We start from the raw sequence: 42,516 nt of genomic DNA, 5'->3' as shown, positions 1-42,516 counted from the left end.
ACAACTTGAGCCATCTTCCGACCGAAATCCTTCACGGCCTCCCTGTTCGGGAACAACTTGAGGCATCTTCTGACCGAAATCCTTCACGGCCTCCCCGACAAAACCGTGTCTGCGGGGTCTTCACCTCGCTTTCCTGTCTCTTCCTCTAAAAGCATTGCTCTGTAGCTTATCCGTCCATCGGGCAAAACGTCACGTCCTGTGACATGCCCGATATTAGGACATCCTGTCCGTCCATCGGGCAAAACGCCACGTCCTGTGGCACGCCCGATATTAGGACATCCTGTCCGTCGAGCCAACTCGTTGCTGATTCAAGGGGATTTGCTCGTCGCTGGAGTCGCGGCCTTACACTTCTCCAAGCTTTTCTCAAAAAGCATCAAAGTTTACAAAATAAGGCTTTTTAAAGATACAAATGTATAAGATTTGGCAACATCTTTCAATATTATCCTCTGACAAAGCCTTAAACTTCGGATAGGTCAGCAAGTTTCTATTTTAGGTTTTCGGGGTTTAACATTTTAAGATCATCTACCACAAACCGGCCATTTTCACGAATTAGTTCATCGTCAAAATAAATATTTCCTCCGCCATATTCAGGACGCTGAATATTAACGATATCCCAATGAATAGCAGAGTCATTGCCATTATAAGCATTTTCATAGGCTTGACCAGGAGTGAAGTGGAAACTACCGTCAATCTTTTCATCAAATAAAATGTCCTGCATTGGATGGAGAATGTATGGGTTAACGCCAATTGCAAACTCCCCAATGTATCTTGCCCCTTCGTCAGTATTTAAAATGGCATTTATTTTTTCGTTATTATTTGAATTAGCTTGAATTATTTTTCCGTTTTCAAAGGTGAATTGAATATTCTCAAATGTAAAACCTTGATAAGGAGATGAAGTATTATACGTGATTGTTCCGTTTATGGATTCCTTAACAGGTGCCGTATACACTTCCCCATCTGGGATATTTAATCGCCCGGCACATTTGATAGCTGGAATATCTTTAATAGAAAAAGTAAGGTCAGTACCTTCTCCGGTAATCCTGACTTTATCTGTCCGGTTCATTCTATCTACTAAAGCATCCATCGCTTTATCCATTTTGCTGTAATCAAGATTACAAACATTAAAGTAGAAATCTTCAAAACCTGCAGTACTCATTTTAGCTAACTGAGCCATGGAAGAACTTGGATATCGAAGGACAACCCATTTTGTTTTAGGTACTCGAATTTCCCGGTGAACCACTGTACCTACCGTTTTTTGATGTAAAGCCATTTGGTCATCAGGAACATCGGATAACTCATTAATATTATCACCGGCACGCAAACCTATGTATGCATCCATTTGCTTCATGACAAACGCTTCAAACTCAGCTGTTAATTCCTGCTGTTCTTTCGTAGCACCAATTAATAAGGATCGGTTTACTTCATGCTCTTTTAGGGAAACAAATGGATGACCACCTGCATTATATGTCTCTTCCACTAGAGCGTTGACAAGTTCTTTCTGAATACCGAAATTCTCAATAAGGATCTTTTCACCTTTTTGTAGATTAACGGAATAGTTGATTAAATTTTTGGCTAATGTTTGAATACGAGGATCTCTCATTTTAATTTCCTCCTAAAAGAAATGTTTAGACAATCTAATTATTATTTTACACATTTTTTTCACCGGATACTAGTAGACATTTGGTGCAATTAAATAGCAGGAATTCTTAAAAAATTGTAGAATGGTGTTAGGTAGATAAAAGAATACATGAAGTTTAATTGCTATCTCGTCTATATTTGCAGAAAATCATTTTATAACTACAATAGACTTGAGGAGGTGTAAGTTAATGCATAATTTATTGTATATAAGTGTGGCAATAATTGCTGTTGCCTTTGCATTTTTAGTGTATTATTTAATTAAGACATTAATTTCCATGAAAAAGACAATGGATAATCTGGGAACAACAGTAGAGGATTTACAAAAACAAATTGATGGTATATCTCAAGAATCTACCCAATTATTACATAAGACGAACCGATTAGCAGATGATATACAGCAGAAATCAGATGCCCTAAATTCCATCTTCAGTGCTGCTAAAGATTTAGGAGATTCCTTACAAAGGTTAAATAGATCTGTGAAACGAGTTTCTGATACTGTATCGCAAACAGCGGATCAAAAATCAGAACAAGTTGCGCAAGCTGTTCAATGGGGTAATGCTGCGATGGACTTATGGCAAAAGTGGAAAGAGAAGAAAAGGTTAAGAGAAAATAAGAAAGAAGATAAAAAATAATATACGAAAGGTTGGGAATATCATGGGCGAGAATAATAACAACGGCATGAATACGAAGGACTTTTTTATCGGTACTTTAATCGGGGGCTTTGTTGGGGCTGCTGCAGCACTTTTATTTGCACCTAAGTCCGGAAAAGAACTACGTCATGATATTAATGAACAAGCAAAAGTAGCAAAGGAATTTACAGCTGATTGGACAAATACTGCTGTGGAAAAGGGAAATCAAATTGCTACTTCTGCGAAGGAAGGTACGACCAATTTTGCCCGTTCTGTTTCAGACCAATCCAACACCTTACTTGAGAAGGTAAAAGATTTGGCTACTTCAGTTCGCAAAGATATGGCTGAGCTAACGGAATCGGCAGATAGCTTAACGGACGACTTAGAAGGAATTAGTGAAGAGATAGCGGCTTCTGTAAAAAAAGAAGTGGAAGATTTACAACGGTCTGTGGAAGAATTAGTAAGGGAAGTAGAAGAAAAGGAAAAAAATAAGGAATAGCAGATAAGGAGAAAAAAATGAGCTTCAAGAAAATTAGTCAACAAAAGGAACTTGAACAATTATTTAAGGACAATGAAAGATTTTTTCTATTAAAAAATAGCACAACATGTCCCATTAGTCATGAGGCATATAAGGAAACGGAAAATTTTGCTGAAGAAAACACGGATGTTCCTGTGTACTATTTAAATGTTCAAGAGGCAAGGCCATTATCAAATTATATTGCAGAGAAATTCCAAATCAAACATGAATCTCCACAGGCAATTCTTTTTGAAAATGAAAAGGTAACTTGGCATGATTCCCATTGGAGGGTAACAAAAGATAGTTTGAAGAGTTCCTATAAGAAATAATTAAATGGTCTCCCAGCAACATTTTCTGAGGGCACTGAAATTAAAACAACTTTTTCAGTGCCCTCGTATTTGCTATTGGGGGACCTTATTAGAAAGATAAAATGTATAAGGTTTGGCAGCTTCGGGCTTGTCTAGCACAAGCGCCTACTCGCTACGGGGCACTTCGGAAGTGACAACCGAAGTCAAAGAGCGACTTCAAGTTGTCATTCCTCCACTGCCCTACGCTCGTGACCATAGGCGCTTGTGCTTTTCATTGTCTAGCACAAGCGCCTACTCGCTGCGGGGCACTTCGGAAGTGACAACTGAAGTCAAAGAGCGACTTCAAGTTGTCATTCCTCCACTGCCCTACGCTCGTGACCATAGGCGCTTGTGCTTTTCATTGTCTAGCACAAGCGCCTACTCGCTACGGGGCACTTCGGAAGTGACAACCGAAGTCAAAGAGCGACTTCAAGTTGTCATTCCTCCACTGCCCTACGCTCGTGACCATAGGCGCTTGTGCTTTTCTATCTACTTACCCATTTTAATGCTAAGTTATCTCCATGTTCAATCGTTGCCGAGAAAGTTGTTTCCTCTTCGTTTCTCAAAATAAGCGGCCGTTTATTTAAGGTATTAGGACGTTCCACTGTGACAACAGCAAAGACATCTTGGAAAATAAATGGCGTTGCTTCTTTTTTTATAACAGTTAAATTATCACCATTGAAAATTTGGGAACTGAAAGATAGTTTTTCTTCACCTCGAAGAACCTTTACGACATCTTTTACTAACTGTACTTTTTCACCGTTAAAAGCTACTTCAATTTTTGTCTCATAAACTAAATCACTTCCGAGAATGTCTTTAACAAGATAACACTCTTTTTTCCCCTCACTATATTCAATATAATCTCCGTTATGGACAGGGGATTCAGAAGTTGCACTTTGTCCGTTAAGTGTTAATTGTGGAGTGGTAGTCAACACCTTTTCTACCCCGTTTATATAAATACGGAGTAGGTTAATTTCTTCCTGAGTAAGAGTGACATGTAATTGTTTGAAAACATCTTTAATTGTTTTAGGGAATTGGATCTCTACAGTATCCCTGTCCTCCAACAAGGTAGTAGGTGAAGTGAGTTTACCATTTTTATAAAGCACAGGTTCAATTTCGTATTCTGATTCATTAAAAAATATTTTAAGGGAACTTGAATCATCTAACAGGTCCCGAATAGTTGCTTCTCCATTTTCCCCATCATTTCCTGAAACCACTTCTATGACGTCGCCATGACTAATTTGTTCACTTAAGTCCGCTAGCTTTCCATTCCTTTTAATAACAGGTGCTGATCCATGCTGGCCAGGTATAGTCACAACTCTTCCGTTTACTTTCACCATTTTGGCTAAGCCTGGTTTTCCGTACAGAGTTGATATATCTAATCCACTCGTAAGAAGACCGTCCCCAATTGTTAATTCTTTTATATCAAACAGACGGACTGGTTTCTCGTTAACCAAAATACTAATATACTGTACAGGACTTTCTTTTGCAGCAATGGCAATTCCGATAGGGGTAACTAATTCAGGTGTTGATTCGATTTTTTGTGCAAATGTAAGTCCTTGTATAGCATCAATTCCCCTGATGGCAACCCGGTTAGGGGGGAGATTTAAATAAGATGCTAATTTTTCAGGTAGTTTTGGGGTCATACTTCCTCCACCCACAAGCATTACTGCCTTCGGATAATTTCCATTAAGCTGGAGTATCTCTTCGCTTATTTTTTTAGCCAGATCGTCAATCGAAGAGTCTATTTGTTGAACTACTTCCTCACGGGAATACTCCGTCTCAAATCCAAGGATATCTGTTAAAGTAACATTGTTATGTAAGGATAAATCCCGTTTTAACTGCTCAGCATCTGGAAAGTCGAGAAGAAATTGATCACTAATCGCTTCCGTAATTTCATCCCCGGCTACCGGGACCATTCCGTATGCTACAACCGTCCCTGAATTAGTTATGGCAATATCTGATGTCCCTGCACCAATATCCACCAGTGCCACATTTAATCTCCTCATGGAAGGGGGAATAAGGACATGGATTGCAGCAATGGGTTCTAGTGTGAGTGCTTCTAATTCAAGATCCGCCTTTTGTAGTGCTGTAATTAAGGACTCTACCACTATTCTCGGTAAAAATGTGGCAATTACTTCTACGGCAGCTATTTCCCCGTGTTGTTCAACCAAACTACCTATTTTTTCTCCATCAATCTGATATTCTACAACTGAGTATCCTACGCAATAATCAGTTGTTTTGTGTTTATTATCATCATTATTCTGTGAGAGGAGAAACTGAGCTTGTTGAACTGCGCTAAGTTCGAGATGAAAAACTGCTTGTTGGTCAAAAATTGGATTACCTTTAATATTCAATTCTACTCTTGCCCGTTGTGTCTTTAATGAACGACCGGCGGCAGCAACACATACTTTCTGCAAAGGTCCGTGACTTTGCTCCAATTGTCGTTTCACATTTTTTATCACAGAGGAAACGGCGATGACATTGTGTATCTGTCCGTCTAACATGGAACGTTCAAGATGTTCCTCACGTACAATATCAACAACACGGTATTCCTTGTTTTTATGTAAGATTAATCCGACGACGGTCCTTGTTCCAATATCTAAAGCAAAAATTGGCAGGTCATTATTATTTTTCAAGTAATTCACCTCAATTCAAGGGAAGTTATAGTTTATTTTTATTATACAGCATGGGGTTGAGACTTGCTGAAAAATGTCATATATAGCAATAAAGTGTCAATTAATACACCAAAATACTTTAACACTTAAAAGCGTTTAATTATTAAAGGAAAACCCGTGACATTATGTCAATCATCGTATATAATAGTCCGTAACCAATAAGATAATGGTAGAAAGTATGAAGGTAACGGGAGGAATTTTAAATGGGTAATGAACAACTGGAAGAATTGAGAAAGCAGTTGGATGAGGTAAACATGCAACTGATGGACTTAATTAATGAACGTGCCAGACTTGTACAAGAAATTGGCAAAGTAAAGAGTTCACAGGGGATCAATAGATTTGACCCTGTTAGAGAAAGAAAAATGCTCAACTTAATTGCGGAAAACAATAAGGGACCATTCGAAACTGGTACATTGCAACACATTTTTAAACAAATTTTCAAAGCTAGTTTGGAATTACAAGAGGATGATCATCGAAAAGCTCTTTTAGTTTCCAGAAAAAAACATCCGGAAGATACTATTGTTTCCATAAAGGGAGAGACTGTGGGAGATGGAAAACAACGGTTAATTGCGGGGCCATGTTCTGTAGAGAGTTATGAACAAGTGGAAGAAGTGGCGAAAGCATTAAAATACCAAGGAATCAAATTTATCCGTGGCGGTGCCTTCAAACCACGTACTTCTCCATATGACTTTCAAGGATTGGGAGAAGAAGGTCTGAAAATATTAAAAGATGTTGCCAAAAAGTATGACCTTGCAGTTATTAGTGAGATTGTCAGTCCTCAGGATATAGAGATGGCAGTGGATTATGTGGATGTCATTCAAATTGGAGCAAGAAACATGCAGAATTTTGAGTTACTCAAAGCTGCAGGTAGTGTCAATAAACCAGTCCTTCTAAAACGAGGGTTGGCAGCTACCATTGAAGAATTTATTAATGCAGCAGAATACATTCACTCAAAAGGAAACGGGAATATTATGCTTTGTGAACGTGGAATTAGAACGTATGAAAAAGCAACAAGGAACACTTTAGATATATCTGCTGTACCAATTCTAAAACAAGAAACTCATTTACCAGTTTGGGTTGATGTTACTCATTCTACTGGCCGCAGAGATTTATTATTACCAACGGCAAAGGCAGCATTGGCAATCGGAGCAGACGGGGTAATGGCTGAAGTGCATCCTGATCCTGCCGTAGCCCTATCTGATTCTGCTCAGCAGATGGATATCCCACAATTCCATGAATTTATTTCTAAGTTGGTGGATTCAGGACTCTACAAAAGGGAAAATGAAAAAATAAGTTCTAAATAAAATAAAATTAGCATGCTAATTTCGAAGCCCCCAATCTTTGTTGGGGGCTTTTTAGTATACTTAATCCTTTTTGAGATATTCTAAAAAAGAAAATAGTCCTATTTTATTAGAAAAAATTAATCATTAACTTAAGAATGTGGGGTAATATGTCGATATAAAAAGAAAGAATTTGCACCCCTCCTTAAAGTGTCGTATTATAACATTACATTATGAAAGTATGAAAACCATTAATTGTAAAAATAAAAGGAGGTTCATAAATGAATATTACAATTTATGATGTGGCACGGGAAGCGGGAGTTTCTATGGCAACTGTCTCCCGAGTGGTAAACGGAAACCCAAATGTGAAACCAACAACAAGGAAAAGAGTACTAGAGGCTATTGATCGGTTAGGGTACCGTCCAAATGCTGTTGCCAGAGGATTAGCGAGTAAGCGTACAACGACAGTTGGGGTAATTATTCCCGATATATCAAGCATCTTTTTCTCAGAACTGGCACGCGGGATTGAAGATATTGCAACGATGTATAAATATAATATCATCTTATGTAACTCTGATCAGAATAAAGAAAAAGAAATCCATTTAATTAATACACTTTTGGAAAAACAAGTGGATGGAATTGTCTTCATGGGTGGGGAAATCACAGAGGAACACAAAGAAACGTTCCAAAAGTCTCCTGTACCAATTGTTTTATCCGCAACAGTTGATAACAATAAGGAATTGCCTTCTGTAAATATTGATTATGCACAGGCATCCTACGATGCTACGATAGCTTTAATTGATCGTGGACATAAAAAAATTGCAATGCTTACAGGTACATTAGAAGATCCAATTAATGGTTACCAAAAGTTTGCCGGATACAAAAGGGCTTTAGAGGAAGCGGGGATAGAATTAAAAGACGATTTTGTTGTCATTGGGGATTATACTTATGATTCTGGTTTAGAGGCAATGGAGACATTAGCGGCTTTGGAGGACAAGCCTACAGCAATTTTTGCAGCAACGGATGAGATGGCTTTAGGTGTAATTCATGGGGCTCAGGATGCTGGTTTTAATGTGCCAGAGGATTTTGAAGTAATCGGATTTGATAATACTCGATTAGCTACAATGGTTCGTCCTACTTTAACTACTGTCGTTCAACCAATGTATGATATTGGGGCAGTTTCTATGAGACTTTTGACGAAGTATATGAATAAAGAGGAAGTAACAGATAATGTCGTATTGTTACCACACCGTATTGAGTTTAGGCAATCAACAAAAGAATAATTTTACATTCCTCCATTAATGGAAATGTAATTCTAAAAAAGAGATAAAATCATGCTGCCTTAGGGAGAGGACTATGAAGAAATTAGACCTGTTGACACCAATTGGGATATTTGTGGGATTAACAATGGTGATTCTTGCCATCTATATGAACGCAACTGGGGGAGGAATACAATTCTTCTTTCAATGGACGTCCGTCTTAATTGTACTTGGTGGCTTATTTGCTGCACTTTCTATTAATTTTTCCCTTCAGGATTTACGGCAATTACCTAAAGTATTTAAAGAAGCTTTCCGCACCAAAGAACACAATCTGGAGGACTTAATTCATACATTTGTGGACTTATCTACTAAAGCTAGAAGGGAAGGCTTATTAGCTTTGGAAGTGGGAATTGAGGAAGTGGATGACCCTTTTATAGTAAAAGGTGTACTCCTTGCAGTGGATGGAATTGAACCTGATATTATTAAGGATATTATGATGGCAGAAGTTGTTGCCATGGAGGAAAGACATCGCAAAGGTCGTCTTATTATTGAAAAAGCTGGTGAATATGCTCCAGCATGGGGAATGATTGGTACATTAGTTGGATTAGTACTAATGTTGCAAAACTTAAATGACCCTTCAACACTTGGTCCCAACATGGCAGTAGCACTCCTGACAACACTTTACGGGACATTATTAGCAAATCTTGTATTTATTCCAATGGGCAGTAAACTTGCTTTAAGTACAGAGGATGAAGTATTTGTAAAACAAATTATTGTTGAAGGTGTAATAGGTGTACAATCAGGACAAAATCCGAAAATCCTTGAAGAAAAACTAAGTGCTTTTATGCCAGGACAACGTAAAGAAAAGGAGAACGAGGAAATCGAGGAGAATGTAAATGATTAGAAGAAGAAGGCAGGAAAAAGTGGAAAAGGGTAGCCCAAAGTGGATGGTAACTTTTTCAGATATGATGACACTAATCTTAGTGTTTTTTATACTTCTTTTTTCCATGTCTATTGTTGATGGAGCGAAGTTTCGTGCTATTGCAGAGTCTTTCCAGGAACGTTCCAGTTTTGAATTCTACCCCTCTATTATTCCTTTTGAAAATCCTGCAGAAGACCGTGATCATCGACAAGATCCCTTTGATCAAGAAGCTGATCCATTTGAAAGTCACTTAGAAGGAAATGGAGAGCCTGATGAAATGGATCAGCAGTTAGATGAGTTGTTAGTGGAAGTAATCGAGTTTTTGCAGACCCACGAACTTCTAAACGAAATATCTGCCTCCCGTGATGATCGTGGCATTGTACTAGTTTTACAGGAACAAGTTCTGTTTGAGACAGGGAATGCAGAAATTATTCCAGAAGCCACCCCATTCTTAAACAAAGTAGGTACATTACTAGCAACAATTCCAAATATGGTTAAAGTAGAAGGGCATACAGATAGCCGGCCGATAAATACATTCCAATACCCATCTAACTGGGAATTGTCAGGGGCAAGGGCAAGCAGTGTCATTCGATATATCATCCAGGAAAATGATCTTGAGCCATCCAGATTTATTTCAGTTGGATATGGAGAAACTAGACCAGTGGCTCCTAATACAACAGAAGAAAATCTGCAAAAAAATCGACGTGTGGTTATTGTGATTTCAGATCCATCTTATGAAGGTGGAGAAGTATATTAATATCTTTTCTAGTATTTCCGGAGAAGAAAATCTCCGGAGTTTTATTTATGTTTTATAAACAGATAAACTTTTATCAAAAAAGGATGGGTGATATTTTTATGAAAGTGGGAATTATTGGTGCAATGAATGAAGAAATTGCATTTTTTAAAAAGGCTATGGCTGATTTAGAAGTAGTACAGAAAGGTTTACTCACTTTTTATTCCGGTACTTCGTATGGACATGATGTCGTCATAACAAAAAGTGGGGTTGGTAAAGTTAATGGAGCAATAGCTGCACAAATGCTTATTGATTTGTTCGATATAGAGGCGTTAATATTTACAGGTGTTGCGGGAGGAGTTAAAGAAGAATTGGATGTGGAAGATATAGTAATCTCCACTAGTTGTCAGCAACATGATATTGATGCAAGTCCACTTGGTTTTGAGAGGGGAACAATACCAATGTTTGAAGGCACATCTGATTTTCCAGCAGATGAACATTTAGTTAACATAGCTTACCAAGCTGCAATACATACAATGAATAAGGAATCAAAAGTTTTAAAAGGAAAGATTATCAGTGGAGATCAGTTTATTGCAGATAAGAACGTTGTAAAGGAGTTAGGAGATACCTTTGGTGGTATATGTGTGGAAATGGAGGGAGCAGCAGTTGCACAAGTTGCTCATTTTAATGCCATTCCATATGTAATAATTAGGTCAATATCAGATAAAGCCAATGGGGAAGCTCCCGTTAGTTTCGAGACTTTTGTGGAAAGAGCAGCTCAAACTTCTTCCAAAATAGTGGAGAGACTTTTAAATGAGCTATAAATTTGTAGTATCGAACGCTTGTAGTTGGAAGAGCAAGGGAGCTCGTATCACCTCGATCCGTTCATGGAGGGATAGAACTCCTGCTGAGCTTTCTATTGAGGGGTTCAACAACTCTCAATTGACGAACCTCAGGTAAGTGTTTCATAAATAGGCTTAAGTGCTTTTATTACAGTTCTTTCATTTTTAATGTTTATTTCCCCTTTCCTGGGAATCTTCTGATATATATCTTTATTATCAAACCAGGTTTTTGGGAGGGGAACTGGTGATTCTTTTTCCCATTTTTTGAGCCATTCTTTTGGAATTGGATTTTCAAGAAGGTCTGTTTGTCCTGTCATTTCAAGCCAAATTAGAGACCAAGCTCTAGGAACAACCCTCCAGATGTCATAGCCTCCACCTCCAACAGCAATCCACCTTCCCTCACAGTATTTATGAGCTAATTCGTGGGCTAATTTAGGGATTTGTTGATAAATGGACATCGTACCACATAAATGCGTAAGTGGGTCGTAACAATGGGCATCTACACCATTTTGCGTTAAAATGATATCCGGCTGAAAATATTCAACAATTTCCCGAAATGTTGTCTCATAGGATTCAAGGAAAGATTCGTCTTCGGTAAAAGCTTCTAAAGGTACATTGAAGGAATAGCCATTTCCTTCTCCATGTCCCCGTTCATTTACATTACCGGTACCAGGAAATAAAAATCTTCCACTTTCATGAAGAGAAAGGGTACAGACATTAGGGTCATTATAAAATGCCCATTGTACCCCATCACCATGATGTGCGTCCGTATCTACATACAATACTCTCGCCTTGTATTTCCTTCTCATGTATTCTATTGCAATGGAGCTGTCATTATAGATACAAAACCCAGAGGCTTTCCCTCGAAATCCGTGATGCAGTCCACCACCTAAATTTAACGTATGCTTATAGCCATGTTCAAAAATTAAGTCCACTGCAGATAACGTTCCCCCTACTAACCAAGCTGCTGCATCGTGCATCTTTGGAAAAATAGGGGTGTCTTCTGTACCAATTCCAAATGTAGTAGTATAGGAAGAGGGCTGGTATCCATCACTTGCTTTTTTAACAGCATCTATAAAGTCTTTATCGTGAATGAGAAGTAGTTCTTCATCCGTTGCCTTCCTGGCGGGAAAAATCATTTGTTTATTCAAGGCATTTATTTCCATTAACAAATCATTTGTCAGGAGAAGCCGTTTTTGATTAAAGGGATGTTCGTCACTAAATTTATAATATAGTTGCTCAGGTGAATAAATAAAAGCGGCTTCATTTTTCATATATTCATCTCCAAATTCGATGGCCAAAGAACCCTGTATCCGCTAGATATTATCGCCTGTGTTAATGGTCTGATATCCATTGCCTGGACACGAAAAACTAATATTTTTTTTGAAATGTTAGTTGCCGGATAAACAAGTGCACTGTGAATATTAATATTATGCTCTTTAATTATTTGTGCCACATTCGATAACATTCCACTTTTATTTTCCACTTCCACTTCTAAGCGGGAAGAGGGAAGGTCAGCCCCCGTTAACTTCACTAATGTATATAATAAATCAGTTTCCGTAATGATTCCGATAATCTTACCATTATCTTCAATAGGAAGGCAGCTAATTTGATTTTCTGTCATAGTATTTGCAGCATCTTCTACAAAATCACCTGCAAACGCTGTCAAAACATCAGTAATCATAATTTTTTCTATTGGAAGGTCAAGGTGACCCTCAGATTTTTTATCAAAAATAGACGGGCTTGCATCTCTTAAATCCCGATCTGAAATAATTCCTACAATTTCTTTATTGTCATTTACCACGGGAAGATGCCGTATACGATTTCGTTCCATTTTTTGAAGAGCATCGCTAATAGTAGAACTGGGACTTGTTACGATTACATCCCGAACCATAATGTCTTTAATAATCAAAAGTATCTCCTCCTTACCAGTTTATAACATATACTTATGCTTAAAGCGTACTCTATTAAATTCATGAACAGCATCAGGTGATACCCTGTTACCTATTCTGGCCATTAAACAGTTGGCTGGATGGGAACAAATTTCTGGATCATCTGTGGCATACCATTCTAATCCGCCTGATTTCATTACTTTAGCCATCACATCTCGGTACTCCCAAATGGATAAACCTGTTCCTCTTAAATCCCAATGCCAATAATATTCTGTTGTAATGATAATATAATCCTCCATTGCATCGTCCATCATGGCGACTTTAAGGAGGTTTTTTGCCAGTTTATATCCTCGAAAATTAGCAGAGATTTCAATAGCCCCTAACTCTAATAAGTTCTCGAGATTGACTTCCGACCATCTTTCTAATTGATCGGGATAAAGGAAAATAGCGTAGCCCACTATGGTGTTCTCTTCTCTGGCGATAATTATACGACTCTCTTCCAGTTCGGCTACTTTTATTAATGCTTTGTGCTGCTGAACTGGTGGACGGAAAGCAACGAGACCAGTATCAAATTGATAGCTTTCAAAAGCTTCTTTAGTAATTGGACCCTCTACAATAAATGTTTTCCCGTTTGCCAGTTCCATGGAATGATAGGTTTTTAAATGCTTCATGGGCACCCACCTTTTATAGCAAGAACTTGTTTCTTTCACTATATCATATCAATAGAAAGATGTTGCATTTTCACAGAAAAAAGGAGACATAAACTGCCTAAAATCACAGTTTTTGTCTCCCGTTAGCCTCCCATAAATATGTGAAAACCAAATGGTATTATCAAAGATGAATTAACATTCAATATCTAAATATTTAATCATCTTCATTATCCCCGTTATCGTTCCCATTTCCGCTCCCGTTTCCATTCCCGTTGCCACCATTCCCATTGCCATTGTTGCCATTTCCGTTTCCATTGTCATCATCATCATCATCATCTTCTCTTGTAGCTTCTTCCTCTTCCCTTTGTCTTCTTTCTTCCTCTTCTCTTTGTCTTCTTTCTTCCTCTTCTCTTTCTGCTTCTTCAACAGGATCGATGTACTCTCCTAAAATGACAGGTTCACTTGGGGATGACTCCCGCCCGGCAACATCAACAGCAGTGACATGATAGGCTCCTTCAGGCCCCGAATAAGAAAACTCCTCATCCCATTTGACACTTGCTACGAGAGTAAAGTCTGCCCCCGCTTCAAAGGAATAGTATACACGGTAACCAATGACGTCCCCTTCATGGTGCTCATCCCACGAAATTGAATTATTAGATGCATTAAGGGAAGCTAACTCATCTGGTGTTTTTCCATTGTCAGGTGCTTCTTCATCTGGAATGAGTGTATCCCAATCTTCTGGAATAAACTCGGATATATCAACATCGTCACCAAAGTCAAAGTATTCCTCCTTAATAGAAACACCTTCGTTCGTAAACTCAAGTGGAGTTGTTTCAAGAGCTTTATAGTGCTCATCATCCACCCTAACATAGTTGACCCGTTCAAGACTGTCGTCTACTTCCGTAGGAACATATTTTGAATTGAAAAGATCCGTTGTTACAAAACCTGCTTCATAGCATAATTCTGAAGGGAGTTTACCTGAAATTCCACATATGGATTGCCTTACAATTCCGCCAGGTGACTCAAATTGACTGCTAGGTGCAATTAAATCAGGATTTATGTCATAAGTGGCATTTGCAATATTCGCCCATAACCTTTTTAAACGTCGGGAATAATCTCTGTCTAATGGTTCGTTATGACCATAACCAATCCACAAACTTAAAGTAACATTAGGGTTTGTTCCCACAAACCAATAATCACGATGCCCCTGTGAAGTCCCTGTTTTACCAGCCCAGTCTGTAGAGAATTTCAAATATCCAGGAATATCTGTTGCAGTACCGCCTGTCCCACGAAGAACATCTCTCATAATATCAATAACTAAATAACTTGTTTGTGGAGAAAATACTTCCACAGGTTCAGATTCGTGTTCGAATATAACCTCACCATTGGAATTTTCTATTCTTTCAATAAAATAACTTTCGATAAACTCTCCACCATTAGCAAAGGTAGTATAGGCTGCTGTATTTGCTTCCACACTCATTGCTAACGTCCCTAGAGGGGTGGAAGGATAAGGGTGTGGATCTTCATCAAGGAATCTTTGTAGATTATAGTTAACTAGTGCTTCCCTTTGATAATCTGTCGGTATTTTTTCAGCTTCTCTGACAGCAGGTGTGTTCCTAGAACGTACTAAGGCCTCCCTGATTGTCATTAATCCCATATATCCCCCTTCAAAGTTGGTAACAGCATCTCCGTTTGGGTAACTATAGGGAATATCTGGAGTGATGAACCCAGGTTGCAAGACGCCCATTTCAAAACCTAGTGCATAAGTAAGGAGAGGTTTCATTGTTGAGCCTGTTGGGCGGTCTGCTTGTGTTGCATGATTTAAATTTTCCAATCCATAGTCTCTTCCACCTACAAAACTGAGAATTCGTCCTGTTTTATTTTCAAGTAAAACAGATCCCGGTTGTTCAAGACGAAGCCGTTCCTCCTCTTCTCCAAATTCATTTGTGACTGTATCCTGTCGGGTTGAACCGAAACTGTCCTCATAGTCTTCAATAACCTGTTGATGTGCATCATAAATTTCCCTGTCAATGGTCGTATGGATTTTGTAACCATCACGATGTAATGATCGAATAGCTTCTTCCCTATATCGGAGTTGCAAAAGCTTTTTCTGTTCCTCATCTTCTATCTCATCGATGTTAATACCATCTTCCTCCATTAAGACAGTTGCCATAATATCCCTAGCCCGTCTCCGAACTTCATCTGTAATATAAGGGTAATCATCTAAACTATTTCTCGTTGGTGGAATTAGGTTTGCCCGAACATCATAAGCTAAAGCTTCCCGATGCTCCTGTTCTGTAATTAATTCAGCAGTGAGCATCCGATTTAAAACAGTTCTCATACGGTTCAGACCAGGATCCAAATTTTCTTTCACTTCTCCAGAGGAAGTAAAAGGAGTATAACCGAAAGGACTTTGTGGTAATCCGGCAATATAGGCTGCTTGAGGGAGAGACAAGTCTTTGGCATCGACTCCGAAGATCCCTTGTGCAGCTGCTTGAATACCAGCAATTTGCCGTCCAGAAGAATTCCTTCCAAAAAATACTACATTTAAGTAAGCTTCTAAGATTTCATCTTTTTCAAAGAAATTTTCAAGACGTAATGCCAGTAAAATTTCAGCTGCTTTTCGGTCATGAGTAACTTCACTTGTTAATATCTGATTTTTAATAAGCTGTTGAGTAAGTGTACTTCCGCCTGTTTGCATGGCAGCGTTTGAAAAATCTTGGTAAACTGCCCTAAATAAAGCTTTAGGTACAATCCCCTGGTGTTCGAAAAAATACTCATCTTCTGTGGCAATAACGGCATCAATAACATATTGGGAGATCTCATCAAGTGATATTTCACGCCGTTCTAAAGGACTTGGTAAATCTCCTAAATAATCATCATTGGCAAAGTAAATTTCTGTAGCTTCTTCATAATCATATATATCTCGTCTCATATCATCATAGCTACGAATTGGCTCGTCTTTGACAAGGGAGACAAAATATCCAGCCCCGGCACCGCCAACAAAAAATAGTAGCATAAATCCTAAAATAGTAAAAATTAAAAATAAGTTCCAAACGACGGATGAGGTAATTCTTACCCCTTTAAAAATAGTCTGTGGTTCTTTCCTGTTTAATAGTCTATTCAGAGAAAAGCGCTGTTTGCTCATAAGTTCATAACCTCCCAAAAAGTCATGAATATTATAGCATATTTCTTAAGATTTAATATAGTACAACCTATCATTTTGAAGGTTAAGGTTGACATTTTATCATAAGGAGAAGTATTATAATGAATAATAAAAATGTAGTGATATTTCGATTTGATTGTTTATCTACTGCTCGAATATTATAACGAAGAAAAGGAAAAAGTAGTTTTCGTCTCCCTGTTACAGAGAACCGGTGGTGCTGCGAACCGGTACAAAGACGCAAATGAATTACTTCCTCGGAGTGTTTCTTTGAAAAGAAGAACGTACATGAGGCGTTAACTCATTGGAGTGGAAAACTTGTATTATGGAGTTTTCAACCAGGGTGGTACCGCGATCAACTCGTCCCTAGTTTTAGGGGGGAGTTTTTTTGTTTTCTATATTTTCAAGTCTGGAAAGGATGAATGGGATGACATTGTTAGAGGATTTAAAATTTCGAGGGTTAGTAAACCAAATGACAGATGAAGAGGGATTGACTGAGTTATTAGAAAATGAATCTGTTACACTTTATTGTGGATTTGACCCCACGGGTGACAGTCTTCATATTGGACATCTATTGACTATTTTAATGTTGCGTCGATTTCAGCAGGCAGGACATAAGCCACTTGCCCTTGTTGGAGGGGCAACAGGACTAATTGGTGATCCAAGTGGCAAAAAGGCAGAAAGAACGTTAAATGAACAAAATGTGGTGGAAGAGTTCAGTAATAAAATTAAAGGACAGCTCTCCAGATTCTTAGATTTCGGAGGAACTGATGGGGCGAAACTAGTTAATAATTACGACTGGATCGGAACCATGTCTGTCATTGATTTTTTAAGGGATGTTGGAAAACATTTTGGTTTGAACTATATGTTGGCAAAGGATTCCGTTGAATCCAGAATCTCAAGTGGTATTTCATTTACCGAATTCAGTTACATGATCCTACAATCGTATGATTTTTACGAACTGTATAAAAAAGAAGGCTGTAAACTACAGATTGGGGGAAGTGACCAATGGGGTAATATTACTGCTGGTTTGGAACTCATTCGTAAAATGTCTGGGGTTGAGGAGGATGAACGACCAAAAGCATTTGGTTTTACGATTCCTTTAGTAACAAAAGCTGACGGGACAAAATTTGGTAAGACGGAAGGTGGGGCAGTTTGGCTTGATGCTGAAAAGACATCCCCTTATGAATTTTATCAATTTTTAATTAATACAGAAGATCAAGATGTTATTAAATTCACTAAATACTTTACGTTCCTGTCAAAAGATGAAATTGAATCCCTTGAAGTGGAGGTGGCAGAGCGTCCCCATGAAAGATTGGCACAAAAGCGCCTAGCACAAGAGTTAACAAAAATTGTTCATGGAGAAGCTGCTCTTAATCAAGCGGAAAACATTTCGGCTGCACTATTTGGTGGAGGAGACTTAAAAGGACTTACAGCTGATGAAGTGTTACAAGGCTTTAAAGATGTGCCTTCTTATTCAGCCAATGATGGGGATATTGGCTTAATTGAACTGTTAGTTAATGCAGGTATTTCACCATCAAAACGACAAGCTCGTGAGGATATCAAAAATGGTGCGGTATACGTTAATGGAGACCGCATTCAAGATCTGGAAAAGACTATTACAGAAGAAGATAAAATTGATGGGAAATTTACTATTATTCGACGCGGAAAGAAGAAGTTTTTCTTGATTAGATATTAATATAAGTTTTAACAAAGAGGCTGACCAAAATGTCAGCCTCTATTTAGCATTTATCTTATGTATTTATTATTTTTAAATATATGAGGGGAAAAAATAATATATTTGCTATAATAAGGTGAATTAGGAAATCAATTTCCAAAATTACTATATACCTTCCCAGAAAAGAGGTGAACTCCCAATGTATAAAGGATTAGCTAAAGCCGCCGTATCTATTACACTTTTACTAATTCTTATCCACATCCCTCTTGCAAATAAAGTGAGTGGAGATAGAATTGACCCATTAATCTTAGATTCCTCTACTGAAGTGACTGATTTATATCCAGCACTTTACATGATAAGAGACAATGATCGAAAGTATGAGATACAAGATGTAGCAAATAAAGTAGATGAATTTATCCATTCTGACCAAATGACTCAAAAATCAGGCTTTTTTGAGTCGCACACATGGTTGCGTTTTGAAATACATAATGAATCGGATCAGGAAGAATGGTTATTGGAATTTGCGTTCCCTCTGATTTATGAATTGAACATATATTCAGAAGATGAGTCGGGGATCACGGAACTTCAAAAGGCAGGAGCTGCCATTTATCCTTTCTCACAAAGGGATATTGAACACCGGAATTTCATTTTTAATATTGAGATAGATTTAAATGAGACGAAGGTTTTTTATGTCTTAGCATCCGGTGGTGGGGAGTTGCATCCTCCGATTAATATTTGGAATAAAGATTCGTTCATTCAAAAAACACAAACTGAATTTACAATGCTGGGATTATTTTATGGTGTTATACTCGTCATGATTTTATATAATTTATTCCTATATTTCAGCTTGAAGCTAAGGAGTTATCTATATTATGTTATCGTTATGATCTGTACTTTAATGGGTAAATTGTCAATTAATGGACTGGGATTTCAATATTTGTGGTCAAATTATCCAGAATGGAATATTATCTCCACACCCCTTTGGGTTAGTCTAGCATGCATTTTTATTCTGGTGTTTACGAGATCCTTTTTGGATGTAGATCAATATATTCCAAAGTTTAAGAATATTTCTTATGTTTTAATGGGGATAAATGGGCTTGTGATTATCAGTCTGTTATTTTCTCAATATATAGCACTTTATTTGATGCTAGTTGGAACATTATGTACGTTTGTTACGGTTATAAGTACAGCTTTTCTCTGTTTAGAACGTGGTGCCCGTCAGGCACGTTTTTTTATCGTAGGTTGGCTCATCTTTTTGGTTGGTGTTTTTATCACTATCCTTCAAAGAGCTGTATTTCTTCCATTTTCAATGATTACCGAATATGCAGGTCAAGGGGCTTTAACAATTGAGGTAGTATTACTTTCTCTCGCCTTGGCTGATAAGATCAATATTATGCGAGACGAAAAAGAAAAAGCCGAACAAAGGGCAAGGGAAAGTCAAGAACTTGCAATGAAGAACTTAAAGAAGACGGATGAACTGAAAGATGAGTTTCTGGCGATTACATCTCATGAGTTACGAACACCTCTGTATGGAATGATCGGAATAGCAGAGTCTTTAAGGGATGGAGCTGCAGGTAATATTCCTGAGGATATGAAAAGACAGTTAAACATGATCATAACAAGTGGAAATCGATTAACCCATTTAGTAAATGACATATTGGATTTTTCTAAACTAAAACACGAATCACTGAACCTCCATATTAAGCCAGTTTATATAAAGGGAATCGTAGATGTGGTTATATCCATTTGTAAATCCCTAGTTAACAATAGACAGATACAATTGGTTAATATGGTGGACAAATCATTACCTCCTCTATATGCAGACCAAAACCGGCTTCAGCAAATATTATATAATCTAATTGGAAATGCCATAAAGTATACGGAAGAAGGAGAGATAGTAGTTTCTGCTTCTGTCGAAAATGGTTATATGAAAATCAGTGTAAGTGATACTGGAAAGGGGATTACGGAGGAAAACAAAAATCTCATTTTTGAACCATTCCAGCAAGTGGATAAGTCTGTTTCCAGAATTGCAGGAGGAGCAGGCATTGGCTTAAGTATTACGAAACGGTTAGTTGATTTACATGGTGGTAAAATGGAAGTGGAATCAGAGTTAGGAGAAGGTTCCACCTTCCATGTTTTACTCCCATTGAACAATGAACAAACTGATACGGAAGAAGAGGTTGCATTAACAGTTGAAGCATATACAGAGAATGAACCAGTACTTTCAAAAATTCTTCCATCTGCAAGTGAAAGTGCAACAATAGTTATTGCAGATGATGAACCTGTAAATCTACAAATATTAATCAATCAATTAACTTTAGAAGGCTATGAAATAATCACAGCATCTCATGGAGAAGAAGTCTTCCGTATCATTCAAGAGTATCAAGTAGATCTATTAATTCTCGATATCATGATGCCAAATATGTCTGGTTATGAAGTGTGCCAACGTTTAAGGGAAGACTATTCACTAATGGAGTTGCCTATCTTAATGTTAACCGCCAAAAATCAGCTTCACGACAAAATTGCTTCCTTTGAAGCAGGGGCAAACGACTATTTAGTCAAACCTTGTGATAAGCAGGAATTAATATCCCGAGTCAAGACTTTAGTTCGTATAAGAACATTAAACCAGGAACTCATTAAAATGAACCTTCATTTAGAGGAAAAAATACAAGAACGGACAGATGCATTAAAGTTTGCCAATGATGACTTAAAACAGATGAATGAGGACTTGCTAACAATGGCAGAATCGAGACGGCGTCTTCTGTCAAATATTGCACATGAGTTGGGAACACCAGTTACGTTAATTCATGGATATTTACAGGCATTGCAGGAAGGATTAGTTACAGTTGATGATAACCATTATCGTAAACTTGTTTTCAATAAAATAAAGATTTTAAACCGCTTGATTGATGATCTGTCAGATTTATCCCGTTTGGAAGCGGGAAAGGCCAGCTTAAATTTGAAAGATACTCGTATTGATCTTTGGCTCGAGCAAGTGTATCAAAAATTTAGTTTTGAAGTTTCCCAAGGAAAGAGAGAGTTTCACCAAGTTGGTGATCCAAAGAACTTTAAACGATTCAAAGGTTCAATCGATGTGGAACGAATGGATCAGGTTATATCAAACCTTATTTCAAATGCCATTAAAAACACCTCTGAAGTGGGGGGCAAAATCTCTATCACGTCTTATATAGGTAAAGATAATAATCGGTTAACTATTCTAATTAAAGATAATGGTGTTGGAATTAGCGAAGAAGATTTACCAAAAATATTCGATCGATTTTATAAAGGAAAAACATCAAATACCTACAATAATCATAATGGGACTGGTTTGGGACTAGCTATAGTAAAAGAGATTGTCTTGGGACACAAAGGGGAGATTTGGGCGGAGAGTGAAGTAAATGAAGGCAGTAAATTTTTTATCTCCATTCCCATTTGTGCGGGGAAGTAAATGGAAGTTATGAAAAATGGTTTCAATTTTTTTACCTATATTTAACCGAGGCTATTTAAAATATATGAGTAATCTAATTTTATATTGTTCAACCCGTAAATAATAGACACTCTTCATGCCATGAACAAGAACTCTGAACAGAATTATAGGTAAAGGAAATGGAGGATATTTTCAAACCTATATGCGGGATGTAATTTTCAAAAGAGGAGTGCTGTACATGGCAAAGAAGAAAATTTTAATCTCTGAACATGACACTGGAATTCAAGGGTTACTTAAGCTTTATCTTGAAAGTAAGGGTTATCATATTTTACTTGCAGATTCAAGTGAACAGACTATAGCACTTGTTCATTCGGATAAACCAGAGCTAATTATATTTGATATAGAAATGCCAACGAAAAATGGTTGGGACAAGGAAGAATTTAAAAGCGTATGGGGGGACATACCTGTTCTGTATATTGGTTACAGGGAAGTTGTTTTTGAACAATTTATTTCTACAGAAGAAGATAAGGGTAGTAACTATTTAATAAAGCCATTTGAGTTTAATACTCTTTTAATCCGTATTAAAGAGATTTTATGATATCTTAGGAGGCCATCCAAGACAAAAGAAACCCCTCAAAACCACTATTAAAAGGTTTTGAGGGGTTTGATGATTCGTATTAACGTGAGTAGAACTCAACGATAAGTTGCTCAGAAATTTCAGCAGGTAACTCAGAACGCTCAGGTAAACGAGTATATGTTCCTTCTAGTTTATCAGCATCAAAATCTAAATAAGCAGGGACAAAGTCGTTAACTTCAATAGAGTCTTTAACGATGTCAAAGTTACGTGATTTTTCGCGGATACCAATAGTTTGACCAGGAACAACGCGGAATGACGGAATGTCAACACGGCTTCCATTCACAGTAACGTGTCCGTGGTTAACAAGCTGACGAGCTTGACGGCGAGTACGAGCAAGACCTAAACGGTAAACAAGGTTATCTAGACGAGATTCAAGAAGAATCATGAAGTTTTCACCGTGGATACCTTGAAGTTTACCTGCTTGATCAAAAAGACGGCGGAATTGACGCTCGTTCATGCCGTACATGTGACGTAATTTTTGCTTCTCTTGAAGTTGAAGTCCGTACTCAGAAAGTTTTTTACGTTGGTTAGGACCATGTTCACCAGGTCCATAAGGGCGTTTTTGAAGCTCTTTTCCAGTTCCGCTTAGGGAAATTCCTAATCGACGGGAAAGCTTCCAGCTTGGTCCAGTATATCGAGCCATAATTAGCTCCTCCTTTATAAGTAAATGTTCGTGAAATAAATAACAGTGGTAATCCCATTCATTTGGTCATTTTATTTTCATGTACCCTCGCCTCGACAGCTAGAGGTTACTCGATACACCTCGTTTTATAGCTGTGTTTACACAGCGACACAGTCGTGCCAGGACTTTTGACAGTCTCTATCAAACGGGAATAAAATGAATCAGACGATGTTTACCGTGGCTGTCTTATTCGCACAAAGTATAGTGTATAATTTCTAAAATGAGAAGTCAAGAAAAACTGTTATTTCAAGTGATTCATTAACGTTTTTACAAATAGTTCTAATCCTTCTTGATCTTCTATAGTAAAACGTCCCTTTTTCGGACTATCAATATCGAGTACCCCAAGTAGTTCATTGTTTTTTAATTTAATTAAAGGAATGACAATCTCAGAATTAGAAGCAGCATCACAAGCAATATGACCTGGAAATTGGTGAACGTCTTCCACACGTAATGTTTTTCTTGTTTTTACAGTTGTACCACATACGCCTTTTCCATAAGGGATTCTCACGCATGCTGGAAGTCCTTGGAATGGTCCGAGGATCAGTTCGTTTCCTTTCCATAAATAAAAACCAACCCAATTCACATCAGAAAGAAACTGATTTAATAGGGCGGTTGCATTACTTAAATTTGCTATAAGATCTTCTTCACCAGTTAAGAGGGCATCTAATTGTTTGGATAGTAATTCATATTGCCTTGTCAAGGACCCATCATATTTTTGTGATTGAAACATACTACTTACCTCCATGTTTTATTTGCAAAAGTATATCACAAATTATAAAAGTAGTATTGTTTTAGAGGTTTATATCGACTAATCACTATAGGATTAATATAATTGAAGAAGAATGATAAAGTAATCAATTCCGATATATCATGAGTAAAGGTGGTGGATTTATGGGGAAAAAGGCGTCAAAGGAAAAAGTGATAAATGCTGCTATCGAACTCTTTAATGTTCAGGGGTTTTCAGGTACATCTGTAAGGGACATTGCTAAAAAGGCGGAGTGTAATGTTGCACTCATTTCCTATTATTTCGGGAGTAAACAGGGACTTCTTGAACAATTAATTACAGAATTTTTAGAGGAGTATGTTCTTAAAATTGAAAATCAAGTGATCCGTGCAGAAAAGCAGGAAGATACTGCTTATGACTGTTTACTCCGCGCCATATGGGATGTGATGGTTTATCAGCAAACTAAGCATGCTTTAGCAAGGTTTGTCCATCGTGAAATTACTCTTGATACTACTTTAGTGAGAGAATTGATGACTACTTATTTAGCAAAAGAAAAACACCTTTTCGTATCTTTAATGCATATAGCATATGAAAATAAAGAAATTGCTTCGTTACCTAATGAATATTTTGTTCTCCAACTAAGGGGAATGTTAACAATGCCATTTTTACACCCCCAGTATATCAGGGAGGTTTACCATCTGATGCCACATGAAAATCATTTTATGGACCAATATTTTTCAGAACTAGCTGAATGGATCGCATCCCACTTTTTAGAGGAAGTAACCAAAAACATGAATCGTAACATCCCTACTGACTAGATTTTGTGGAACCCAATATGGAATCCACCTGCTCCAACCCAGTACCAAGTAAGTTTGCACGGTGGGCATCAGAACCATAAACAAATGGAATTCCCATTTCTTTTGCTTTCAAGATCCATGGGATGGGGGGATAGAATTCATTGCAATATGGCTTCACAAGTCCAGCGCCATTTACATCTAGGACAAGTCCTTCTCTTTGAAGAACCGTTAATACTTCCATAACATAAGAACTATCATCGAATGTCCTGGGAAATAATTCTTGGAACTTACGAACTAAGGTAATGTGACCAATCCGTTTCGGTTTATGGGGGCCTAAATCACTTTGTATGGATAGGATAAGTGTTTCAAAATATTTTTTATAAACTTTTTCCAACGAACCGTACTCTTTAATGATGGTTTCAAACTCTTTCCAGCTATAATCAAGACAACGGTAGTTATCCCGATTCTTGAGAAAATGGACAGAGAGTATGGCGTCATCTAAATGGTTTCCCCATTCGTTTAATAGTCTGCGGGTATCACTTTCATACCCTTCAATATAATCCACTTCTAAACCAATGTTAATTGTGATGTCTTCTTTGTAGACCTTTTTTAGTCGTAATAAATGCTCTAAATAACGCTGTAACTGATCTGTGGTCATTGCGCTATCCTTTGTTGGAACAGGGTCACAAAATGATTCAGGAAGTGGGGCATGTTCTGTAAAAGAAATTTGCTCAAATCCAAGTTCTAATGCCTTTTCAATATATTGTTCAAAAGAATCGGATGTTCCGTGTGGACAATATGGTGAATGAATATGACCATCGAACCGTATCATGTTAATCATCCTTTCTGTTGATTAAGGGAGAAATAAATCAGAAAAAGTTATATTTTGTAATAAATTATATCTTTTTGTATGCTAATATAAGAATAAGGAAATTTCTACTTTTAGATAAGGGGTGGTCTCATATGTTTATTTATTATGTATATGGAATACTTGTATTACTATTATTTATCATTGTATATGGGGCCTGGTCAAGGAAACTTATTTATAAACAAGTAGATCGGTTAGAAAGTAAAAAGATACAGTTAATGAATACCCCGGTGACAGAGGAACTTTCAAAAATAAAAAGCTTAAAAATGTCAGGAGAAACTCAAGAACGTTTTGAAGAGTGGAGAAATGAATGGGATGAGATTATAACCCTTCAATTGCCTGACATGGAGGAGAAACTATTTGACATTGAAGATATGGCAAATAAATATCGTTTTGGGAAAGCAAAAAAAATTATTTCATTCGTTGATGAAGAGTTTAATAAAATTAAGGAACATATGGATGAAATGATAGAAGAAGTGGACCAGTTAGTACATAGTGAAGAACAAAATCGGGAAGAGATCGGTCAAGTAAAGGATCTATTCAACGATGTAAAGAAAAAACTCTGGTCTCATAAAGGTCAATTAAGTGGTTCGACTGTAAGGTTTGAGAGATATTTAAAAGAAACCCAATCATTATTTACTACTTTTGAATCGGAAACTGATTCCGGAAATTACTTACAGGCGAGAGACGTGTTACAGACTATTCGTGATCAGATAAATTTCATTGATGATGCTATTGAAAAAGTGCCAAAATATTTGGTTCAAATAGAAAAGGATATTCCCAAACAAATAGAAGCTTTGGAAAAAGGATTAGTGCAGATGGAGGAAGAAGGATATCCTATAAAGCATTTCTCCTTTAAATGGCAAGTGAAAGAATTAAAAAAGAGTCTTTTAGCATTACTCCCACTTGTTGAAAATTTAAAAATTCATGAAGTTACTGATCCTATTGATTCGATTCAAAATCATATTGATGATATTTACGAAAAGCTTGAACAGGAAGTTTTGGCAAGAAAACATGTTGAAGATATTTTACCAAGTATAAAGTTTCGTGTGGAGAAGCTTCCTGGTGAAATCCAACGATTACGGGCAGATACGGAAAAAGTGAAGTTAAGTTACCGCATATCAGATGAAGAGGATAAAAAGCAATTAAAGTTAGAAAAGAATTGGAAGGATATTCAAAATCAACTTTCTGTAATGGAAGATGGAATCACTGAAAAGAAACAAACATTTACATCATTAATGAAAATGCTTCAAGATTTTGAATTGACAATTGGAGAGATAGAAAGCCAGATAGAAGAATCGAGAGAAAGTTTAAATCATCTCCGTCGTAATGAGCGAACCGCAGATGAAGCAATAAGAGAATTAAAGGAAAGACTTCTGTATGCTCAAAGGAAGTTGAAGAGGAGTAATTTACCTGGTATCCCGCACCATCTATTAGATCAGTCTGATCGGGCGCAGCAATCCTTAAGGAAAGCTTCCGAAAAATTAAATGAGCTACCTATCTCAATGGAAGATGTTATTCAAAGAGTGGACGAGGCGACGGGTTATGTGAATGAATGTGTTGAAAATTTATTTGCAACCATGGAAGAGGCAAAACTGGCTGAAAGTGTCATACAATATGGAAATAGGTACCGAAGAGATTACGATGATTTAAATATAAAATTATTGCAGGCTGAAGATTGTTTTAGGCATTATCAATATGAGGAAGCATTAGAATTGGCATTAGAGGGATTAAAGCCTATAGTACCAGATGTTTTAGAAAAAGTTACACAGTTCACTTCACTTCAAAAATCATAGTTTTGAAAGGGTAAAGACATGAAAAAACAATTATTTGTACTATTTCCGGTAACACTGATGTGCATGGGAATATGGATAATGGTTTTTCTATCTTTTTCTTCAGAAAACACGAGTCCTTCCCAAAAATCAGAAGGCAATATTTACGATTTGAAAGATGATGAAGTCTCGATAATTGTTGATGATAATTATAGAAATGGTAAATCAGAGTTTGATAGTAAAGAATCAAGTGATTTGCAAGACAAATATTATGAAGAAGGAAAGAATTTAGTACCGAATGCTATATATCCAGGTGATTTTGACGAAATTGCTCCGAATAAGATTATTTCTATAGATAAACTTTTAGAACTAGTATTGGATGAATAAATGTAAATGAACGATGGCTTCGTATTTATGAGCCATCGTTTTTTAGAGTTTTTTTGGAAGACAAGAAACCAATAAAGGCCCCTACAATAGAGGGAATAAGCCACGCTAATCCTAGCTCCCATAAGGGAAGTAAACTTAATATTGGCTCTAATGTATTTGCAAATAGGGTAGTGTGGCTCAACCCATCAGAAATACTAATGATAGCAGTTCCGATGACGGCTCCTTTAAAGATTGCCCGTTTCTCTAGGAAGAGATCTTTCATAATTGTTAAAATTATTAATACGATTGCAACGGGATAAATCATCATTAACATAGGCAATGAAAATTGTATAAGTTGCGTTAGGCCCAGATTGGCCATGATAAAACTAAAAAGTCCGATTAAACCAGTTGTTAGTTTATATGGAATGTTAGGGATCGTAATTTGGACATACTCCCCAAAAGCAGAGATTAAGCCTACGGATGTAGTAAGGCAGGCTAATGTAATAATTAGGGACAATAAAATTACCCCTATACTCCCGAGAAGTTCTTGAGAAATTCCAGTTAATATAGAACCCCCATTATCGTGATACCCAATAGTCATCACACTTGTTGCTCCTAAATAAGCTAATGATAAATAAACAAAGGAGAGGCCGAGACCTGCAATAATGCCTACTTCCATTGTTTTCTTCATTATAGACTTGGAGGAGACGACCCCATTTTCTTTGAGCCGTTGAATGACAATGATTCCGAAAACAAGGGCGGCAATAGCATCCATTGTATAATATCCTTCGTGAAACCCTTTAAAGAATGCTAATTTATGATAATCAGGAGTTGGAGAGTTCAAAGACCCCATTGGATTCATTGTTCCTGTAATGGTTAATACGGCTAATATTACTACAATGATTGGGGTCAGTATTTTTCCAATGCGTCCCACAAGTTTCGATGGGTTGAGACTTAACCAATAACTAGTGGTAAAAAATAAGAATGTAAACACTAATAAACTCCACGGGGAATGGGAACTATCCCCTTGCAGATGTGGAGTTAATCCAATTTCATAGGCAACAGATCCTGTCCTAGGTATTCCAAATAAAGGACCAATCGCTAAATAAACGGCTAGAGGAAATAGGACTGCAAATAGAGGGCCAACCCTTTCGGAAACTTTTTGTAAATCACCTCCTGACTTTGCAATGGCGAGAATTGCAAGTACCGGTAAACCTACTCCGGTGACTAAAAAGCCAAGTATTGCTGGTATTACATTAGTACCCGCACCTTGTCCAAGGGCAGGAGGGAATATTAAATTACCTGCACCTAGAAATAGTGCAAACATCATAAGACCTAAGATGAATGTATCCTTCTTTTTGAAAATCAGTTGTTTCATTACGTCCCCCCTTTCTCATCAGTAGTTTTGGTTTTATTTTAGGGATTATGTAAAGAATGTTCATACAAAAGAAAATGATATATTTGAATAATTATATTATAACATCTGATGATGATGAAGAGGATCTTCTCAAGGGAAGACTATGTGATGAAGTGAGACAGATCGAAATAGTTGTGATAAGATAAATTGTTGCAGAACGATGTTAAAAAGGGGTTTTTTTATGATTTATTTTGATAACAGCGCAACAACAAAACCATATAAAGAAGTAATTGATACTTATATAAAATCAGCAACAGACTTTTTTGGTAATCCATCTTCTCTCCATCCTTTGGGAAAAGCATCGGAAAGACTTTTATTACAGGCTAGAGAAAGAGCTGCACAACTATTGCAGGTGAAGGCAAAGGAAATAGTTTTCACCTCTGGAGGTACAGAAGGAAATAACCTGGCAATTAAGGGAATTGCAAGACAAAATAGAAATCGCGGGACCCACCTGATTACAAGTAATATGGAACATGCCTCTTCGTTGGAAGCCTTTCAGCAATTAGAGGCAGAAGGATTTAAGGTTACTTTTCTAAAAGCTGATCATAATGGAATAGTGTCACCTGAACAAGTGAGAGATGCTATTTCTCATGATACAATCCTTGTTTCTCTCATTCATGTTAATAATGAAATTGGATCCATCCAGCCCATTGAACAAATTGGCAAGTTAATAGGGAATTATCCAAAAGCTTTATTTCATGTGGATCATGTTCAAGGAATTGGGAAAGTCCCCCTACCACTACACCGTGTTGATTTGGCCACAATGTCAGCTCATAAATTTCACGGGTTAAAGGGAACTGGATTGTTGTATGTACGGGATAGTGTCTTATTAAATCCTTTATTATCTGGTGGTAGTCAAGAAAGGAAGGTTCGTGCAGGCACCGAAAATGTTCCTGGTGCAGTAGCTATGGTGAAGGCGTTACGTATGGTGCTCGAAAAATCCGAGCAATTAACCGAATCACTTTTCGAGATAAACCGTTGGTTAGAAGCAGAATGTGTAAAGATTCCCGGAGTTTTTATTAATTCTCCAGGTGATAGAGCACCGCATATTTTAAATCTATCTGTTCCTGGTATAAAACCGGAAGTGATTGTCCAAGCCCTGGCGGAAAAGGATATTTATGTTTCCACAAAATCAGCTTGTTCATCAAAACAAAGTGAACCGAGCAGGATCTTACAAGGAATTGGGTTATCGGAGGACCGTGCTTCCAGTGGTATAAGACTTTCATTGACTTATGAGAATACAATGGATGAAGCAAAAGAATTTATTAACTCATTCACCGAAGTTGTTATATCTTTGAAAAAGGTGGTTGAAAAGGAATGAAGTATAATCATATATTAATTCGGTATGCTGAATTATCTTTAAAAGGAAAGAACCGAAAAGAGTTTGAACGGAAATTATTAGACACTGTCAGAAAAAAACTCAATGAATTTAAAGAGGTCAGAGTTAATCGGACGTTCGGTAGAATGTTTGTGGAACTTAATGGAGAAAACGAGAGGGAAGTCTCCGAAAAACTAAAAGAGATTTTTGGTATACATTCCTTTAGTCCAGCACTTAAAGTGGACCTTGAGCAAGAGTTAATTGATGATGCTGCTCTATGGGCAGTTAAAGATGCTATTCCCGATGAAGATGGAACATTTAAAGTAACGGTTAAACGACCGAACAAAGATTATCCAGGTCGTTCCCAACAATTAAATTATCATATTGGTTCCCATATTTTAAGAAACACACAGAAAATGACAGTGGATGTTCATCATCCGGATGTGGAAGTAAGGGTAGAGATTCGTCAGGAAGCAGCTTATATATTATGTAAAACAATAAAAGGTGCCGGGGGACTCCCTGTTGGTACTGCAGGGAAAGTGTTGTTAATGTTATCTGGTGGAATCGATAGTCCTGTGGCAGGATATTTAGCTTTAAAGCGTGGAGTCAAATTAGAAGCAATCCACTTTCACAGTCCACCTTTTACAAATGATCGAGCAAGACAGAAGGTGGAGGATCTCGCGAGAGTTTTAACGAAATACGGAGGGGAGTTAAAACTTCATATTGTTCCTTTTACAGAAGCCCAAAAAGAAATTCATCAACAAGTTCCGGATAATTATGAAATGACAATAATGAGGCGTTTTATGTTACGAATATCAGAAGCGGTAGCTAAGAAAAATAATGCGCTTGCTATCGTAAATGGTGAAAGTCTTGGTCAAGTGGCAAGCCAGACGTTAGACAGTATGCACACTATCAATGAAGTCACTAACCTCCCTGTTATTCGTCCTTTAGTCACGATGGATAAATTAGAGGTTATCGAAATTGCTCACCGAATTGGGACATATGATTTATCAATTCTTCCTTATGAGGATTGTTGTACTATCTTTTTACCAGCCCAGTCAAAGACAAAACCAAATAAAGAAAAGGCAAATCATTATGAAACAAAAATAGACATTGACCGTTATGTGCAGGAAGCCGTTGAAGGGATAGAAACGGTTATCATTTCTGGAAAGAGTTCATTAGATGAAGAATTTCATGAACTATTCTAAATGGAACTGGATTGTACCACAAATTGGAATCAAAAACCATGTTTTATTATGAATGAACTCTCCCTTAAGTACACAATCTATGTGTACAAGGGAGGTGAAAAACATGGCGAACAACAATAGTTCTAACCAATTATTAGTCCCTGGTGTCCAACAAGCGTTGGATCAAATGAAATATGAAATCGCACAAGAGTTTGGTGTTCAGCTAGGTGCTGATGCTACATCACGTGCTAACGGTTCAGTGGGTGGAGAAATCACGAAGCGTTTAGTACAAATGGCCGAGCAACAATTTGGTGGTCAATCTCAATAATAAAATAAGAATGGCATAAGGAGTATCTCAATGGAGATACTCCTTTTTAAATAGGTAAGAAAGAATAAGTTTTTACACCTTGGGGCTCGGATCACTTCAGGCAGGCTACTACTGTGATTGCATCCTTGCTGCCTTGCGACGAGTAATCGCAGCACAGGGACCCAAGCGTTTTTAAACTGAATTGTATTTATGGTATTCTTGTTATAAATTGGTTTTTACCAACGTTAGGAGGAGGGATACCAGTGGGGACACTTTGGTTTGGAGGAAAGATTCGAACACTTTATCAGGAAGATGAAATATGCGAAGCTGTATTCGTGGAAAATGGGGTCATTATAGATGTGGGTAAGGAGAACCAACTCCGGACTAAATATGCCGGGAAAATTACTGATTTTGAGGATGTTATGGGAGCGGTAATGTATCCTGGGTTTGTGGATAGTCATTTACACATGATTGGACATGGTGAAAAACTTCTGCGGTTAGATTTATCAGAAGTCAATAGTATCGAGAAATTGAAACATATATTACTGAATACGATGGAGAAATTGTCTCCTGATGATTGGTTGATCGGCGAAGGGTTTAATGAGAATCTTTTTCCATCTAAGAAGATTCCCGACAGATTTGTCTTAGATGAGATTTCCCAAGAACAGCCCATTGTCTTATCGAGGGTTTGTCGACATGCTCTTGTAACCAATACAATGGGGCTGCAGTTGGCTGGGATTACAGAACAAACGAATGAACCTCCCGGAGGTGTAATTGTAAAAGACGAAGCTGGTGTGCCCACCGGTTATTTATTGGATCAGGCGCAGGAATTAGTAAAAGAAGTAATGCCAACAAAAAGTTTAAATTATATTAAAAGAGCAATGGAAGCTTCTTTGAAAGACTTGTATCGACATGGATTTGTAGGGGCACATACAGAAGATCTAAATTACTATGGTGACCCGATTGGAACGTTAAGAACATTTTATGATGTAATTGATGGGAAAAGGAATAAGTTTCGGGCGAATCTCCTCATTCATCATGAGGTGACAGATCAAATCATGGCTTTAGATGAAAGGGACCACTCTTTTATTGAACTTGGTTCTGTTAAAATTTTTGCAGATGGAGCATTAGGGGGGAGGACAGCCCTGTTAAGTGAACCTTATTCAGATGATAAGTCTACTCAAGGGGTAGCCATTCATACACCTGATGAATTATCTGAGATTGTTAAGGGAGCAAGGGAGCTAGAAATGCCTGTGGCAATTCATGTTATCGGTGATCTGGCTTTGGAATATGCATTAAATGCCATAGAAAAATATCCCGTACCAGATGGGAAACGGGACAGACTAATCCACCTGCAAGTTACAAGGGAAGATTTAATACAGCGAATGAAAAAACTGCCTCTTATCCTTGATATCCAGCCCCGTTTTGTTGCAACAGACTTTCCTTGGGTGGAAGAACGATTAGGGCAAGAAAGAATTCCCTATTCTTTTGCTTGGAGAAGATTGTTACAAGAGGGGCTCCTTTGTGCTGGAGGGTCTGATGCGCCAATTGAACCTGTAAACCCAATATTGGGAATCCATGCAGCGGTTACTAGAAGAAAGCCAAATGATGAAAATCATGAAGGTTATATACCAACCGAAAAGTTATCACTATTTGAGGCACTTCGATTGTTCACCGTAGGTAGTGCAGAAGCTATTAACAAAGAAGCAGAGCGGGGGATGATAAGAAAAGGTTATGTCGCTGATTTTACGATTTTAAGTAAGGATTTATTTGATTTAAGCCCTGATGAATGGCTAAATGTGGAAGTGGAAAAAACAATTGTAGATAACTCTGTTATGTACGATCGTAAAATGCTGTAAAAAAGAAAGAACGTCTCGGGATGGAGACGTTCATTAGATGGTAATTCTATAAGAAACTTCGTTTAACTTTATGGATAAAGGAATTATCCTTTAATTTTAATGTTTTAATTTGTTTTTCAGAGATTTTAACCTGGACTTCATGACAGTGACGGATACTTAATGCTTCATTATCGGCTCCGATAATCGGATGATCATTTCCATCTTGAATTATTTTTAATACTAATTCACGGTCTCCACTTAGTAACAAAGGGGAACCTAATGTACGGTATTCATTATTGTTTAGAGATGCTATTTCTGTTAGTTGTATTGCCTTTAGTCTAGGATCAACTATGGCTCCTCTAAGGGATTTATTATACGCTGTACTTCCTGTAGGTGTAGAAACTACCATGCCATCACCACGGAATGTTTCAAAATGTAAACCATCAATGTATACATCTATTGCAAATGTTTTAATAATATTCGAGCGTATGGAGCATTCATTAATGCACTGGAAATGTTGCTTACCATCCACTGTAACATCCAAAGTGGGGTATCTGTGAACCTCTACAATATTGGATTTCATCCCTAGTTCAATTCCTTCAAGATTGCTTAAGTTGAAGTCTGTGTAAAATCCAAGGCGACCAGCGTTAATCCCTACATATAAGCAATCTTCGCGAAATCCTGTCTTTCGAATCGCTTGTAGAAAAGTCCCATCTCCTCCTATACTTGCGATAATGTCTGCTTCAGCAGCATCTTGAACAAGCTGAAATTCATACTTTTTACCGAGATTTCGTAAATCTTGGATTTTAGTTTCCAACTCCTGGGAAGAATTATAGTATAGAAAAACCTTTTTTCTATCAGTCATAAGCGTTTCTTCCTTTCTCTTTTGTATATTATTATTAGATTCGAACTGCTTATTCTTTTTGATTATGTAATTTCTAACTCATGAAGACTTTATTCAAAAAGAATCATTTTTGTATCAACCTTATATAAGTATAATACAACTTGAACAAATAAAAAACGATGGGGAGGAATTAAAGTGAGTTCAAAACGTTGGTTTGCTGTGATACTTGCTGTAGCATTGTTTTTAGTATCCAGTGCTGTTTCTTTAGTCACAACTGTATTTTCAACAAGCTTTGAAGAATTATTCAGTGGAGTTGACTCCACTTTTGAAGAAAAGGTGATAGAAAGTGGAAGTGCCCAAGGAAAAATTGTAGTTGTCCATTTAAATGGTACGATTCAGGATAATTATGATGCTGGTGGATTGTTTCAATCCATTGGGTATAATCACAAAAATTTTTTAAAGCAGTTGGATGCTGCAGCAGAGGACTCTGATGTTCATGGAATTATTATTCGTGTGAACACCCCAGGGGGTGGTGTTGTGGAAAGTCATGAAATTCATGATCGTATTGTGGACATTCAAGAGACATATCAAAAACCAGTATACATATCGATGGGAAGCTTAGCAGCAAGTGGAGGGTATTATATTGCTGCCCCTGCTGAGAAGGTGTTTGCAAACGCCCAAACGCTTACAGGATCTATCGGGGTCATTATGCAATCTCTAAATTTCAGTGAATTGGCCGAAGAATGGGGAATACATTCGGAAGTTATTAAAAGCGGTCCATATAAAGACATTCTGTCTTCCACACGTGAGATGACAGAAGAGGAAAGAGCAATTCTTCAAGAACTTATTGATGAATCCTATGAGCAATTTGTGGATGTCATTGAAGCGGGAAGGGGATTGTCAAGAAATGAAGTATATGAACTTGCAGATGGCCGTATTTATAGTGGAAAACAAGCCTATGAATCCGGTTTGATTGATGGTATCGGTCATCTCCATGAAGTGATTGATCAGTTTAGGGACGATTTAGGTCGAGGAGATTTGAGTGTTGTTGAATATGAGTCATACCTTGGTTTACCATCTCTCTTTTCCTTCGTATCACAGCAATTTGTTCAAAGGGATATGGAGTTTCTTGGATTGAAAAGTTTAATTCAAGAGAATCATGGTCCACAACTTCTGTACCTATATACGAACTGAGGTGAGTAAAATGATGAGTGAACATAAAGGAGAAATAGTAGAAACTGACACAGATGGCCTATGGGAAAGAAAACTAACAGAAACTCCATATTATGCAGGTTTTTGGATGAGATTATGGGCATACCTTATTGACCTTGTGGTAATTTCAAGTATTAGTGGGATAATCCTAACTCCATTTTTCCGTTTAACGGATCTCTCTACTCTTAATATTGGTATTTATTCCATTGGAGGCATTTTAGGTGCATCCATAAGTTTCGGATATTTTATCATTCTTACGAAGAAGTGGGGACAAACATTGGGAAAACGTATTTTGGGGATAAAAGTCCTTCCACAGAAAGAAGAATTTTTGACCTGGAAATCTACTGTAATGAGGGAACTAGTGGGAAGATATATTCACCAGTCACTTTTTTTGACGAACATCATTTATCTTATTGTGGCTTTCCATCCCGAGAAAAAAGGATTACATGATTACTTTGCAGATACACTTGTTGTATTGGAACCTAGAAAGAAAGGAAATTAAGTAAAATTTTTGTAATAGAATGGCCTGACCTGTTGGATAATATACCAGCAGGTTTTTTTATGTCGGAAAGGGGGGTATTGATGAAATATATTTTATTAGCTTTACTATTGCCGTTTTTGATATTTTTCAAGGTGAAAGTTTACATAACATATGTTCATGATGGAAAAGATGATGATCTGTCTGTTAAATTTACGCTTTTATTTGGATTAATAAAATATAAAATAAAGGTCCCGGTATTGGCTATTGATGATGAGAGTCCCTCTGTATTTTATAAAGAAAAAAGGGAAAGTGCTCTAGGAACAAAAGAAATGGAAGAGAAATTTACCCTCCATAGATTCCTTGATGATATGAAGCATTTTGAACGCTTTGTAAAACGGGTAATTGGGTTCCACACAATTGTACGGAAGTTTATGAAAAAGGTGAGTATCAATGAATTTTATTGGAAAACATTGATGGGCACAGGGGATGCTGCCCTAACGGGGTCCACTTCAGGGTTTTTATGGGCCACAAAAGGGAACATTATAGGAATAATGGCAAATTACATGAAATTAAAATCTGAACCAAAAATTGAAGTGGTTCCTGAATTTCAACAAATGACATTGAAAACTTCGTTTAAATGCATGGTTTCGTTTCGAATCGGACATGCTATCCTTGCAGGAATAAAGGTGCTGCGTCACTTGAAAAAAGGCAGGACTTTGTTCAAAGTAAACACAGATGCAAGGAGGGATATGAATGTCTGAACATCCAATTCAAGGCCTTATGAAAACAGCTATGGAAAATTTGAAAGAGATGGTAGATGTAAATACCATTGTAGGAGATCCAGTTGAAACTCCAGATGGTAGTGTGATTTTGCCAATATCCAAAGTTGGTTTTGGATTTGCCGCAGGTGGTAGTGAATTTGTGTTAGACCAAACAAAACATCCGAATAATGATTCTGATAAGAAGCATCCTTTTGGTGGTGGTAGTGGTGGAGGTGTATCCATAACTCCAATCGCATTCCTCGTCGTAAGTGGACAAGGTGTAAAGATGGTTCACTTGGATCAAAATACTCATTTGTACGAAAAGCTGTTAGAGTTTACTCCACAAGTGGTAGATAAGATTCAGCAGATGCTTCAAACAACGCAAAATTCACAAAATAAAACGCAGCAACAGCCAAATCAACCACCCCAAGCTCCTACTAATGTAAATGTAAATGTGGACCCTGAGATATAATATTTAATTGAAAGCTAGTCCGGACGTAATTGGTCCGGGCTATTTTTTTCTGAAAAACAAGCATATCACTGTGTAAATAGGTGTTAGATGTGGTATTTTATGTATGTATCCAATAAAACTAGGAGGAGATTGGCACATGGCAGAAGTAACATTTAAAGGGAACCCAGTAACATTGTTAGGTACTCAAGTAAATGTAGGGGACAAGGCTCCTGATTTCACTGTACTTGCAAATGATCTTTCAGAAGTGACACTAGCTGATTCAAAAGGGAAAGTACGTATTATTAGCGTTGTTCCTTCGGTAGACACAGGTGTTTGTGATCAACAAACTCGCCGTTTCAATGAAGAAGCTTCCAAGTTAAATGGTGTGGAAATCTTAACGATTAGTGTAGATCTTCCATTTGCGCAGAAGAGATGGTGTGCAGCAGCAGGTGTTGAAAATATTAGTGTCCTTTCTGACCACCGTGATTTATCATTCGGGAAAAATTATGGGGTAGCCATTGAAGAATTAAGACTTTTAAGCCGTTCAGTATTTGTAGTAGATAGTAATGATACTGTAACATACGCTGAATATGTCTCAGAAGTGACAGAGCATCCAAATTACGAAGGCGTGATTGAGGCTGCCAAGGCTGCCAAATAATAAAAGTTTGTTAGGTGAACGGAAATAAAGGGTGTCCAAAAAGCGAAATTTAGCTTTTGGGCACTCTTTTTAAAATTAATTTGATTTTTTTTAGGAAATATATTTAATTTCGTTTAACTCCTAGTTATCTTTGCTAGAATAGGTAATTAAGTACAAAAAATGGACAAGCGTGTGAATGAGGAGAGGATAAGGATGCAATCAGATACAAATACAGGGACTTTATATCATGTTTTAAATCAAGGTGCTGAAATTCTTCAAACGGAAATGGATATACCATATTTAGATGCCTTGGGAGAAATGGGAGAGTGTGTATTTCAAGGTCATGTGCTCCCTAATGTGGATGCAACAAAGAGGGATGAATTGACGAAATTAATTAGTAAAATTACTAATCAAGAGTGGACGAAGGAAGAATATCGTCGGGGGATGCAATTAGCAATTTTAAAGGGAATGAAGGAGGGGACACAGCCCCATCATGCCATGACTCCAGATGCAGTTAGTTTATTCATGGGTTATTTACTGAACAAAGTCATTTCCCTTGATGAAAATAGACTTCAAACTAGTGTGATATTAGACCCTGCAGTAGGTGCGGGAAATCTTTTATTTGCTGTAATGAACCAGCTTACAAGCAATGCCCATGGAATAGGGGCAGATGCTGATGAGACTTTAGTAAAACTATCTTATGTAAACGCAAATTTACAGGAGCACTCGGTAGATTTGTTTCACCAAGACAGTATTTCCGCACCATTTGTTAGTAATGTGGACGCAGTTGTTTGCGATTTGCCAGTTGGTTATTATCCAAAGGATGATATTGCATCTCAATTTGACATGGCGTCGGAGGGGGAACATTCCTTAGTCCATCATCTAATGATTGAAAAATCCATGAAGCATATTAAACCTGGAGGGTTTTTATTCTTTTTAGTTCCTAATTTTTTATTTGAGACAGAAGAGGCTACTAACTTACATAATTACATAAAGAAAGAAGGCATAATTTATTCTTTAATGCAATTGCCGAAAACCATGTTTAAAAATGAGAAGTGGGGAAAAAGTATTCTTATAATAAGAAAAAAGAAAGAAAGTATCGAAGGACCTAAACAAGCTTTACTTGTGGAATTACCTTCATTTTCAAATCAAGTATCTCTTCAGGACATGATGTTACGTATTTCTCAATGGTTCGAAAACCAGTTAGGACAAAAATAAATTGTTCACAAAAAATTCATTTTCTCCGAATAATGATTTAACCGGTAATTATTAAACTGTATAAAAACAGGGGAATCTAAATACTACTGGGAAAATCAGTACATTTTACTGCCTTGAAGGGAGAGCTGTACTATAACTGTTTTTTATTTTTGAGTGAAACAGAGGTTGCATTTCCAGTAATCCCGTGGTTAAATAATACGTGGCTAAATAATACGTGGCTAAATAATACGTGGTTAAATAAAACATGGCTAAATAATACGTGGCTAAATAATACGTGGCTAAATAATACGTGGCTAAATAAAACGTGGTTAAATAAAACATGGCTAAATAATACGTGGCTAAATAATACATGGATTCAAATTCCATGGATATTATTATTATCTAATTATCTTAGGATAGAAAATCGACTGTTGAGGGAAAGGTTCTTCTCTTTTTGATAGCCGTTTGAAATAGAAATTAGAAGGAGCGGTAAAAGCATGACAAAAATTATGGCAATAAATGCTGGAAGCTCGTCGTTAAAGTTCCAGTTGCTGGAAATGCCTGACGAAACTGTTTTGACAAAGGGAATTGTGGAAAGAATCGGTTTAAACGACTCCATTTTTATCATTGAGGTGGATGGAGAAAAAAAGAAAGAAGTTACTGATATTGAGGATCATTCTAAAGCGGTTAAAATTCTTTTGGAAAAACTAACGTCACATAAGGTAATATCCTCATTAAATGAAATTGATGGTATTGGTCATCGGGTTGTTCATGGTGGAGAAAAGTTTAATGATTCAGTTGTTTTAAATGAAGAAGTCATACAAGGGATTGAAGAAGTTTCAGAATTAGCACCACTTCATAATCCTGCAAATTTAGTTGGAATTCGTGCGTTCCAAGAAGTACTTCCAACTGTTCCATCCGTAGCCGTATTTGACACGGCATTTCATCAGACAATGCCACAGGAATCATACCTTTATAGCTTACCATTCGAATATTATGAAAAATTTGGGATCCGTAAATATGGTTTTCATGGCACTTCTCATAAGTATGTTTCACAACGTGCAGCAGAAATTTTGGGACGTCCTCTTGAACATTTACGCCTCATTTCATGTCACCTTGGAAACGGCGCAAGTATTGCTGCAATTGATGGTGGTAAATCTATAGATACTTCAATGGGGTTCACTCCATTGGCAGGTGTGACAATGGGAACTCGTTCAGGGAACATTGATCCTGCATTAATTCCATATATAATGGAAAAAGCAAATCTAAGTGCTGAGGATGTTATACAAGTACTTAATAAAAAGAGTGGTATGTTAGCTCTATCCGGATTTTCAAGCGATTTAAGGGATATTGAAGTCTCAGCAAGTGAGGGTAATGAACGGGCAAAACTAGCCCTCGAAGTATTTACTTCTCGAATTCATAAATATATCGGTTCCTATGCAGCGAGGATGCATGGACTAGATGCTGTTATTTTCACTGCTGGAATTGGCGAAAATAGCGATGTTATCCGTGCGCAAGTAATGCAGGGACTAGAATTCATGGGAATATATTGGGATCCCACTTTGAATAAAGTCAGAGGGAAAGAAGCATTCCTAAACTATCCACATTCACCGGTTAAAGTTTTAATCATTCCAACGAATGAAGAAGTGATGATAGCAAGAGATACTGTAAGACTTACTTAATAATGATTTGAAGAGTGTCCCGTTAGCAGAGGGACACTCTTTTTTTGAGAAAAAGGTATGGTAATGGTCACGAGAGGAGATGAAGTTGAGACGGGAGAAAACAACTCTTTCTAGGATTTTATACTATGCTTTTCATCAAATATTTTGAGGAAAAGTGCTGAAACGAATTATGGTAAATATCATTATAGTATAGAGACTTTTGGGAGGAGGTCTAAGCATGTCGTTATCTCAAAGGGAAACACAAGTTTGGAATGAAATTGAATTTTGGGAGAGTGTCCAGTTTTCTAATAAGGGTACAGATTTTTCCTTATCGTACCAAAAGGGGATAAATTCAATTTTTAAGAGGGAAGGAGTAAACTGGTCGAAGAAGCTGTTGAATAGGTTGGACAATGTATTATTTCAATTGCAGGCAACTGCACAGCAAGGGAGAATGGATCAACAAACGAGAGACAATATCTTTTCACAGGCAAGAATATTTCAATCGGATATTTATTCGTTAGAAGATATGAAGAAACTTACCATTGATCAACTTCGCTTTATCGCAAAAAAACAACTGGCAAGGCAGAGGATCATTGCTTTTACTCAAGGGGGATTAACAGGTTTTGGGGGATTACCATTGTTTTTAAGTGACTTGCCGTTAATGCTTACTATCAATTTGAGAACGGTTCAACTAGTTGCGATGACATATGGATATGATTTGAGAAAACCATATGAAATGATGATGGTTTTAAAGGTTTTTCACGCCATATCCTTACCTAGAGCACTTCAGGAACAAGCTTGGAAACAACTTATTTCGGAGGTGAAGATAAATGACAATGAATGGATCTTTTACGAAGGCGAAGAGGAAATAACTGAGGAAGCTTGGATGCAGCGGCCATTAAATCACCTGATAAAAATTGTATTCCTTTCTTTTGCAAGAAGAAAACTAATACAGGGAGTTCCACTATTTAGTGTTATTGCCGGTGCGAGCATTAATTATGAATTTGCCCGACATATATCCGAAGCGTCACATTTTTTTTACCAAAAGCGTCATTTAATTGAAAAACATCAGCTAGACTTAGATTTACCATTGGAATAAGGTAAATGATATGATGGTATGCTTATCAATAGTAAAAATAAAACGGGGTTTAAACCTTTGTACAAAACCCCGTTCTTGGATTAAGAATGAATTTTTTTTACTCCCACTTCTTCTCCAGTTCGATACCAAATCCACAAATCGTTAATTGTGGATGCCAACTCCGAAATCATAGAATTTAACTCACAGCTTTTTTCAAAATGTTCTTCATTATTCAATTGATGCTGAAGTTGATTAATGGATTGTTCTAATTCTCTTATTCTGTCAGGAATGTTGCCACGAATACTTTCCCACTGCTCTAAAATGGCAGCTTGTGTATCATAGTGCAAGTTCTCCCATTCCGTCTCTAAAACTGGTACGGAGATTCCAAGACGGTCATCGTATGTGAAGCTCATTTATATCCCTCCAATACTTTAATAGTCCATACATAGGACTTTTGTTATGAAAGCTATATAGTTTATTAAATAAAATTATTACGTTTTGTCACTTTCGGGCATTGCCCTACGCTCGTGACCATAGGCGTTTCCGCTTTTCTTATTGTCTAGCTCCACCGCCTACTCTCTACGGGGCACTTCGGAAGTGACAACCGAAGTCAAAGAGCGGACTTC

The 42,516-nt window shown here is 37.3% G+C and carries 40 protein-coding genes and 1 other annotated feature; of the genes, 26 read left to right on the top strand and 14 right to left on the bottom strand.

All coding sequences use genetic code 11. The annotated features are described in order from the left end of the window. Nucleotides 1-83: 83 nt before the first annotated feature. Nucleotides 84-296 (bottom strand): hypothetical protein, encoded by a 213-nt coding sequence (locus KS419_RS23355; protein ID WP_217069459.1) that lies wholly within the window; start codon nucleotides 294-296, stop codon nucleotides 84-86. A 188-nt stretch (nucleotides 297-484) separates the two neighbouring features. Beyond that, nucleotides 485-1,600 carry an aminopeptidase gene (locus KS419_RS23350; RefSeq protein ID WP_217069458.1) on the bottom strand — a complete coding sequence of 372 codons (1,116 nt, stop codon included), beginning with the start codon at nucleotides 1,598-1,600 and terminating at the stop codon, nucleotides 485-487. A 226-nt stretch (nucleotides 1,601-1,826) separates the two neighbouring features. Between KS419_RS23350 and KS419_RS23345 the strand changes: the two genes are divergently transcribed. From KS419_RS23345 to ytxJ, 3 genes are read left to right on the top strand one after another with little or no spacing between them, the layout of a single operon-like run. Further along, nucleotides 1,827-2,270, top strand: coding sequence for a DUF948 domain-containing protein (locus tag KS419_RS23345; protein ID WP_217069456.1), 444 nt, complete (start codon nucleotides 1,827-1,829; stop codon nucleotides 2,268-2,270). A 22-nt stretch (nucleotides 2,271-2,292) separates the two neighbouring features. Beyond that, entirely contained in the window at nucleotides 2,293-2,766 is a 474-nt protein-coding gene (locus KS419_RS23340) for a YtxH domain-containing protein (RefSeq protein ID WP_217069455.1), read from the top strand. Between the two features lie 17 nt (nucleotides 2,767-2,783). Further along, nucleotides 2,784-3,113 carry a bacillithiol system redox-active protein YtxJ gene (gene ytxJ, locus KS419_RS23335; RefSeq protein ID WP_217069453.1) on the top strand — a complete coding sequence of 110 codons (330 nt, stop codon included), beginning with the start codon at nucleotides 2,784-2,786 and terminating at the stop codon, nucleotides 3,111-3,113. Between the two features lie 503 nt (nucleotides 3,114-3,616). Here the strand turns inward: ytxJ and pilM are convergent. Then, complete coding sequence (gene pilM, locus KS419_RS23330) at nucleotides 3,617-5,779, bottom strand: pilus assembly protein PilM (protein ID WP_343215112.1); 2,163 nt, start codon at nucleotides 5,777-5,779, stop codon at nucleotides 3,617-3,619. Between the two features lie 233 nt (nucleotides 5,780-6,012). Between pilM and KS419_RS23325 the strand changes: the two genes are divergently transcribed. From KS419_RS23325 to KS419_RS23305, 5 genes are all read left to right on the top strand, one after another. Then, nucleotides 6,013-7,113, top strand: coding sequence for a bifunctional 3-deoxy-7-phosphoheptulonate synthase/chorismate mutase (locus KS419_RS23325; RefSeq protein ID WP_217069449.1), 1,101 nt, complete (start codon nucleotides 6,013-6,015; stop codon nucleotides 7,111-7,113). A gap of 257 nt (nucleotides 7,114-7,370) precedes the next feature. After that, on the top strand, nucleotides 7,371-8,372 hold the full coding sequence (gene ccpA, locus KS419_RS23320; protein ID WP_217069447.1) for a catabolite control protein A: 1,002 nt from the start codon (nucleotides 7,371-7,373) through the stop codon (nucleotides 8,370-8,372). A gap of 73 nt (nucleotides 8,373-8,445) precedes the next feature. Continuing rightward, entirely contained in the window at nucleotides 8,446-9,252 is an 807-nt protein-coding gene (gene motP / locus KS419_RS23315) for a flagellar motor protein MotP (RefSeq protein ID WP_217069445.1), read from the top strand. Beyond that, entirely contained in the window at nucleotides 9,245-10,027 is a 783-nt protein-coding gene (gene motS / locus KS419_RS23310) for a flagellar motor protein MotS (RefSeq protein ID WP_217069443.1), read from the top strand. Before motP ends, motS begins: the two co-directional genes overlap by 8 nt. Nucleotides 10,028-10,074: 47 nt before the next feature. Further along, nucleotides 10,075-10,827: a 5'-methylthioadenosine/adenosylhomocysteine nucleosidase gene (locus KS419_RS23305; protein ID WP_246594656.1), complete on the top strand. Its 753-nt coding sequence runs from the start codon at nucleotides 10,075-10,077 to the stop codon at nucleotides 10,825-10,827. Nucleotides 10,828-10,955: 128 nt separating this feature from the next. On the opposite strand, the gene KS419_RS23300 is transcribed toward KS419_RS23305, so the two are convergent. From KS419_RS23300 to KS419_RS23285, 4 genes are all read right to left on the bottom strand, one after another. Then, nucleotides 10,956-12,119 (bottom strand): acetoin utilization protein AcuC, encoded by a 1,164-nt coding sequence (locus tag KS419_RS23300; protein ID WP_217069442.1) that lies wholly within the window; start codon nucleotides 12,117-12,119, stop codon nucleotides 10,956-10,958. Next, on the bottom strand, nucleotides 12,116-12,757 hold the full coding sequence (locus KS419_RS23295) for an acetoin utilization AcuB family protein (protein WP_217069440.1): 642 nt from the start codon (nucleotides 12,755-12,757) through the stop codon (nucleotides 12,116-12,118). The genes KS419_RS23300 and KS419_RS23295 overlap by 4 nt, the downstream gene beginning before the upstream one ends. Nucleotides 12,758-12,778: 21 nt before the next feature. Then, nucleotides 12,779-13,408, bottom strand: coding sequence for a GNAT family N-acetyltransferase (locus tag KS419_RS23290; protein WP_217069438.1), 630 nt, complete (start codon nucleotides 13,406-13,408; stop codon nucleotides 12,779-12,781). A 193-nt stretch (nucleotides 13,409-13,601) separates the two neighbouring features. Further along, entirely contained in the window at nucleotides 13,602-16,535 is a 2,934-nt protein-coding gene (locus KS419_RS23285; protein ID WP_217069437.1) for a transglycosylase domain-containing protein, read from the bottom strand. 175 nt (nucleotides 16,536-16,710) lie between these two features. Further along, nucleotides 16,711-16,921, top strand: a binding site (T-box leader). Nucleotides 16,922-16,977: 56 nt separating this feature from the next. Here KS419_RS23285 and tyrS point away from each other — a divergent pair. The 3 genes from tyrS to KS419_RS23270 all read left to right on the top strand — a co-directional run bounded on the left by tyrS (nucleotide 16,978) and on the right by KS419_RS23270 (nucleotide 22,253). Further along, a complete protein-coding gene (gene tyrS / locus KS419_RS23280; protein WP_217069461.1) occupies nucleotides 16,978-18,249 on the top strand; it encodes a tyrosine--tRNA ligase in 1,272 nt (423 codons plus the stop codon). Between the two features lie 178 nt (nucleotides 18,250-18,427). Beyond that, a complete protein-coding gene (locus KS419_RS23275) occupies nucleotides 18,428-21,676 on the top strand; it encodes an ATP-binding protein (protein WP_217069435.1) in 3,249 nt (1,082 codons plus the stop codon). 217 nt (nucleotides 21,677-21,893) lie between these two features. Continuing rightward, complete coding sequence (locus tag KS419_RS23270; protein ID WP_217069433.1) at nucleotides 21,894-22,253, top strand: response regulator; 360 nt, start codon at nucleotides 21,894-21,896, stop codon at nucleotides 22,251-22,253. Nucleotides 22,254-22,332: 79 nt separating this feature from the next. Here KS419_RS23270 and rpsD read toward each other — a convergent pair whose 3' ends face one another. Together rpsD and KS419_RS23260 are read right to left on the bottom strand one after the other, a co-directional pair. After that, complete coding sequence (gene rpsD / locus KS419_RS23265; RefSeq protein ID WP_217069432.1) at nucleotides 22,333-22,935, bottom strand: 30S ribosomal protein S4; 603 nt, start codon at nucleotides 22,933-22,935, stop codon at nucleotides 22,333-22,335. A gap of 280 nt (nucleotides 22,936-23,215) precedes the next feature. Next, nucleotides 23,216-23,704 carry a GAF domain-containing protein gene (locus KS419_RS23260; protein ID WP_217069430.1) on the bottom strand — a complete coding sequence of 163 codons (489 nt, stop codon included), beginning with the start codon at nucleotides 23,702-23,704 and terminating at the stop codon, nucleotides 23,216-23,218. Between the two features lie 161 nt (nucleotides 23,705-23,865). Between KS419_RS23260 and refZ the strand changes: the two genes are divergently transcribed. Continuing rightward, on the top strand, nucleotides 23,866-24,516 hold the full coding sequence (gene refZ, locus KS419_RS23255; RefSeq protein WP_217069429.1) for a forespore capture DNA-binding protein RefZ: 651 nt from the start codon (nucleotides 23,866-23,868) through the stop codon (nucleotides 24,514-24,516). On the opposite strand, the gene hisJ is transcribed toward refZ, so the two are convergent. Then, complete coding sequence (hisJ, locus tag KS419_RS23250; RefSeq protein WP_217069427.1) at nucleotides 24,506-25,327, bottom strand: histidinol-phosphatase HisJ; 822 nt, start codon at nucleotides 25,325-25,327, stop codon at nucleotides 24,506-24,508. The two genes, refZ and hisJ, sit on opposite strands and share 11 nt — an antisense overlap. A 131-nt stretch (nucleotides 25,328-25,458) precedes the next feature. On the opposite strand from hisJ, the gene ezrA reads away from it, so the two are divergent. Together ezrA and KS419_RS23240 are read left to right on the top strand one after the other, a co-directional pair. After that, nucleotides 25,459-27,159 (top strand): septation ring formation regulator EzrA, encoded by a 1,701-nt coding sequence (gene ezrA / locus KS419_RS23245; protein ID WP_217069425.1) that lies wholly within the window; start codon nucleotides 25,459-25,461, stop codon nucleotides 27,157-27,159. Between the two features lie 18 nt (nucleotides 27,160-27,177). Further along, nucleotides 27,178-27,522, top strand: a complete 345-nt coding sequence (locus KS419_RS23240; RefSeq protein ID WP_217069423.1) for a hypothetical protein — start codon at nucleotides 27,178-27,180, stop codon at nucleotides 27,520-27,522. Nucleotides 27,523-27,547: 25 nt separating this feature from the next. Here the strand turns inward: KS419_RS23240 and brnQ are convergent, their stop codons facing one another. Continuing rightward, complete coding sequence (brnQ, locus tag KS419_RS23235) at nucleotides 27,548-28,879, bottom strand: branched-chain amino acid transport system II carrier protein (RefSeq protein WP_217069421.1); 1,332 nt, start codon at nucleotides 28,877-28,879, stop codon at nucleotides 27,548-27,550. Between the two features lie 220 nt (nucleotides 28,880-29,099). Here brnQ and KS419_RS23230 point away from each other — a divergent pair, with 220 nt between their 5' ends. From KS419_RS23230 to KS419_RS23215, 4 genes are all read left to right on the top strand, one after another. Further along, nucleotides 29,100-30,239, top strand: a complete 1,140-nt coding sequence (locus KS419_RS23230; RefSeq protein ID WP_217069419.1) for a cysteine desulfurase family protein — start codon at nucleotides 29,100-29,102, stop codon at nucleotides 30,237-30,239. Further along, nucleotides 30,236-31,444, top strand: a complete 1,209-nt coding sequence (thiI, locus tag KS419_RS23225; RefSeq protein ID WP_217069417.1) for a tRNA uracil 4-sulfurtransferase ThiI — start codon at nucleotides 30,236-30,238, stop codon at nucleotides 31,442-31,444. The genes KS419_RS23230 and thiI overlap by 4 nt, the downstream gene beginning before the upstream one ends. A 103-nt stretch (nucleotides 31,445-31,547) precedes the next feature. Continuing rightward, entirely contained in the window at nucleotides 31,548-31,751 is a 204-nt protein-coding gene (locus KS419_RS23220) for an alpha/beta-type small acid-soluble spore protein (RefSeq protein ID WP_088076220.1), read from the top strand. Nucleotides 31,752-31,993: 242 nt separating this feature from the next. Then, a complete protein-coding gene (locus KS419_RS23215) occupies nucleotides 31,994-33,589 on the top strand; it encodes an amidohydrolase (protein WP_217069415.1) in 1,596 nt (531 codons plus the stop codon). A gap of 46 nt (nucleotides 33,590-33,635) precedes the next feature. On the opposite strand, the gene KS419_RS23210 is transcribed toward KS419_RS23215, so the two are convergent. Beyond that, entirely contained in the window at nucleotides 33,636-34,433 is a 798-nt protein-coding gene (locus tag KS419_RS23210) for an NAD kinase (protein WP_217069414.1), read from the bottom strand. A 174-nt stretch (nucleotides 34,434-34,607) separates the two neighbouring features. Between KS419_RS23210 and sppA the strand changes: the two genes are divergently transcribed. From sppA to KS419_RS23180, 6 genes are all read left to right on the top strand, one after another. Then, entirely contained in the window at nucleotides 34,608-35,606 is a 999-nt protein-coding gene (gene sppA / locus KS419_RS23205) for a signal peptide peptidase SppA (protein WP_217069412.1), read from the top strand. Between the two features lie 13 nt (nucleotides 35,607-35,619). Then, nucleotides 35,620-36,126 (top strand): RDD family protein, encoded by a 507-nt coding sequence (locus KS419_RS23200; RefSeq protein WP_217069410.1) that lies wholly within the window; start codon nucleotides 35,620-35,622, stop codon nucleotides 36,124-36,126. Nucleotides 36,127-36,206: 80 nt separating this feature from the next. Further along, a complete protein-coding gene (locus tag KS419_RS23195) occupies nucleotides 36,207-36,866 on the top strand; it encodes a DUF2953 domain-containing protein (protein ID WP_217069408.1) in 660 nt (219 codons plus the stop codon). Next, the gene (gene ytfJ / locus KS419_RS23190) at nucleotides 36,859-37,338 is read left to right on the top strand and encodes a GerW family sporulation protein (RefSeq protein WP_217069406.1); all 480 of its coding nucleotides are present in this window, start codon (nucleotides 36,859-36,861) and stop codon (nucleotides 37,336-37,338) included. The genes KS419_RS23195 and ytfJ overlap by 8 nt, the downstream gene beginning before the upstream one ends. A 136-nt stretch (nucleotides 37,339-37,474) precedes the next feature. Next, nucleotides 37,475-37,975 (top strand): thiol peroxidase, encoded by a 501-nt coding sequence (tpx, locus tag KS419_RS23185; protein ID WP_217069403.1) that lies wholly within the window; start codon nucleotides 37,475-37,477, stop codon nucleotides 37,973-37,975. Between the two features lie 192 nt (nucleotides 37,976-38,167). After that, nucleotides 38,168-39,172, top strand: a complete 1,005-nt coding sequence (locus KS419_RS23180; RefSeq protein ID WP_217069401.1) for a class I SAM-dependent methyltransferase — start codon at nucleotides 38,168-38,170, stop codon at nucleotides 39,170-39,172. A gap of 105 nt (nucleotides 39,173-39,277) precedes the next feature. On the opposite strand, the gene KS419_RS23175 is transcribed toward KS419_RS23180, so the two are convergent. Beyond that, nucleotides 39,278-39,523: a hypothetical protein gene (locus KS419_RS23175; RefSeq protein ID WP_217069399.1), complete on the bottom strand. Its 246-nt coding sequence runs from the start codon at nucleotides 39,521-39,523 to the stop codon at nucleotides 39,278-39,280. 125 nt (nucleotides 39,524-39,648) lie between these two features. On the opposite strand from KS419_RS23175, the gene KS419_RS23170 reads away from it, so the two are divergent. Both KS419_RS23170 and KS419_RS23165 read left to right on the top strand, forming a co-directional pair. Continuing rightward, the gene (locus KS419_RS23170) at nucleotides 39,649-40,833 is read left to right on the top strand and encodes an acetate kinase (protein ID WP_217069397.1); all 1,185 of its coding nucleotides are present in this window, start codon (nucleotides 39,649-39,651) and stop codon (nucleotides 40,831-40,833) included. A 217-nt stretch (nucleotides 40,834-41,050) separates the two neighbouring features. After that, the gene (locus KS419_RS23165; protein WP_217069395.1) at nucleotides 41,051-41,911 is read left to right on the top strand and encodes an EcsC family protein; all 861 of its coding nucleotides are present in this window, start codon (nucleotides 41,051-41,053) and stop codon (nucleotides 41,909-41,911) included. Between the two features lie 80 nt (nucleotides 41,912-41,991). On the opposite strand, the gene KS419_RS23160 is transcribed toward KS419_RS23165, so the two are convergent. Then, nucleotides 41,992-42,303 carry a hypothetical protein gene (locus KS419_RS23160; RefSeq protein ID WP_217069392.1) on the bottom strand — a complete coding sequence of 104 codons (312 nt, stop codon included), beginning with the start codon at nucleotides 42,301-42,303 and terminating at the stop codon, nucleotides 41,992-41,994. Nucleotides 42,304-42,516: the final 213 nt, after the last annotated feature.

It is taken from the genome of Evansella tamaricis (genome assembly GCF_019042215.1).
Taxonomy (GTDB): domain Bacteria; phylum Bacillota; class Bacilli; order Bacillales; family Salisediminibacteriaceae; genus Evansella; species Evansella tamaricis.
The sequence above is the reverse complement of the archived record's forward strand: the minus strand, read 5'-3'. Positions and strand labels throughout refer to the sequence as shown.

Bases quoted from the DNA above. Each gene is read 5' to 3' on its own strand.
- KS419_RS23200 (WP_217069410.1), top strand. From the start codon at position 35,620: ATGAGTGAACATAAAGGAGAAATAGTAGAAACTGACACAGATGGCCTA.
- KS419_RS23240 (WP_217069423.1), top strand. From the start codon at position 27,178: ATGAAAAAACAATTATTTGTACTATTTCCGGTAACACTGATGTGCATG.
- tpx (WP_217069403.1), top strand. From the start codon at position 37,475: ATGGCAGAAGTAACATTTAAAGGGAACCCAGTAACATTGTTAGGTACT.
- motS (WP_217069443.1), top strand. From the start codon at position 9,245: ATGATTAGAAGAAGAAGGCAGGAAAAAGTGGAAAAGGGTAGCCCAAAG.
- KS419_RS23290 (WP_217069438.1), bottom strand. From the start codon at position 13,408: ATGAAGCATTTAAAAACCTATCATTCCATGGAACTGGCAAACGGGAAA.
- KS419_RS23220 (WP_088076220.1), top strand. From the start codon at position 31,548: ATGGCGAACAACAATAGTTCTAACCAATTATTAGTCCCTGGTGTCCAA.
- refZ (WP_217069429.1), top strand. From the start codon at position 23,866: ATGGGGAAAAAGGCGTCAAAGGAAAAAGTGATAAATGCTGCTATCGAA.
- KS419_RS23160 (WP_217069392.1), bottom strand. From the start codon at position 42,303: ATGAGCTTCACATACGATGACCGTCTTGGAATCTCCGTACCAGTTTTA.
- KS419_RS23175 (WP_217069399.1), bottom strand. From the start codon at position 39,523: ATGTATTATTTAGCCACGTATTATTTAGCCATGTTTTATTTAACCACG.
- KS419_RS23195 (WP_217069408.1), top strand. From the start codon at position 36,207: ATGAAATATATTTTATTAGCTTTACTATTGCCGTTTTTGATATTTTTC.
- ezrA (WP_217069425.1), top strand. From the start codon at position 25,459: ATGTTTATTTATTATGTATATGGAATACTTGTATTACTATTATTTATC.
- motP (WP_217069445.1), top strand. From the start codon at position 8,446: ATGAAGAAATTAGACCTGTTGACACCAATTGGGATATTTGTGGGATTA.
- KS419_RS23170 (WP_217069397.1), top strand. From the start codon at position 39,649: ATGACAAAAATTATGGCAATAAATGCTGGAAGCTCGTCGTTAAAGTTC.
- KS419_RS23285 (WP_217069437.1), bottom strand. From the start codon at position 16,535: ATGAGCAAACAGCGCTTTTCTCTGAATAGACTATTAAACAGGAAAGAA.
- ytfJ (WP_217069406.1), top strand. From the start codon at position 36,859: ATGTCTGAACATCCAATTCAAGGCCTTATGAAAACAGCTATGGAAAAT.
- ytxJ (WP_217069453.1), top strand. From the start codon at position 2,784: ATGAGCTTCAAGAAAATTAGTCAACAAAAGGAACTTGAACAATTATTT.
- KS419_RS23275 (WP_217069435.1), top strand. From the start codon at position 18,428: ATGTATAAAGGATTAGCTAAAGCCGCCGTATCTATTACACTTTTACTA.
- KS419_RS23180 (WP_217069401.1), top strand. From the start codon at position 38,168: ATGCAATCAGATACAAATACAGGGACTTTATATCATGTTTTAAATCAA.
- hisJ (WP_217069427.1), bottom strand. From the start codon at position 25,327: ATGATACGGTTCGATGGTCATATTCATTCACCATATTGTCCACACGGA.
- KS419_RS23325 (WP_217069449.1), top strand. From the start codon at position 6,013: ATGGGTAATGAACAACTGGAAGAATTGAGAAAGCAGTTGGATGAGGTA.
- KS419_RS23230 (WP_217069419.1), top strand. From the start codon at position 29,100: ATGATTTATTTTGATAACAGCGCAACAACAAAACCATATAAAGAAGTA.
- KS419_RS23305 (WP_246594656.1), top strand. From the start codon at position 10,075: ATGTTTTATAAACAGATAAACTTTTATCAAAAAAGGATGGGTGATATT.
- KS419_RS23260 (WP_217069430.1), bottom strand. From the start codon at position 23,704: ATGTTTCAATCACAAAAATATGATGGGTCCTTGACAAGGCAATATGAA.
- KS419_RS23270 (WP_217069433.1), top strand. From the start codon at position 21,894: ATGGCAAAGAAGAAAATTTTAATCTCTGAACATGACACTGGAATTCAA.
- thiI (WP_217069417.1), top strand. From the start codon at position 30,236: ATGAAGTATAATCATATATTAATTCGGTATGCTGAATTATCTTTAAAA.
- KS419_RS23350 (WP_217069458.1), bottom strand. From the start codon at position 1,600: ATGAGAGATCCTCGTATTCAAACATTAGCCAAAAATTTAATCAACTAT.
- brnQ (WP_217069421.1), bottom strand. From the start codon at position 28,879: ATGAAACAACTGATTTTCAAAAAGAAGGATACATTCATCTTAGGTCTT.
- KS419_RS23165 (WP_217069395.1), top strand. From the start codon at position 41,051: ATGTCGTTATCTCAAAGGGAAACACAAGTTTGGAATGAAATTGAATTT.
- rpsD (WP_217069432.1), bottom strand. From the start codon at position 22,935: ATGGCTCGATATACTGGACCAAGCTGGAAGCTTTCCCGTCGATTAGGA.
- ccpA (WP_217069447.1), top strand. From the start codon at position 7,371: ATGAATATTACAATTTATGATGTGGCACGGGAAGCGGGAGTTTCTATG.
- tyrS (WP_217069461.1), top strand. From the start codon at position 16,978: ATGACATTGTTAGAGGATTTAAAATTTCGAGGGTTAGTAAACCAAATG.
- KS419_RS23340 (WP_217069455.1), top strand. From the start codon at position 2,293: ATGGGCGAGAATAATAACAACGGCATGAATACGAAGGACTTTTTTATC.
- KS419_RS23300 (WP_217069442.1), bottom strand. From the start codon at position 12,119: ATGAAAAATGAAGCCGCTTTTATTTATTCACCTGAGCAACTATATTAT.
- KS419_RS23345 (WP_217069456.1), top strand. From the start codon at position 1,827: ATGCATAATTTATTGTATATAAGTGTGGCAATAATTGCTGTTGCCTTT.
- KS419_RS23210 (WP_217069414.1), bottom strand. From the start codon at position 34,433: ATGACTGATAGAAAAAAGGTTTTTCTATACTATAATTCTTCCCAGGAG.